Source organism: Ideonella sp. (assembly GCF_044358605.1).
Taxonomy (GTDB): Bacteria; Pseudomonadota; Gammaproteobacteria; order Burkholderiales; family Burkholderiaceae_C; genus Ideonella.
In genome coordinates this window covers 1-53,067 of sequence record NZ_JBIKNQ010000026.1, presented here as the reverse complement: position 1 = coordinate 53,067, position 53,067 = coordinate 1, and the positions used below count along the sequence as shown (strand labels likewise).

The following is a 53,067-nucleotide window of genomic DNA, read 5'->3' as shown; positions in this document are numbered from 1 at the left end:
GGCCACCGCCTACAACGTGCTGCCCATGGACGCCCTCGCCTTCAAAGCCTGGGCGCAACTCATGCACCGGCAGTCCAACACCCTCATGGAAGACGCGATGATCGCCGCCACCGCCAAGGTCCACGGCCTGACGGTCGTCACCCGCAATGTGGCGGACTTCAAGCATTTTGAGGTGCCTGTGCTCAATCCCTTCAAGCCGCAGGCCTGACGCGCCGAAAACACCGCATGTGCCGTCTTGCCGCCTACTTGGGTGAGCCGCTCTTCTTGGAAGAGCTGATCGCCAAACCCCGCCACTCGCTGATGCGGCAGTCGCTGCGCGCGGAAGAGGCCAAGATCGTCACCAATGGCGACGGCTTTGGCATTGGCTGGTATGGCGAGCGCGAGCAGCCCGGCGTCTACCGCGAGGTGATGCCCGCCTGGAGCGACGACAACCTGCTGGCGCTCTCCCAAACGCTGACTTCGCGCCTGTTTTTTGCCCATGTGCGCGCCGCCACGGCGGGCGGCATTGCACGGCAAAACTGCCACCCCTTCCGGCTGGGCCGCTACCTGTTCATGCACAACGGCCAGATCGGCGGCTACCCCCTGCTGCGCCGCAGCCTAGAAGCCCAACTGCCCGACGAGCTCTATGCCGAGCGGCGCGGTGGAACAGATTCAGAACTGCTTTTCTTGCTGATGCTGGCCCGCATCCACAGCGGCACCCCAGCTGAAGACGCCGTGCTGCAGGTGCTGGATGACACCATGGCCTTGATGCGCGAGCGCGGCGTAGAGGCCCCGCTGCGCTTTGCCGCCGTACTAGCCGACGGCGAGCGCCTGCATGCCTTTCGCATTGCCAGCGACGCCCAGCCGCCCACGCTTTACCTGCGCCGCTGCGCCAGCGGCACCATCATCGCCAGCGAGCCGCTGTGCGAAGACGAGCCGGGCTGGCAGATGCTGCCGGATGGGGCGGTGGTGACAGTAGAAGCTGGCGAAGCCGGGGTGCGGATGCGGCGGCATGAGGTGGGCGTGGTGGTGTGAGCGGGGCGGGATCTTGTTGGCCCGAATAGATCGGTGTATAAACACCCAAACACCCGTCTATCGGAGCACCCCATGAGTTCAGTCCGCTGGAACATCGCTGTGTCGCAAGACATTGACCAATCCGTGCGCATGTTCATCGCAGCCCAAGGCGGTGGGCGTAAAGGCGATCTGTCGCGGTTCATTGAAGAGGCGGTGAGGGCCTATCTGCTGGAACAAGCGGCCGAACAGGCCAAAGCAGCCGCCAGCAATATGAACGAGGTGGACCTGAACAATTTGGTCGACGAAGCCGTGCAGTGGGCGCGTGAACATTGATTGACGGAGCGGCTCGGCCATGCGGGTCATCCTCGACACCAATGTGCTGCTCGGTGCCTTGATTTCGCCGCTTGGTCCACCCGATCGCCTCTACCGCGCCTGGCGTGCCGCCAAATTTGAGCTGGTCACCTCCAGCCATCAGCTGGATGAGTTGAAGCGCGCCAGCCGCTATCCCAAGCTCAAAGCCATCCTGCCGGCCCACCGTGTGGGCACCATGGTCAACAACCTGCACCGCGCCCTGGTGCTCCAAGCCTTGGCTCCCCTACCCGAGAGCATGGAGCCCCAAGACCCCAACGACGCCTTTCTGCTGGCCATGGCCTTGGCGAGTGAGGCTGACTATTTGGTCACCGGGGACCGGCGCGCCGGGCTGCTGCAGCTGCGCAGCATCGGGCGTACACGCATCGTCACGCCTAGCATCTTTTGCACAGAGGTGCTGTAGAAGCTTCACCCCGGGGCGCGCCTTGGGGGCGGACGGTCAAGGATGCGGGTTGCAGCATGAGGATCAGGCATCCAAGAACGGGTTGAGCAGCGGTACACCGCAATCGGCGAAGTCCGCGCTGTTGCGCGTCACCACGGTCAGGCCATAGACCAAGGCTGTGGCGGCGATCTGCTTGTCCAGTTCATGTTGCGGATGCGGCACGCGCAGGCGACCCCAAACCTGGGCTGCCTCAGGTCCAAAAGGGAGGATGTTGGCCTGATAGTCCGTGAGGACGCCTTGAAGCCAAGTGTCAAGGAGCTGGGCCTGAGAAAGATCCCCTCGGTAGCGGATCTGCTCCACGCCCCGACGAAGTTCACCGACCGTGATGACGGACAGGTAAAGCGGATGCACCGCTTCACGCGCTGTCTCGAAGAAGGCCCTCACGCCTGCATGCGCTCGGCCTGCTTTGCGCAACTCGCTGATGACGTTGGTGTCAATCAAATACATGGGGCGCGGGTGCTGACGCCGGGGCGCGGGCAAAGTCTTCGTCGCGCCCCACGGCGGGGATGCTCATCAACACCTCCGCAAAGCTCTTGGCACGGGGATGCAAGAGCGCAGCCTCCAAGATGGCGCGGTGCTCGGCCTCCGCGCTGCGGCCATGTCGGCTGGCCCGCTGCTTGAGCGCCTGCGCCACGGCGTCATCGACGTTTCTCACCAGTAGATTGGCCATACAAAGTCCTCAGGACGCAAATTGCTATCAATGATAGCGCGGCAGGTCTTGGGTCAACAAGCCCCCACAGGCCACCCCGTACAAACCCCCAAATTACTTTAGAACTAAACCTTTTACATTGCAGCAATTGCGCTGCCTGAGCCTGCCCGCGTTGTGCGGGTGGGCAGGGTGTGCACGGATGGATGGAGGCTGCATGAAGATCGTCTGCATTGGCGGGGGCCCGGCGGGGCTGTACTTTGGGCTGTTGATGAAAAAGCTCAACCCGGCCCACGACATCACGGTGGTGGAGCGCAACAAGCCCTACGACACCTTTGGCTGGGGTGTGGTGTTCTCGGACGCCACCATGGACAACATGCGGGTGTGGGACCCGGTCTCGGCGGCCGAGATCCAGCAGGCCTTTAACCACTGGGACGACATCGAGACCCACATCAAGGGCGAGGTCATCCGTTCGGGCGGCCATGGCTTTGTGGGCATTGGGCGCAAGAAGCTGCTGAACATCTTGCAGGCGCGCTGCGAGGCCCTGGGTGTGAAGCTGGTGTTCGAGGCCGATGTGCAGTCGGACGAGGACTACCCCGACGCCGACCTGATCATTGCCAGCGACGGCATCAACTCGCGCATCCGCGGCCGCTATGAAGCGGTGTTCAAGCCCGACATCGTCACCCGGCCCAACCGCTACATCTGGCTGGGCACCAAGCGCCTGTACGACGCCTTTACCTTCTTGTTCGAGAAGACCGAGCACGGCTGGTTCCAGGCCCATATCTACAAGTTTGACGAGACGACGTCGACCTTCATCGTCGAGTGCCCCGAGCATGTGTGGCAGGCCCACGGGCTGGACCAAGCCGACCAGGCCCAGAGCATTGCGTTTTGCGAAAAGCTCTTTGCTCAGAACCTGCAAGGCCATGCGCTGATGACCAATGCGCGGCACTTGCGCGGCTCGGCTTGGTTGAACTTTCAGCGGGTCAAGTGCGAGCAGTGGTCGCACTTCAACGGTCGCTCGCATGTGGTGCTGATGGGGGACGCGGTGCACACCGCGCACTTTGCGATTGGCTCGGGCACCAAGCTGGCGATTGAAGACGCGATTGAGCTGACCCGGCAGTTCAAAGAGTTGGGTGACGCGCCCGCACACATCCCCGACGTTTTGGCCCGCTACCAAGCGCTGCGCGCGGTGGATGTGCTGCGCCTGCAGAACGCCGCCTGGAACGCGATGGAGTGGTTTGAGGCTTGTGGCGAACGTTATTGCGACCAGTTGCCGCCGCCGCAGTTTGTCTATTCCATGCTGACCCGCAGCCAGCGCATCAGCCACGAGAACCTGCGCCTGCGCGGCAAGGCTTGGCTGGAGGGCTATGAGCGCTGGTTTGCGGCGCAAGCGGGGCTGAATGTGCCGCAGGCCGTGCCGCCCATGTTCACGCCCTATACGGTAAAAGGCACGACCCTGAAGAACCGCGTGATGGTCTCGCCGATGGCCCAGTACTCCGCCGTGGACGGCCTGGTGGGCGATTACCACCTGGTGCACCTGGGCGCGCGCGCCCTGGGCGGCGCCGGGCTGGTGATGGTGGAGATGACCGCGCCCAACGCCGAGGGCCGCATTACCCCCGGCTGCCCGGGGCTTTGGAATGACGCGCAGCAAGCCGCGTTCACGCGCATCGTCGATTGGGTGCACCAGCACAGCAGCGCCAAGATCGCGCTGCAGTTGGGGCATGCCGGGCCTAAGGGCTCGACCTGCGCGCCCTGGCAGGGCGGCGGCATGGACCAGGCCTTGCCTGCAGGCGGCGCAGAGGACAACTGGCCGCTGCTGGCGGCCTCTGCCCAGCCCTATTTGCCCGATGGCCAAGTGCCCCGCGCCATGACCCGCGCCGACATGGACGCGGTGCGCGACACGCTGGTGGCCAGCACCCGCCGCGCCGCCGAATGTGGCTTTGACTGGTTGGAGCTGCACTGTGCCCACGGCTACTTGCTGTCGAGCTTCATCTCGCCGCTGACCAACCGGCGCGAAGACGACTATGGCGGCTCGCTGGAGAACCGCCTGCGCTACCCGTTGGAGGTGCTGCGCGCAGTGCGTGCGGCCTGGCCGGCCCAGCTGCCGCTGTCGGTGCGCATCTCGGCGCACGACTGGGTGGAGGGCGGCATCACCCCCGACGACGCAGTGGCCATGGCCCGCGCCTTCAAGGCGGCGGGGGCCGACATGATCGACGTATCTTCCGGCCAGGTCAGCCCGGCGCAAAAGCCGGTCTATGGCCGCATGTTCCAAACGCCGTTTGCCGACCGCGTGCGCCAAGAGGCGGGCATTGCCACCATTGCAGTAGGCGCCATCAGCGAGGCCGACCATGTCAACAGCATCATCGCGGCCGGCCGGGCCGACCTGTGCGCCGTGGCCCGCCCGCACTTGGCCAACCCGGCCTGGACACTGACCGAGGCCGCCAAGATCGGCTACACGCCGGTGGAGTGGCCGCGTGCCTATGTGTCGGGCAAATCGCAGATGGAAAGCCTGTTCGCCCGAGAGAAGGCGCAAGCCGCCGCCGTGCCCGGCTTGAGTGCCGCCGAGCAAGCCAACCGCGCAGCGGGGTTGTGAGATGAGCGTCAGCCGACATGCCCTGATCACCGGCGCCAGCCGAGGCATCGGTGCCGCCATTGCCCAGGCCTTGGCAGCGCAAGGTGACAGGCTGACCTTGGTGGGCCGCAGCGAGGCGGGTTTGCGCGCCTTGCAGGCCCAACTGCCGCAGCCCGAACAACATGGTTGGGCCGTGGCCGATGTGGCCGACGAAGCCGCGGTGGCAGCGGCCTTTGCAAAGGCTCGCAGCGAACGCGGCGAGGTGGCCGTGCTGGTGAACAACGCGGGCCAGGCCGAGAGCGCACCGCTCACCAAGACCAGCCTGGCGCTGTGGCAGCAGATGTTGGCCGTTAACCTGACCGGCACGTTTTTGTGCACCCGCGAGGCGCTGCCCGCCATGCAGGCCGCTGGTTGGGGCCGCATCATCAATGTGGCCAGCACGGCCGCCCAGCGCGGCTATGCCTATGTGGCGGCCTATGCGGCGGCCAAGCATGGGGTGCTGGGCCTGACGCGATCCGTCGCCCTGGAGGTGGCGCGCAAGGGCATCACCGTGAATGCCGTCTGCCCGGGCTACACCGAGACCGACCTGCTGCGCGAGAGCATTGCCAATGTGGTGGCCAAGACGGGCCGCAGTGAAGCCGAAGCCCGCGCCGAGTTTGCCAAGAGCAACCCGCAACAGCGCTTGGTGCAGCCCGATGACGTGGCCGCCATGGTGGCCTGGTTGGCCAGCGACGCGGCCGTGGCCATCACGGGCCAAGCGCTGTCCGTCAGCAGCGGGGAGGTGATGTGAGCACGGCTAAGAAGCTCAAGGCCGCTGCGGTGCCCGCAGGCTCGGGCCTGGAGGCTCGGGTGGTGGCCAGCGATCATGCGGCGCTGAAGCTGTGGCTGCGCTTGCTGTCCAGCACGCGCGAGATCGAAGGCGAGATCCGCAAGCGGCTGCGCGAGCAACACGGCGTCTCGCTCGCCCGCTTTGACTACCTGGCTCAGTTGCACCGCCGCCCCGAGGGCCTGCGCATGCGCGAGCTCTCCAAGGCGCTGATGGTGACCGGCGGCAATGTGACGGGCCTGACCGACGAGCTGGAACGCGAAGGCCTGGTCACTCGCCTGGCAGACGCGGCCGACCGCCGCGTTTGGGTGGTGCGGCTGACGCCCGAGGGCCAACGCAGCTTTGAGGCCATGGCGGCCGAGCACGAGGGCTGGATCGTCGAGCTTTTTGCGGGTTTGTCAGTGCCGGAGCTAAAGCAAATGTATGGCCTGCTGGGCTCTTTGCGCCAGCATCTCCAAGATAACGACTCTGTTGAGTGAGCAACACATCATGTCAGACACCACCTCTCCCCACGCACCCCACCTGGCTCAACTGCATGACGGCAACCGCCGCCCCATGGCCGACTATGCGGCCCAGCACTTTGCCGTGACCTGCGAGGGCGGCGTGGCCACCGTGGTGCTGAACCGGCCCGAGCGCAAAAATCCGCTGACCTTTGCGTCGTATGCCGAGCTGCGGGACTACTTCCGTGCCCTGGCCTATGCGCCGGACGTGCATGCGGTGGTGGTGACCGGGGCCGGGGGTAACTTCTGCTCGGGTGGTGATGTGCACGAGATCATCGGCCCGCTGCTGCAACTGCCCACCCATGAGCTGCTGATGTTCACGCGCATGACGGGCGATTTGGTCAAGGCCATGCGGGCCTGCCCGCAGCCCATCGTGGCGGCAGTGGACGGGGTGTGTGCCGGGGCCGGGGCCATCGTGGCCATGTCCTCGGACCTGCGCTTGGGCACGGCGCGCAGCAAGACCGCGTTCTTGTTCAACCGCGTGGGCTTAGCCGGTTGCGACATGGGCGCCTGCGCCATCCTGCCGCGCCTCATCGGCCAGGGCCGCGCGTCGGAGCTGCTCTACACCGGCCGTGCGCTGAAAGGCGAAGAGGGCGAACGCTGGGGCTTCTTCAACCGCCTGGTGGAACCCGAAGGACTGCTGGCCGAGGCCCAGGCTTTGGCCCAGAGTGTGGTGGCCGGGCCAACCTTTGCCAACGGCATCACCAAGACCATGCTGCACCAGGAATGGGCGATGACGATTGAGCAGGCCATCGAGGCCGAGGCTCAAGCGCAAGCCCTGTGCATGCTGACCCAAGACTTCCGCCGCGCTTATGAGGCTTTTGTGGCCAAGCAGGTGCCTGTGTTTGTGACGGGCAAAGAAGGCTAAGGCCTTTAAGACCGCCACAGAGACACAGAGGCACAGAGAGAAATTGCTAAGGGGTGAGGACGATGAGTACAGGGCTTGAGCACACGAGTTGGCCGTTTTTTGAGGGGCGGCATGGGGAGTTGGCGCATGCTGTCGATGCGTGGGCAGCAGCCACCTTGCCCACACTGCCGCATGAGGACATGGCCTTGGGCGCGCGGGCGGCGGATGAGGCCTGCCGCGCCCGGGTGAAGGCGCTGGGCCAAGCGGGCTGGCTGCGGCATGCGGTGGGCGGCACGGCCTGGGGCGGCGTGGGCGAGGCCATAGACACCCGCAGCATCTGCTTGCTGCGCGAAACCTTGGCCCGACACGACGGCCTGGCCGACTTTGCCTTTGCCATGCAGGGCCTGGGCTCTGGCGCCATCAGCCTGGCCGGTGACGATGCGCAAAAAGCCCGCTGGCTGCCAGCCGTGGCACGGGGCGAAGCCTTGGCGGCCTTTGCGCTCTCTGAGCCTGACGCGGGCTCAGACGTGGCCGCCATGCAATGCGCGGCCCGGGTGGAAGGCGACACGGTGGTGCTGAATGGCGAGAAGACCTGGATCTCCAACGGTGGCATTGCCGACTTTTATGTGGTGTTTGCGCGCACGGGTGAAGCGGCTGGATCGCGTGGAATCTCCGCCTTTGTGGTCGAGGCGGGCACCCCCGGCTTTGAGGTGGCCGAGCGCATTGCCGTCATCGCGCCGCACCCGCTGGCGCGGCTGCGCTTCAGCGATTGCCGCATTCCCTTGAGCCACCGCATTGGCGGCGCGGGCGAAGGCTTCAAAGTGGCGATGCGCACGCTGGATGTGTTCCGCACCTCGGTGGCGGCGGCTGCCCTGGGCTTTGGCCGCCGGGCGCTGCAAGAAGGCTTGCACCGCGCCAAGACAAGGCCGATGTTTGGTGGCGTGCTGGCCGACTATCAACTGACCCAAGCCAAACTGGCCGACATGGCCACCACGCTGGACGGCGCGGCCCTGCTGACTTACCGTGCCGCCTGGCTGCGCGACCAAGGCCGCAATGTGACCAAAGAAGCGGCGATGGCCAAAATGGCCGCTACCGAGGGCGCACAGCAAGTGATTGATGCAGCCGTGCAACTCTGGGGCGGGCGTGGCGTGGTCAGCGACGAGCCGGTCGAGCGCCTCTACCGCGAGATCCGCGCCCTGCGCATCTACGAAGGCGCGACGGAAGTGCAGAAACTGATCATTGCCCGAGAACTCCTCAAAACCTGAGCCCACAGACCCACTCTTCTCTGTGCCTCTGTGTCTCTGTGGCGGTCTTCATTAGACGCCCCCTTCGAGAAGGACAACCCCATGCCCTCTGCCCACCTCGACACCTTCACCAAAGACCACCTGCCACCGCCCGAGCAGCAGCCCCATTACCTGTTTGACCTGCCCGAGCTGCAGTTTCCAGAGCAGCTCAACTGTGCGGTAGAACTGCTGGACAAAGCCGTGCGCGAAGGCCGCGGCGCAGCCCCCTGCATCCACGCGCCCAGCGGCGAGGGCACGCTGACCTGGAGCTATGCCGAGCTGCAAGAGCGAGCCAACCGCATCGCGCAAGTGCTGGTGCAAGACATGGGCTTGGTGCCCGGCAACCGCGTGCTGCTGCGCGCCCCCAACAACCCCATGCTGGCGGCCTGCTGGTTTGGGGTGATCAAGGCCGGTGGCGTGGCCGTGGGCACCATGCCGCTGCTGCGGGCCAAAGAGCTGGGGGTGATGATTGAGCGCGCCCAAATCAGCCACGCCTTGGTGGACGCCGCCTTGTTGGAAGAGTTCAACTTGGTGCTGGCCCAAGACAATGCCCGCACGCTGACCCAGTGGCGCAGCTTTGAAGGGCGCGGGCAGGGCGGCACGGTGCAATCCCTGGAGGCCGACATGGCGCGGCACAGCGGCATGTTCAGTGCGGTGAACACCGCCGCGGATGACACCTGCTTGCTGGCCTTCACCTCCGGCACCACCGGCGTGCCCAAGGCCACCATGCACTTTCACCGGGACGTGATGGCCATCTGCGCCTGCTGGCCGCCGCATGTGCTGCGGGCCACTGCCAGCGATGTCTTCATTGGCAGCCCACCGCTGGCCTTCACCTTTGGTTTGGGCGGCATGCTGCTCTTTCCCATGAGCGTGGGTGCCAGCACCGTGCTGCTGGAGAAGGCCGCGCCGCCCAACTTGCTGGAGGCCATCGAACGCTTCAAGGCCACGGTGCTGTTCACCGCGCCCACCAGCTACCGGGTGATGGCGCCGCAGGCAGCGGCCTTGAAGCTCTCCGCCGCGCACGGCGGCTCGCTGCGCAAATGCGTGTCGGCGGGCGAGGCCCTGCCCGCCAGCACCCGCGCGTTGTGGAAGGATGCGACAGGCATTGAGATGATCGACGGCATAGGCTCCACCGAGCTGCTGCACATCTTCATCTCGGCCGACGAGGCCACGGCCCGGCCCGGCGCCACCGGCAAAGCCATCCCGGGCTACCAAGCTTGTGTGGTGGACGAGCACATGCAGCCGGTGCCGGTGGGCCAGGTGGGCAAGCTGGCCGTCAAGGGGCCGACAGGCTGCCGCTATCTCGACGACGAGCGCCAGAAGAACTATGTGCGGGACGGTTGGAACCTGACGGGCGATGCCTATGTGATGGACGCCGACGGCTACTTCCACTACCAAGCGCGCACCGACGACATGATCATCTCGGCGGGCTACAACATTGCCGGCCCCGAAGTGGAAGAAGCTTTGATGCAGCACCCGGCCGTGGCCGAATGCGGCGTGATCGGCGCGGCCGACGCCGAGCGCGGCCAGATCGTCAAAGCCTTTGTAGTGCTGCGCCCCGGCCACGCCAACGACGAGGCCATGGTGCGCACGCTGCAAGACTTTGTGAAAGCCACCGTCGCGCCCTACAAATACCCCCGCGCCATTCAGTTTGTGACGGAGCTGCCCCGCACCCAAACCGGCAAGCTGCAACGCTTCCGCTTGAAGGATCTTTGATGGATACCGCCACAGAGACACAGAGGCACAGAGGAAAAACAGCCATGAGCTTTCCATGCACTTCTCTGTGTCTCTGTGCCTCTGTGGCGGTCTTCAATCTTCAGTCTTCACCTCAAAAGGACATTGAATGACGATTCACACCACTCTCTTGCCCGAAGGCTGGCCTCGGCCCAAGGGTTATGCCAATGGCATCTCGGCCCAAAGCGGCCGCTTGGTTTTTGTGGCGGGCATGGTCGGCTGGGACGCACAAGGCGTGTTCCACAGCGACGACTTCGCCGCTCAAACCCGCCAAGCGCTGCTCAACGTGCTGGCCGTGCTGCGCGAGGCCGGTGCAGGCCCCGAGCACATGGCCCGCATGACCTGGTATGTGACCAACAAGACCGAGTACTTGGGCGCGCTGCGCGACGTGGGCCAAGCCTATCGCGAGGTGATGGGCGCCCACTACCCGGCCATGGCGGCGGTGGAGGTGGCGGGCCTGATGGAAGACCGCGCTAAAGTTGAAATTGAGGTGACGGCGGTCGTTCCCTGAACACCGGCCTTAAGCGGCGCGCTGGCGCAAGGCCTCCACCGCCAGGCGGCCGATGGCGTCTGAGGCCAGGGGGCTGTCGCCTGACACCAGCAATCGATCTTGGTGCACGCGGCCGCTGATGTCGGTGTTCAAGATCTTCATGCCCTGAGCGGTGAGCCGCTCGCCCATGTACCAGGGCATGGGCCCGGGCACATAGCCGATGGCCGGGGTCTGGCGGTCCAGCGCATCGGGAAAGGCACACAGCTCATAGCCCTGGAAGGCAAAGGGCTCGCCTTCGGCGCCGACCTGAGCGGCCAGCAAACTGGCCGGTCCGTGGCACAACGCAATCACCAACTTGTCACGCTGAACGGCCCAGCGCAAGACCTGGCCCAACTCTGGGCTCTGCGGCAGGCCCAGCATGGCACCATGCCCACCGGGCAGGAACACGCCCAGGTAGGGCGAGTCCGGGCCCAATGCCCGGGCCACTACGTCCGACAGGCGCAGCGGGTTTTCCAGCTTTGGCAGGTATTTTTGGTGGGTGCTGAGCACAATGTCGTCTTCCCCAGGCATGGCCCACATCTCCAGCTTGACGCCTTGGCCGCTGACGGTGGCCACATCTACTTGGAAGCCGGCTTGGTCGATGTGATAGAGCGGCAGCAGTGTTTCCACCGGATGGTTGCCGGTGGAGAATTTGCGGCCATTGGCCATGGTCATGTAGCGCTCATCGGCGCCCACCATCAGTACCTTCCAGCGGCCACCGGGGTTGGCGTTTTCATAACGCACGGCTTGAGCACCTGTTTTGGCCGATGTGAATTGGCTCAAGGAATAGGGAGAAGGAAAGAAGGCGTTGTACTCGGCGCGGTCAGGGCTAGGGTTTTGGTCTGGATGGGCGTCGCTCATGATGAGTTCCGAGGTTGATCGTTGAAGCCCGTGATTGGACTCAGGCCTGCTGGGCCTGTGAATACCTGATCGCCCACAGGGCATGCCTGATCCTCCAAGCTCACCTCGTCCGATACGGACTCAGCGATACAGTGGCGCCTATGACCTCTCCCGAGATTGATCTCTTTGTGCGTCACCTGCCCGAGCCGGGTGTCCGCGCCTTTCCAGCGTTGGGGCTGAGCCTGTTGCACAGCCACAGCCAGCAGGCGCCCAGCAACGCTTGGCATGAGCCGTCGCTGGTGTATGTGTTGCAAGGCAGCAAGCACGGCCAACTGGGTGGCCAGCGCTTTGCCGTGGGCGCGGGGGAAGTCCTGCTGATCCATCTGCCCCAAGTGATGAGTTGCGAGACCAGCCTGATCCAGGACCAGCCCTTCTTAGCGCTGGCCTTGTCCATCGACATGGACCTGGTGGCGGAGTTGCTGCTGAGTGGCAGCGCTCTGAGCGAGATGCCTCCACGAGAGCCAAGCTCACAAGCCGTTGCAACGCAAAGCCAGGGCGACAGATTGGCCCTTGCGCGTTTGCTCTCGGCTCTGGACTCACCCATGGACCAACACATCTTGGGGCCAGCGCTGCGCCGGGAGTTGCATCACCACGCCCTGTGCAGCCCCATGGGAGCGGTGCTGCGACAAATGGTGAACGAGGGCTCCAGAGCTTGGGTCTTGTGGCGGGTGGTGCAGCAGATGCGCGCGGATCTGAGCCACACCCCCGAGATCAGCCAATTGGCCAAGTCGACGGCCATGAGTGAGTCTGCATTTTTTGCAGCCTTCAAACGCCAGCTTGGGTCATCCCCCCTGCAATACCTAAAGCAGCTACGCCTGCAGCGGGCACGCCAGTTGATGGGCCTGCAAGGCTTTGGCGTCGCGCAGGCGGCCTTTGCCGTCGGCTATGCCAGCGCCAGCCAATTCAGCCGCGAATATCGGCAGTGGTTTGGCCACCCACCCCGCGAAGCGGCGCGCTGGCTATAGTGGGCCGCATGACGATGCGCACGGCTCTGCTCGCCCACCATCCTGAAGCCTTTGCCGAATTGGCCCAAGGCTTTGAAGCCCAGTGGCCCGATTGGTATGGCGCATCCGGCCGAGGTGATGCTCTGGCTGACCTTCACACCTTTGCACGCACCTCGGGCTTGCCCCTGGGCGTGGTGGTGTTGGACGGGCCTGTGGTGTGCGGTGTGGCGGCACTTAAAGCGCAGTCCATCGATGCTTTTGCGCACTGGGGCCCGTGGGCGGCTGCGGGCTATGTCTCCCCCGAGAAGCGCGGCCAGGGCTTGGGCGCCATCTTGCTGCGCGGCCTGGTACAAGAGGCGGCGCGCCAAGGCCATGAGGCGGTGTATTGCGGCACGGCCACGGCCACCAGGTTGCTAGAGCGAGAAGGCTGGCGGTGGTGTGCTGAAGCCAAGCAAAACGAGAGCCTTGTTCAGGTCTACAGAATCAACACGGCCACTTGAGCCAGCCCCACTCTTCAGGGGAGACGCCGTTCGAGGATGGTCAATATCACGGCACGCCCATTTTGCTCATTCATGTGGGTGCTGGTGTTGGTGAACTGCTGAGCCCAGGTCTCTTGTTTAGCCATTTGCAGAGCTTGATTCCAGCGCTTGTCCGTGCCCGGTGCATTACCAAAAGCAGCCAATTCGCAGAGTGTGCGGCGACACTCCACGCTGACGATGTCAAAGTCTGGTAACGGCGCATGTTGCGCCAAAAAATTTCGCCAATGGGTTTGCACCTCCAGCGCCCACGCATCGTCTCGAGGTTCTGTCGCGATCTTGTGATGCAGTTCTTCAATCGTGGGTGGCCGGTCGGCTTTGGTCTTGGGCGCCACCATCTTGAGATGCTCGGCCGACAAAACCAGGGACGGCGTCACGACCAAGGGCTGCACGGCAGAAGGTTGTGTCGGTAAGGACGTCAAGGAAGGTGTGGGGGTGGTCACAGCAAGCTGTTGGTTGGGGACGCGCTGGGGCAGCGGCATTGACACAGCCTTTGAAGCCGCGCCCGCAACATCTGCCGCTGGGCCAACTTCGTGGGTTGACGGCATTGCGCCACCCGGGGGTACGGGCTCAGACACCACCTTGACCAGACTCCCACCCAAAACCGCTCCAACGCACAGGCCTAACAAAAGCTGCTTCATGATCCGTTCTCCCGCTCTAATTCCTGGTTCGGGCTGCTTCTCGGCATAGTGGCCCATGCGTTGCCCGGATGCTGACATCCTAATGGGTCGCTGAGGGCTCGTTGACAAGCCGTTCACACTGAATCTTTGAGTGGCCGCTTGTCATCCCACCTGCCGCCCCCACAGTTAAGGAGAGCCACGCCGATGATGGCGTGGGCTATTGGAGGGCCCAAAGAGATGTGGAAGCGTTTGTTGGCTTTGTGGACGGTGGTGCGCGGCGATGCAAAGAGCTTATTCCATGCCTTGCGCCACCCCGAGGCACCGAGCTGGCTCAAAGTGGGCACGGCCTTGTTGCTGCTGTATCTGCTCTCTCCGATTGACTTGGTTCCAGATGTCATCCCCGTTTTGGGCGTGGTGGACGACCTCATCATCATCCCGGCGGTGATCCGCTGGATGCTGCGCAAGCTGCCCGCTCACATCCGCGCCCATGCGCAGCAGCGTGCCAGTGGGCAGCCTGATGTGGTGGACATGCGCTGACGGCCTTCTTGGGCGTGCAACCCGGCAAGGCGATACTTCGGACCATGCCTGATCCTCTTCATCACTTGGGGCTGCCTGCGGCAAAGGCCTTGGCCGGTTTGGTGCTGCTGTGCCTGAACTTCAGCCACAGTGCATTTGCTCAAAGCAGCAATGCGGACGAGGCCAAGCAACTGGCTGCTTGGAAGCGTACCTCCGCTTGCGTGGCCGTGATGAAGCGCGAGATCGTGGGCTTGGCCGACAAGCACCGGGCTGGCGACACCAAGGCGCAAAGCGAGATGGTGCGCCAAGCCGAGTGGAGCTTTGCGCTGATAGGCACCGCCTACAAGCAAGGCCTGCGTAAACCTCAGGCCGACAAACTGCTGGAAGAGGCGGAAGCTGCCATTAAGGCCCAAAGCCCAGACGAACAAAAAGCCTTGCTGCAAGCCTGCCAGGTAGAAGGCCAAAAGACCTACAAAGAGGCCAATTTTGTAGAGCGAGCCTTGGTGAGCAACCGGGCCAAGGCCCGCATTGAGTCTCTGCTCAAGCCAAAGTGAGCTGCCGCTGGCTGCGAAAGCAGCGCTCATCACCCGTCAGCGGGTCTTTGAAGCGCAGTTCACGCGCCAGCAGTTGCAGCGGCTGGCTGTAATCTTCCACCTCACCGACAGGCACCTCGGGCAGCAGCGTGGGATAGATGCGGTCTCCCCGCAGCGGTAGACCCAGGCCCAGCATGTGCACCCGAAGTTGGTGGGTGCGGCCCGTTTCAGGCTGCAGGCGATACAAGCCCCAGTCGCCCTCGCTGCGCAGCAGCTCAATCTGGGTGCGGGCATTGGGCTCGCCGGGCACTTCTTGCATTTGCATGAATTGCGCCGAGGTCTCGATGCGGCTTTCTCGCAGCAGCGGCCAGCTCAAGCCTGGGTTCAGTGGCGCCACGGCCTCATAGACCTTGTGCACCGCACGGTCGCGAAACAAGCTTTGGTAGGCATGGCGCTCCTCGGGCCGCACGCCAAATACCACCACGCCGGCGGTTTCTCTGTCTAGCCTGTGCAAAGGCGTCAGGGTGGATAGACCCAGCTCACGCTGCAAGCGGGCCAGCAGGGTCTCGCGGGCGTAGCGGCCCTTGGGCGCAGTGGCCAAGAAGTGGGGCTTGTCAGCCACCACCAAGTGCTCGTCTTGATAGAGCAGGGGCGAGGCAAAGGGCAGCTCGGGCTCGTCGGGCAACTCACGCCAATACCAAAGCCGCTGCCGGGCGGCGTAGGGGGCATCCACCGCCAGTGCTTGGCCCTTGGCGTCCAGCACCTCGCCACGCTGCAAGCGGGCCTGCCATGCGGCCTCGCTCAGCACGGGCAAGCGCTGCGCCAAAAAGCTCAGCATGCTGGGCTGAGCGCCATCGGGGGTGACCACGCAACTGGCAGACACACCCTCCCTGGGTGCAGGCCGCCAGGCGGGCTTGGCTCTGGCCATGTGCTCACGCCCCCTGCATCAACAAGCCACCCCAAGACCAGCACACCATCACCTGCACAACCCCGCAAACAAACGCTCAACACCGACCGCCGCAGCAGCAACAGCCGCAGCGAAGTGACGGTGTACCCCGCCCAAAAACCGCTGTCAAAGCACAGAGTTGTGGACAACTTTTGAACATCCGGGGGCTTATCCACAGCCCGACAGGCCAAAGCCAAAGTTGTTGTCGTTGGGTCTCGGCGCTTTCAAGGGCTCCACGCACAGGGTTGAAAACTTCATAAGCGATTGAAAAAATTGATGTTTTTGTACTTATCCACAGGCCAGTGTGCCCTCTACCAGTACTACCAATTTAAGAATTTAAAGAATTCAATTGAATAACAGAGTCCTTCTTTTTTTCTACGACGGCGCGTTGTTGCCACAGGCTCAAAACTTCGGCCTTGAGCCCACGGTGCCCTGCTGGACAATTCGGGGCATGACAGCATTGAGTGCCAACGATCCGTCCTCTGCCACCCTGGGTGAGCCCGCTGAAGCGCTGGCCGACTTGGCACGGCGTGAGCGCTTTTTTGAAGCCCTGAGCCAAAGCCTGGAGACTGCTCGCTTCAAACGCCTATTACTGTCAAAGCCCCGCAGTGGTGGGCCAGCGGTGGCGGAGCAGTTGCAAAGGGTGGACGCCAAACGCGTACAGCTCAAAGGCCAAGCCTGCTTGTCTCTGCTGTTTCAGCACAAAACGCGGGACATCACCAAAAACCCACCCATCGCGCAGGCGCTGCAGCAACTCCAAACCCTGGTGGGCGAGAGCTTCAGCCATGCCCACCTCTTCACACGCGACGAGACGCTTCAGTTGTTGATCTCCAAGCGGGGCAAGGTGGCTTTGCAGCGTTCACGCGTGGTGGACGATGAAGTCGAACAATCCGCTCAAGAAGAAGGTGCTTTAGGCACCGAAGACGCGCAAAACGATGACGAAGCGCTGGGCCATGTGCGCCAAAAACAGCACTTGGTTCAGCAGACTGAGCCCTTTTTGCAGGCTTTGGGGGTGACGGACAAGTCAGGCCAACTGGTGCCCGCCATGGCGCGCAAATGGCGGCAGATCAACAAATTTGTCGAAGTCTTGGACCATGCTGTAGCCGAAGCCGGCCTCTTGACCCCGCCAGGGCGCGCCCTGCACATGGTGGACTTTGGGGCGGGCAAGGGCTACTTGACCTTTGCGGCGCACCACCATTTGAGAAGCTGCCACGGATTGGCCGTGCAGACTTCGGGCGTTGAGCTGCGCGAAGGCCTGGTGGCACAGACCAACCAGATTGCCCGCGGTCTGAAGCTGGAGGGTTTGGAGTTTGTGTGCGGCGATGTGCGCAGCGTGGTGCCCGAGCGCATCGACGTGATGATTGCCTTGCACGCCTGCGATGTGGCCACGGACTATGCCCTGCACACCGGCATCCGCGCGCAAGCGGCGGTCATCATCAGCTCACCGTGCTGCCACAAAGAAATTCGGCCTCAGATGCTGGCCCCCGCCTCCCTGAAGGCACTGCTCGGCCACGGCATTCACCAAACCCAGCAAGCCGAGATGCTGACCGACACCCTGCGTGCCTTGCTGCTGGAAAGCCAAGGCTACAAAACCAAGGTCTTCGAGTTCATCTCGCCCGAAGCCACCAGCAAAAACAAGATGATCCTGGCGCTGCGCCGCACGGTCGCACCTGGCGGCACCCATGCCGCGGCTGAAGCCAAACGGCGCGAGCAAGCCTGGCAAGAGGCTGAAAGCCTGATGAGGGAGTTTGGGATCAGGAAGCAGTGTCTTCAGGGTTTATTGACCTCAGAAGATCAGAAGCGCTGACACCCCATTGAAGGCACTCTTGTCGTCTATGCCAACGTACATTGCCTTTCTTCGCGCCATCAACGTCACGGGTCGATTCCTGAAAATGAGCGCGCTGGCGGAGGCCTTTCACAGCCTGGGCCATGCTGATGCTCGCACCCACATCAACTCGGGTAACGTCATCTTCAGTGCATCAAAGAGCACTGCACAGACCTTGCAAAATTCATTGGAACTTCAGCTGGAACCCCTTATTGGCTTTCGGTCTGAGGTGTTCTTGCGCGGCGTGGACGAGGTGAAAGCGATCTCTGCTTTGGCGGATGGCATGAAGGGTCGCGTCAGCGATGAGGGCGACATCAATGTCTGCTTTCTTGAAGCTCCGTTGAGCGCAGTACAGCGGGCTGAGTTTGACAAGCTGAAGACGGATATCGATGACTTTGAGTTGGGTGAGCGTGAGGTCTATTGGCTGTGCCAAACCAGGCAATCCAGCAGCAAGTTTTCGAACGCTGTGCTGGAGCGTAAGCTCAAGGCCAGAAGCACCTTGCGGAGAGCGAGCATGCTCTCTGGTTTGGTGGAGGGGCTTTAAGGAGAGAGGCTTCGATGACACACTATTTGATCTCCTTTCCCAGCTCGGCCATGAGCCACATCCCGCCGAGTGAAATGCCAGCAGTGTCGGACACAGCCATGCGGTCATTCGCGAGGCCAAGGCTGCCAAGACAGCCGCTGGCTGCCGCTGCGCCCAAGAACTCAGACCCTTCATGTTCGATCCGGAGTGTTGAGTGCTCGCCAAAGGCAGTCGCAAGTGTCACGTCATGGACGTGGTTCACCCGGGCAACCCTCAAGGGGCTAACGCTGGCGGATTGTTTCTGGAGGCAGTTTGAGCGGCAGCTTCTAGGTGGCCCACGCCATCGCGCACCTGAAAAGCGGCGGCCATGGTTTGGCGTGCATCGACTTGCGCCACCGTGGCCACGTGCCACCACTCACACACCACACGGCTGTGACTGATGTCCAGCAGCATATAACCGCGCTGATCCAGGTTCACATACTTGAAGTGAGGGTTCTGGCTGCGCATGTAGGCCGTGGTGGTGCCTTTGGGGTCGTCCAGACCGGGTGAGGTGACGGAGGTGCCGACGAACTCCACCGCCACAGCACCCTGGCCACTGCTGGGGTCGTAGCCACCGCTGCTCAGGTCGGGGTTGTTGGGGTCTTGGCACAGGTCTGCGGCCCAGGAGCTGTGGATGTCGCCCGTCAGCACCACTAGGTTGCGCACGGGCTTGCCGCCGTCTTGGCCGCGGATCACTTTGTACAGGCGGTCACGAGCGGGTTGATAGCCGTCCCATTGGTCGCTGTTCAAGAATAGTCCGCCGCCTTGGGCCAAGGTGTCGCCCACGGCTTTGAGCTGGGCGAACATCACGCCCTGGCCCAGCATCTTCCAGCGTGTGCCCGTTCGGCGCAGCTGTTTGGTCAGCCAGCTTTCTTGGCTGGTGCCCAAGAGGCTGCGGTTGGGGTCGGCAAAGGCATCGGTTTGGGCAAACGCCGGTCCCAGCAGGGTGGGAATAGTGGCTTCTAGTTGTTGGCTGCGCGCGCTGAGTCGCCCTTCCAACAAAATCAAGCTGATCAGGTCGCCAAAAGCCAAGCTGCGTTGGCTTTTGCTCGGGTCCGTTCTATCGACTTGGCGAACGGGCATCCATTCGAGATAGGCCTGTAGTGCTGCATCCTTTCTGGCGGACCAAGGGCCTTCAAGGCCCTCGGTGTGATTTTGGGCGCCGCCTTGCCAGGCATCGTTGGCCATCTCGTGGTCATCCCAGATCGCCACCACAGGGTGTTGTCGGTGCATGGCTTGCGCATCAGCGTCGCGCTTGTACTGGGCGTGGCGCTGGCGATAGTCGGACAAGCTGAGCAACTCGGTGCCGGGCTCGCACGCGCGTACCGAGCCGTACTGGCCGCTGCCGTACTCGTAAAGGTAGTCGCCCAGGTGAATGACCAGGTCCAGATCGGCCCGCTCTGCCAAGCGGGCGTAGGCATTGAAGTAGCCCGCAGCGAAGTTGGAACAACTCACCACGGCACAGCGCAGCCTGTCGACTGCACCCACGGGCAGTGTTCGCGTACGGCCTATGGGAGACGCCGTTCCTGAGTGCTTGAACTGGTAGTAGTAGGTCTGACCTGGCTGCAAGCCAGTGGCGTCGATCTTGACGGTGAAGTCTTGCTCTGGCTTGGAGGCAAAGCTGCCACTGCGCACGATGTCTTGAAGCGCTGTGTCGCGGGCCACCAGCCAGGTTCCTCGCGCAGGGCGGTCCAGCCGCGTGGGGCTGACGCGCGTCCAGAGGATGACGCGGTCACTCAGCGGGTCACCGCTGGCCACGCCATGCGCAAACACGGTGTTGCTGGTGCTCGCCGGCAAGCCCAGCGCAGGAAAACCAGCGGCCATGGCCAGGGCTGCGCCACCGGAGCGTCTGAAGAATGCTCGGCGAGGGTGCGTGTCGCGTGCGTCAGGCGTTTGGCGGGGGCGACCCATGGTGAGACGCCTTCAAGCCCTTAAACGCAGCGCCCCCCATCCACCGGAAACTCCACACCCGTGATGAAGGAGGCCTCGTCACTGGCCAAGAAGACGGCGGCTTGGGCCACGTCGTTGGGGGTGGAGAGACGGCCCAGGGGGATGTTGGCCTGGAACTTTTGGCGGTTCTCGGGGGTGTCGGGCAGGCCCATGAAGGACTCGAGCAGGGCGGTGACGCCCATCACCGGGCAGATGCAGTTGACGCGGATCTGGTCGGGCCCGAGTTCGGCCGCCATGGATTTGGACAAGACGTTGACCGCGCCCTTGGAGCCGTTGTACCAAGTCAGGCCCGGCCGGGGCCGGATGCCGGCGGTGGAGCCAATGTTGATGATGACGCCACCCTTGGCCTCGCGCATCAGCGGCACCACGGCATGGGTCATGTGGAAGATAGACTTGACGTTGATGGCGTAGACCTTGTCAAAGGTGGCTTCGTCGACTTGCAGGAGGGGCTGGTTACGGTGGGTCCAGCCGGCGTTGTTAACCACGATGTCCAAGCGCTTGAAATGCGCCAAAGTGGCGGCCACGGCGGCGTCGATATCCGCACGCAGGGTCACATCACAGCGCACGGCCAAGGCTTGCGGGCCCAGCTCCAAGGCCAGGGCTTTGGCGCCTTCCTCGTTGATGTCGGCCAGCACGACAGAGGCGCCCTGGGCGATGTATTGGCGGGCAATTTCTGCACCAAAACCGCTGGCGGAGCCGGTGACGATGGCAACTTTGTGGGACAAACGCATGGTCATTCCATTCCTTGGTCTAGGCTGATCGGGATGTACCCCCATGTTGGCAGCGGGCTTAAGGCTTGCCAAGCCGGGTTGTTCATAAGATCAGGCCTTTCGCGCACACCACTCAATCCATGAGCCACCTGTTCTCTGTGTCGCCCAGCATGCCAAGCGACAGCATCGGCCTCGCCGCCCCACGTCTTCTGCGAATGACCGGGGCCTTGGCGCTGACCGCTGGGCTGAGTGCTGCGGCTTTGGCGCAAGCCCCACCCACTGCTGCCAGCGCGGCGTCTGGCCCGGCGACAGCGACGGTGGAGCAGGGCAACCCCACCCCAGAACCCCCGCAGCCCACGCCAAGCCAGCCCCCAAAGTTTGACTATCAAGTGGGCTTGGCACTGATCTTGGGGCCAAGCTATTGGGGCAGTGCAGACCAAGGAGCCACACTGATGCCCGTGTTTGGCCTTCAGTATGGGCGGTTCAGGTTGTCGAACTCGCGGGCTTCATTGATTGAGCGCAGTGGTGGTCAGGGCACGCTGCCCGGGGCCAGCATGGAGCTGGGCCAGTTGGGCAAGTGGCGCTTTGATGCGGCGCTAAGGTTGGATAGAGGGAGAAAGTCCAGCAGCGCGCCCGAGTTGAGGGGGCTGCCAGATGTCGACTCAACGCTGAGATTGAGGCTGTTGGGTGAATACATGGTGAGCGAAGACACTCGCGCAGCCCTGAACCTGAGCACCGACATTGCCAACAAAAAGGGCGGCTCCGTGCTGAGCTTGGACATTGGGCGGGGTGGTGCCTTGGCCCCGGCTTGGCGCTGGAACGCTGGAGTGGGTGTGGTGGCGGCAGATGCCACCTACATGAACAGCTTTCACGGTATTCCGCCGGGCACCAGCAGCCCATGGCCGGTGTATCAGCCCTCGGGAGGTTGGCATGATGCCCGTGCCGGTGCAGGCCTGACATGGCGCATTGCGCCACATTGGCGCGCGGGTGCTGCACTTGGCGCCTCCTATTTACTCGGCCCAGCCGCTGCCAGCCCATTGACCGAAAGGCGCATGGGCGTGACCGCAACATTGGGCTTGGTCTATATCGGCAAGCCCTGACACAGATGAGAAGGCTTAGACGACCATGATGTTGAATACAGCCCGGGTGTTTGTGAGCGACCTCAGCGGCGCGCATGGGTTCTATGCGAACAAGCTTGGCTTGGCGCTGAAGTTTGGTAGCCCAGAGATGGGTTACTGCGTCTATGACGCGGGCGCCTGCCAACTGGTGGTGGAGCCGGTCGCGGCGGATGCACCGCCTGATGACCTGGCCTTGGTGGGCCGCTTCACGGGCCTGTCCTTCAAAGTGAGCCAGCTCGCACAGGACTTTGACAGACTGAAGAACGGCGGCGTGGTGTTCACCTCACCGCCAAAGCAAGAGGCTTGGGGTGGCCTGGTGGCCACTCTGCTGGACCCCGCAGGTAATGAACTGCAGCTTTGCCAGTACCCTGACGCTTTGTAATGGCAAGCCGGGAGGCTGGCCTAGCCGCTCTCGCTAAGATCATGGTTTTTACGACCCTTGAAAGCGTTTATGCAGGCATTGATCTTGGGCCTTGTGCTGTTTCTTGGCATTCACTCGGTGCGCATCTTTGCGGAAGACTGGCGCACTGCAAGACGAGCCGCGATGGGTGAGAACGCTTGGAAGGGCATTTACTCGGTGGTCTCGGCGGTGGGTTTAGGACTGATCATTTGGGGTTATGGTCAAGCCCGACAGGCGCCCGTGGTGCTGTGGGACACGCCAACTTGGACGCGCCATTTCGCAGCCTTGCTGACCCTGCTGTCCTTTGTGTTGCTGGTGGCTGCCTATGTGCCGCGCAATGCGCTGAAAGTGAGGCTGCAACATCCCATGATTTTGGGCGTTAAGGTGTGGGCCTTGTCACACCTTTTGGCCAACAACACCTTGGCCGATTTGCTCTTGTTCGGCGGCTTTTTGGTGTGGTCCATCCTGTGTTTTCGCTCGGCACGGCGGCGTGAACCTGTGGCCACAGCCCAGGCCCCGTCGGCAGTGGCCACGTCTTTGACCGTGGCCATTGGCGCGGGTGCTTGGGCCGTGTTTGCCATGTGGGGCCATGCGGCCCTGATCGGCGTGCGGCCCTTTGTGGCGGTGGCGCCTACTTCTTGATCACAAAGCGGTCAACGACCCGCCAGCCTGTGGGCAGGGGGTCGTTGAAGCTGGGGCGCTGGGGCACTTTGTCCAGGCCAATCAGAAACACTTCCAGTCTCGCTTCGGTGAGCCGAAAGCGCATAAAGCCTTTGTAGTCGGCAATGGCCAGCGAGCCAAAGGCGTTGTTAGGCAGTTGGGCGAAAGCGCCGCACATCAGTGCTAAGTACCCGCCAAACAGCAGCCCTCCGGCCAACACGCCCATCAGCCCGACACTGACCCAGGTGGCCAGGGCGGCAGCGGTGGCCAGCCAGGGCCCGGGCAGCCACTGGCCGACAGTGTCTTTGACGCCCAGGGCTTCTAGCCCAGCGTGCTGCAGGCCCACGCAGCTCAGCCAATAGAGCGCAAAGATCAAAAAGCCATGCGCCATGCCGTGCAGCAGGCCGCTGATGACGCGCCAGGCTTGGGGGCCGGGGCCCTCCCAGGCTATGCGCACGCAAGCCCCCAGCAAGCCCATATTGATGAAGGCCGCAAAGGGGCTGAAGACCATGGCTTTGAGCCACAGTACGGCGGCATCTCCAAAGGGCAAAGTGGCCATGGGCGCAAAGCCGTCTTGGGCGAAGCTCGCCTGGAACACGCCTGAGTTGACATAGGCGTTGAGCCCATAAATCACACCCAGGCACAGCGCAAAGCCGAAGTTGGAGTTCCAAAGCTCGTCCAGGGTTTTGCCAAACCCTAACTTAAAAGGTGAGCGGCTGAAGCCGATGCGAAACAAGGCCCAGAGGTTGGCCCAGGCGTGTTGGCGGCTGGCGGCGGCACTGGGCCACACGGCCTGGGGCTCAAACCGCGGCAGCTTGGGGTCTGCGGTGTCCACCCGCCCAGCGCGGACGCGCTGTTGCAAGTCGGGGCTGACGGCATGGGGCTCGGGCTCGCGGTTCAGCACCTTGGGCGCCTGCACGTCTTGGCAATGGGTGGGGTGGGCAAAGGCGCCGCCTAGGCCGCAGGTGACGAGATGGCTGTCACGCTGGGTCAGCGGGTCGCGGGCCAACGTCTCGCGGGCATAGTGGTGCAGGTCGCCGGCCAAGCGCAGGCGGATGTGCGCGCCTGCTGCTTCGATGGCGGCTTCTAGGCGCTGGTAGCGCTTGGGGTAGCCGGCAGAGGCGCCGTCGCCCAGGGGCCGGGTCCAGAAGGGCTCAGGGTAGAGCAGCAGCACATCGTCGCCCTTTCGGATGCCCTCGTCGCGTCCGGGATTGAGCAGGGCCATGAAGGCTTCAAGTTGCTGGCGGTCGATGTCGCCCACCAAGGCAAAGTCCAGCCCGAGGAACCAAAAGCCCTGCGGTAGTCGGGCTGCAAACCAGGTTTGGCGCTGCGGTGTGCGCGCGCCGTTAACGGCGCCCTTGTCGTAGTTGACGAAGTAACGGCAAAACGTGGAGGCCGAATCAAACCAGTCGTGGTTTTGCGGAATGCCAGCCATGAACTTGTGCGGGCCGGGTGTCGCCGTGGCGGTGCCGTCAGGGTCATGGCGCACAAAACGGCTCTGTGGGTCTCGGGCCAGGGCGAAGGGTTCGATGAAGCGGTACTGGTATTCCTCGGGGCTGGCCGTGGGGTAGGCCAAATCACCGCCCAAAATCAGCAACTCGCCCTCAGGCAAAGTGAGCCTATCTGCACCGCCCATGCCGGTGCTCACCTCTAACTCGCGCTTGAGCAGCGCCTGCGCCACGGTGAAGGTCGCATTGCCGCCGTCGCCGGTGTCGGACATGAAGTCGAACCAAAAGGGTTCGGCTTGGCTAGCGCTGCGCTCAGAAAAGTCCAGCGGCTGCAGCACCGGCGAGAAGGTCTCGCGCCTATCCAGATTGCGCTGAAAACTGGCGGACTGCAGCAGCTCACGCCCCGCCTGCCACAGCACCGGGGGTGAATACCAAGCCACCGGGCGGCGGTGGCTGGGGGTTTCTTGCGTGCCGAAGATGGTGCTCATGGCGGCATGCTACCGCCGCGAGCGGCTTCAGATGCGTATCGAAGACACCGCCTGCACCAAATGGTTGGCTTGGGATTTCAGGCTTTCTGCGGCCGCTGCACTCTGCTCGACCAAGGCCGCATTTTGTTGGGTCACGGCATCCAGTTGATGCACGGCGTCATTCACCAAGACCAGGCCATCACGCTGTTCGCCGGTGGCGGCGGTGATCTCGCTGATGATGTGCGAGACACGCTGGACTGAACCCACGATGTCGGTCATGGTGGTGCCGGCATCTTGAACCAAGCGGGTGCCGCTCTCCACCTTTTCGACACTGGCGCTGATGAGGGATTTGATCTCCCGCGCCGCCTCTGCCGAGCGCTGCGCCAGGGAGCGAACCTCACCGGCCACTACCGCAAAGCCGCGACCTTGCTCCCCCGCGCGGGCGGCTTCCACCGCGGCATTCAAGGCCAGGATGTTGGTCTGGAAGGCAATGCCGTCAATGACCCCGATGATGTCGCCAATCTTGCGGGAGCTTTGCTGGATGTCTTGCATGGTGGTGACCACGGCAGCCACCACTTCACCGCCACGTTCGGCCACCTGTGCGGCATTGGCGGCCAGGTCATTGGCGGTGCGCGCAGACTCGGCGGTTTGCTTGACGGTGCTGGTCAGCTCCACCACGGAGGACGAGGTTTGTTGCAGATGGCCAGCGGCTTGTTCGGTGCGATGGCTCAAATCGGCGTTACCACCCGCGATCTCGGCGGAGGCCGATTGAATGCTGCCAATGCTTTGGTGCACCGCGGCCATCGAGCCATGCAGTTGCAGCAGGGCTTGCTTGAGGGCGGTGGCTGCGCGGGTGCTGGTGTCAATGTCACGCACATCCAGGCTGATGTGAGCGTCGGTCTGGACCTTGCTCACCAGCAGGCTGAGCTCGTCGCCCTGGGTGGCATCCCGGCGCAGCAGCACCGCCATGTAGATCTCGAAGGCCGTTTGGGCAACCACGTAGCCGGCGTGGGCCAAGACGCGGGCGAAGTCGGGCTGGGTGAGGCAGTAAGTGCCGTAGCCCGCAGCTTGCAGGCGGTCGAAGGCAATGTGGTGCACCGCAATCAGCCCTGCGCCCAGCAGCAAGGGGCGCCAATCGCGGTAGGACAGCAGAAAAGCCAGCACCACGAACACGCCGAAGTGGAACTCCACAATGCCGCGTGCCAGTTGGATGTGCAAGGCCACACTGCTCATCAGGGTGGCGGCCAGCGTCAGGCGGGAGGCTAGGCTTCCCGGAAAGACTTGGGCCACGGCCAAGCCCACGGCCAGCAGCGGCAAGCCCACCAGCAAGGCAAGATTGAGCTGATTGAAGTGCCAGCCCGTTGCCACGGCAATCACCGTGGAGACCAAGAGGGCCACACTCATCAGTCGGTCTGCCCGGGTTGAGATTCGGGTCGGGGTGTTGGTCGCGTCCATCGCCTTCATTCCTTTCGGTAGCGCGTGCCCGCTGCCAGCAGGGCAGCGGCAAGGTTCGCGCAGTCTGTGCGAACCTGGTGCCGAGAAAGGGGAGAAAAGCGGCAGTGCGCCGGGTCAATCGTCTGGACCCCTTGGGGTTCACTGCAGGCGCTTGACCTTGGCGGTGGTGTTCAGTCCCTCGACTTGCAAGTAAAAGGCCCCTAAAACCCCGCGACGAATGGTGACTTTGGGGCTCTTGGCGGGCCAATACGCGCGGCTGCCATCAGTGACCTGCCAAACCTGCCCGTTGGCCAAGGTGAACTTGGTTTTGGCGTCCCAACCTTCGAAGTCGCCGGGCAGCACGCTGGTGATGGTGTCGGCGGCGCCTTCTTGAGCGGCCTTTTGTTCCAGGCCGAAGCGCTCGGTGGGGGTTTTGACAGGGGGAGGGACAGCAGGCGCCGCAGCGGCCACAGGGGCGGCAGGCTGTGCAACGGCCATGTCGGCCAGTTTGTCGTAGCACGCCAAGCGCGCGGCGGCCTCGCTGACTTGGCGGCAGCGTTGCCAGTCGGCCGCGGCCGGATTGGCCCACGCCGAAGTGAAGAGGCCGGCCGACAAGGACAGGGCTGTAGCAAGGGTGGCGAGAGCGTGCATAGGCTTGGGGTCGGGCGCTGAGCGATAAGGTGGGGATGATGCCGCATCTGGGGCGGCCTCGGGGAATCCCCAGGCTTCGAGATAGGGGCCGGTCAAAAACAGGGGACCCACTTGGCCGCACAATCCCAGCTTGTTCTCAGTCAGGGCCACTACCCTTTGTGCCACTGTCTGCGCCTGATCAAGGAGACTGTCATGCTGACCCGCACCGCTTCGTTCACACTGTCTGCCGTGGCCCTGGGGGTCGCGCTTTGCGCGGGGGCTTATGCCCCACAGGTTCAAGCGGCTGCCCCGGCGGGCTATAGCGCGCCTTCCAGCACCATCAACTGGTTGGCGGCGGCGGGTGATGCCGACATCGAAAAAGCCTTTGCCCAAGGCAAGGCCGAGAAGAAGCCGGTGCTGGTGTACTGGGGCGCTAAGTGGTGCCCGCCTTGCAACCAGCTCAAGGCCACCTTGTTCAACCGCCAAGACTTTGCGGACCGTGCCAAGCATTTTGTGGCGGTGAACATTGACGGTGACTTGCCAGGGGCGCAAAAGCTGGGCGCGCGCTTCAAGGTGCGGGGCTATCCCACGATGATTCTGTTCAGCCCAGACGGTGCCGAGATCACCCGCTTGCCTGGCGAGGTGGACGCCCCCATGGTGATGAATGTGCTGCAGATGGGCTTGGCGGGCGGGCGGCCCGTCAAGACGGTGTTGGCCGAGGCGCGTGCGGGCAAACCCGTCACTGCCAATGAGTGGCGCATGCTGGCCTTTTACTCCTGGGACACCGATGAAGCCCAACTGGTGCCCGCACCTGAGCGCCCGGGCTTGCTGGCCCAGCTCTCGGCCGCTTGCCCGCCAGCCGAGGCCGACACGGCCATGCGTTTGCTGTTGAAGTCTCTGGCGGAAAGCGACCAAGGCAAGGGCGTCAAACCTGACGCTGCTTTGCGCGAAAGGGTTCGCAAGATGTTGGCGGACCCTGTGGCCAGCCGCGCCCAGATGGATGTTGTCGTGAATGCGGCGGCCGATATCGTCAAGGGACTGGCTCCTGAGGCCGGTGCCGAGCGCAAACAAATGGTGGACGCCTTTGACGCAGCCTTGCAGCGCCTACAGGCAGACAAGAGCCTGTCGCGCTCCGACCGTATGTCTGCATTGATCGGCCGGGTGGCGCTGGCTCGCATCGACCTGCCCAAAGACACGGTGCAGCCCAAGCTGGCCGACGCCTTGACGCAGCAGGTCAGAACCGAGGTGAGCAAGGCGGATGCAGAGATCACCGATGGCTATGAGCGCCAGGCGGTCATCACGTCGGCCGCCCACTTGTTGGGCCAGGCCGGTTTGTGGAAGGAGTCCGATGCTTTGCTCAAGGCCAACCTGAGCAAGAGTCACTCTCCCTACTACCTGATGAGCCAGTTGGGCGGCAATGCCAAAAGGCAAGGCCGCACGGCAGAAGCGCTGGATTGGTACAGCCAGGCCTTCACCAAGAGCGAAGGCCCGGCGACCCGCTTGCAGTGGGGCTCCAGCTACCTGAGTGCCTTGGTCGACATGGCACCGCAAGACGCCAAGCGCATTGAGCAAACGGCCAGCCAGCTCATCACCGAAGCCGCCAACCAGCAAGGCGCGTTTTATGAGCGCAGTGCCCGCTCTTTGCAGCGCGTGGGCCAGAAGCTGGCCACCTGGAATGGCAAGGGCGAGCATAAGGACGTGATCCAGCGCTTGCGCCAACAGATCACCCCCGTCTGCGCCAAGTTGCCCACCGAGGGTGGGCAGAAGGCGGTGTGTGAAGGCGTGATCAAGGCTTGAGGCTCCACACTAGCAACACAAAGGTTGAATGAACCATGAAAGCCATTTGGCAGGGCGTGACCATCGCCGAGAGTGAGGACACCGTGGTGGTGGAGGGCAACCACTACTTCCCGGAGGCCTCGCTACGCAAGGAGTACACCACTTTCAGCAACCACCGTACGGGCTGTGCGTGGAAGGGGCAGGCGCATTACATGAGCTTGTTTGTGAACGGCGAGATGGGCACTGACCTGGTGTGGTTCTACCCAGAGCCGACCGAGGCCGCCTCCGAGATCAAAGGCCGGGTGGCCTTTGGGCGCGGTGTGCAGGTGGTGGAGTAGGCGGCAACTCATTCCGCCGAAACTGCAGTTGGTCGCATGAGGGGTGGCAAAGCGCTTGCCGTCCTGTCAGCATCCGAGCTTTAGATTCTCGGAGGTGTGCATGAAATCTCGTACGCAGGCGCCCATGGGCGCTTCGGGTGTGGCTGCCGTCATGGTGGCCGTGGCGGCCTGGGTGCCGGGCTTGGCGCAGGCGGTGTCGCCGCCCAAGCCGAGTGTGCCCACGGTGCTCTTCCCGCTCAGGGACTTCTTTGCCAACCCCGCCCAGGCCTATTTCCGGGTGAGTGACGATGGCCGTTGGCTGTCATGGATGCAGCCCGCAGTGGGTGACGGCGGCGCGACCCCTCGCATGAATATCTTTGTGCAGGCCCTGGAGGGCAGCAAGCCCACTGGTGCGCCCAAGCAGATGACGCGCGAGAGTGCGCGCGACATCAACAACTACTTCTGGAAGGGCGGCAGCACCTTGCTTTACCAGAAGGATTTTGGTGGCGACGAAAACTTCCACGTCGTGGCGGTGGATGTGACCACAGGCAAGGTGGTGGACCTCACACCGCACGATGGTGCTCGCGCCGAGATTGTCGACAACCTGGAGGAAGACCCCGACCATGTGCTGGTGCAGCACAACAAGCGCGACAAGCAGGCCATGGACCTCTACCGCGTGCATGTGCGCACCGGCGCCGAGACTCTGGTGGCCAGCAACCCGGGCAATGTGCTGGGCTGGGTGACCGACCACCAAGGCAAGGTGCGGATGGCGGTGGCCTCTGACGGCGTGAACAACAAGATCCTCTACCGCGCGACAGAAGCCGAACCTTTTAAGACGGTCATCGAAACCGATTTCCGCACTGAGGTTCAGCCGCTGTTTTTTGACTTCGACAACAAGCAGGTGTTCCTGCTCTCCAACCGGGGCCGCGACCTCAAGGCCTTGGTGAAATGGGACCCGGCCAAGCCTGAGGCGGAACAAGTGGTGTGGGAACACCCCAAGGTGGACCTGGGTGGCGCTACCTATTCCAAGCTGCGCAAGGTGCTGACCACGGCCGAGTACGCGGATGACTTGCCCGGCCGGCATGTGTTTGATGCCAAGACAGCCGCGCTGATGGACACACTGAAGAAGCGCCTGCCGGGCTACCAGATTGATGTGCAGGCGGGCACCCGTGCAGAAGACAAGTTCATCATCGCGGCCTACAACGACCGCACCACAGGCACCCGCTATTTGTTTGATGCCAAGGCGGGCACCTTGGACAAGCTGGCGGTGCTCAACCCCAAGCTGCCGGAAGCCCAAATGGCGGTGATGAAGCCCATCCGCTACACCGCGCGTGACGGGCTGGAGATCCCCGGCTACCTGACCTTGCCGGTGGGCCGGCCGGCCAAGAACCTGGCCTGCGTCGTCAACCCACATGGTGGCCCCTGGGCGCGTGATATGTGGGGCTTCAACCCCGAGGTGCAGTTCCTGGCCAACCGCGGCTATTGCGTGCTGCAGATGAACTTCCGGGGCTCGACCGGCTATGGCCGCAAGTTCTGGGAAGCCAGCTTCGGCCAGTGGGGCTTGAAGATGCAGGACGATGTCACCGACGGCGCGCAATGGCTGATCAAGCAAGGCATTGCCGACCCCAAGCGCTTGGGCATCTATGGCGGCAGCTACGGCGGTTATGCCACGCTGGCGGGCATCACCTTCACGCCGGACCTGTATGCGGCAGCGGTGGACTATGTCGGCGTGGCCAACCTCTTCACCTTCATGAAGACCATCCCGCCCTACTGTGAGCCTTTCCGCCAGCAGATGTACGCCATGGTGGGCAACCCGGATGACCCCAAAGATAACGCCCGACTGACCGCCACCTCACCGGCGCTGCATGCCGACAAGATCAAGACGCCGCTGCTGGTGGCCCAAGGGGCTAAGGACCCGCGCGTCAACAAGGCCGAGAGCGACCAGATGGTCGAGGCCTTGAAGAAGCGGGGCGTGACGGTGCAGTACATCGTCAAGGACAACGAGGGCCACGGCTTCCGCAACGAGGAAAACCGCTTCGAGTTCTATGAGGCCATGGAAGCCTTCTTCGGCAAGCACCTGAAGCCCTGACCTCAAGTGCTTTGGCGGCTCTCCGCATGAGGACCGCCCCCATGACAAAGAGGCCCCACGGGGCCTCTTTGCTTTGGAGTGGGTGGCGCCAAGCGCTTACTTGATCAGGCCTTCGGCCTTCATGGCGGCTTGCACGGCCGGACGGGCGGCGATGCGCTCGCGCAGGGCGTTCAGGCGGGCATAGGGGGCCAAGTCCACGCCGACCAGACGAGCCCAGTTGCTGACGGTGAAAAGGTAGCCGTCGGCCACGGTGAAGGTCTCGCCCAGCAGCCAGGTCTTGCCTTCAAGCTGGCTGTCCAGCCACGCAAAGTTGCCAGCCAGCTTGTCGCGGGCAATGGCCTTGGCTTCGTCGGGCATGGCGGGGTTGAACAAGGGCGAGAAGCCTTTGTGCAACTCGCTGGTGATGAAGTTGAGCATCTCCATCAAGCGGTAGCGGGCGAGGGTGCCGGCGGCCGGGGCCAGGCCGGACGCGGGGGCTTGGTCTGCAATGTATTGCACGATGGCAGGGCCTTCGGTCAGGCGCTCGCCGTTGTCCAACTCCAGCAGTGGCACTTGGCCACGGGCATTGATGGTCAGGTAGTCGGTGCCGTCGGCCAGCTTCTTGGTTTTGGTGGAAGCCAAGATCAAGTCGAAGGGCAAACCTGCCTCAAGCAGGGCAATGTGAGGGGAGAGTGAGCAAGCGCCGGTGCTGTAGTAGAGCTTCATAGAGGGATCGTGAGGTGGTGTAGAAAGAAAGCATGATGCTGCCACCGCAAGTCCCTAGCAGAGCGCAGGGTTTTCGTTGACGGCGTGCAAAGGCGCTGAAGTGGTTTGTCGCAGGCGCGGGCATGCTGTTCAGCTCAGGCGGTGTGGGCCGCAGTTCATCCCACCCCAGGGGCCATTCACTCGCGAGCGGCGGCAAGAAGGCCAGCGGGCGGTCAGAATCGCGGCCATGACACAGCCTTCTTCCCTTCCTCATCTTCTGCGCGGACTGGCGCTGGTGGCCACCTTGGGTGCCGCCGCCGCTCAAGCCGCCCAGCCGCCCACCCTGACCCTCAAGCCGTGCCGCTTGCGTGGGGTGGAACATGATGCCCGCTGTGGCGTGCTCAAGCGCCCGCTGGACCCGGCCCAGCCCCAGGGCACGCAGATTGACATCCACGTGGCCGTGCTGCCCGCCGTGGCTCGGGTCAAGAAGCCGGACCCGGTGTTGTTTTTTGCGGGTGGGCCAGGGCAGAGTGCGATTGAGCTGGCCCAGCCCATCAGCCACATGCTCTCGCGCTTTGGCAATCGGCGTGATGTGGTCTTGATCGACCAGCGTGGCACGGGCCGCAGCGCTCCGCTGAAGTGCGCCGAGGAGTCGCCCGGCGAGCCTTTGGCCAAGAGCCTGCAAATGGACCGCCAAAAGGAGCTGTGGCAGGCGTGTGTGAAGACCTTGACCGCCCTGCCGCATGGCGACCTGCGCCACTACACCACGAGCATTGCGATGGCGGATGCCGATGCCGTGCGGGCTGCCTTGGGCTATGACAAGGTCAACATCGTTGGCAGCTCCTATGGCACCCGTGCCGTGCTGGAGTATCTGCGCCAGTTTCCCCAGCAGGTGCGGCGCGCTGTGCTGGACGGAGTGGCACCGCCTGACATGGTCTTGCCGGCCACCTTTGCCGCCGATGCCCAGGCCGCGATGGACAAGATGCTGGCCGATTGCGAAGCCGATACCCGTTGCGCAGCGCTCTACCCGCGCTTGCGGGCGGATTGGAAGGGCTTGCTCGCCGAGTTGCCCAAAGAAGCACGCGTGCTGCACCCGATCACCGGGCGCGAAGAGCTGATGACACTGACCCGCGACCAGATCGCGCAATGGGCGCGGGTGCCGCACTACACACCCGTCTTGGCCTCTGGCTTGCCCTATGCCATCACCGAGGCCAAGGCCGGTCGCTTCACGCCCTTGGTGGGCTTGGTGTCGGCCATGACCGGGCCGCGCGGCATGGGCTTGGCCATGGGCATGCACTTCGCCGTGGTCTGTGCCGAGGACATGCCGCGCTTGGGCTCGGTGACTGAGCAGCTGTCCGCAGACTTTGGGGACGGCGCGCTGCGCCAGTACAAAGAGGCCTGCGCTGGCCTCACCGTGGGCACGCCGCCTGCGGCCTTCTACACCTTGCCGCCTGTGAACGTGCCGACCTTGCTGCTGTCGGGCGGGGCTGACCCAGCCACGCCGCCGCGCCATGGCGAGCGCGTCAGCAAGGCTCTGGGGGCCCAGGCCCGCCATGTGGTGATCCCGCAAGCGGGGCACGGTACCTTGAGCTTGGGGTGTGTGCGCGACGCGGTGTTCCGCTTTGTGGACACCGAGTCCGCCAGCACGGCGCTAGAGGACGTGGCCTCAGGCCCCAAAGGCGCCACCTGTGCCGAGAAGCTGCCTCGCCCGCCGGCCTTTGCGCCGGTGCAGCCCCGCGTGCCCCCCGTGACTGCTAGCAGCACCCCAGGAGTCCAGCGATGATTGAAGTCAGCAGCTTGAGCAAGCGCTTTGTGCAAGGCAGCGGCAAAAAGGCCCAAACCGTGCAGGCCGTCAACGGCGTGAGTTGGCGCGCAGCCAATGGCCAGATCACCGGGCTGTTGGGCCCCAACGGTGCCGGCAAGACCACCTCGCTGCGCATGGTGGCCGGGCTCATCGCCCCGGATGAAGGCGAGGTGCGCGTGGATGGCATTCATGTGGCGGCCGAGCCGCAGCGCGCCTTGGCCCGCTTGGGGGCGCTGTCAGACGCCCGTGGGCTCTACCCCCGCTTGACGGCGCGCGAGAACATTGTCTACTTCGGGCGCTTGCATGGTTTGAGCGCTGCGGCCGCAGCAGCCCGGGCCGAGCATTTGGCTACGTTGCTGGAAATGAAGCCCCTGCTGGACAGACGTACCGAGGGCTTCAGCCAGGGTGAGCGCATGAAGACCGCGCTGGCGCGCGCGTTGGTGCATGACCCGGCCAACATCATCTTGGACGAACCCACCAACGGCTTGGATGTGCTGGCCACCCGCGCCTTGCGCGAGGCCCTGCGGCGGCTGCGCGATGAGGAGGGCAAGTGCATCGTGTTCTCCTCGCACATCATGCAGGAGGTAGAGCGCTTGTGCGACCAGGTGGTGGTGATCTCGCATGGCCGCACCGTGGCCGAAGGCACGGTGCCCGACCTGCTGCAGCGCGCCGGTGAGCACGATTTTGAAGAAGCTTTCATTGGCCTGGCCTTCACCGCTGAAGAGCGGCGCGCGGCCGGCTTGCAATTGGCGCGGGAGGCTGTGCGGACAACGCCGGGCCGCCCCGACCTTGGGGGGGTTCAGTGATGTCACGCTTTTGGATTGTCTTGGTCAAAGAGTTGGTGGACGCACTGCGCGACCGCCGCACCCTGTTCACTGTGCTCATCAGTTCGGTGGCCATGGGCCCGCTGGTGCTGGTGTTGCTGTCCACCATGATTGGCAATATCGAGAAGCGGGCCGATGCCCGCGAGATGGTGGTGATGGGGCTGCAGCATGCGCCCACCTTGCGCAACTATCTGGAGCGCCAAACCTTCACGCTGACCGAAGCGCCAGCCGACTTTGAAAAACAGCTCAAAGACAACAAGTTGGGTGACCCGGTGCTGGTGGTCGGCGAGACCTTTGAAGCCGAGTTGGCGGCCGGTGAGGTGCCGGTGGTGGAGCTGGTTACCGCCAGTGCGAATCAGCGCGCCCAAGCCAGTGTGGGCCGCCTAACGCGCGTTTTGCAGGGCTTCAACCAAGAGCAGAGCATGCTGCGCATCTCGACGCGGGGTATGGCCCCGGGCAGTTTGCAAGCCATGGCGGTGCAAGAGCGCGATCTCTCCAATGCCTCGGCCCGAGCAGCTCAACTGACGGGCATGTTGCCCTTCTTCATCTTGATGGCGGTGCTCTACGGCTGCCTAGCGGCTGCGCTGGACACCACCGCCGGAGAGCGCGAACGCGGCTCTTTGGAGCCCTTGCTGATGAACCCGACCGGGCGCTTCACCTTGGTGGCCGGCAAGTGGGGTGCGGTGGCTGCCATTGGTTGGCTCATCGGCGCGTTAGGTTGCTTAAGCTTTTTGCCGGGCCAGTGGCTGCTGCGCAGCGAGACCCTGGCGGCCATGTTCCGCTATGGCTGGGTGGAGTTGGCCGGTTTCTTGGCGGTGCTGACCCCGCTGGTGGGGGCGCTGGCCGCGATGTTGATGGCGCTGGCCATCCGCTGCAAGAGCTTCAAAGAGGCGCAGGCCAATGCGGCCGTGATGCTGACGCTGGTGTCCTTCTTGCCCATGTTGGCCATGTTCAACCAGGAGGGTGAGCAGCCCTGGCACTTGACCGTGCCGGTACTGGCCCAGTTCACGCTGATGGGGCGGGTGCTGCGCGGCGAAGCGATGGGGGTGATGGACTACCTCATTCCCGCAGCGATGAGCGTGGTGATTGCCGCATTGGCCCTGGGGTATGTGGCTCGGCAGCTCTCACGGGCAGCCGTGAAGTAAGCGGCCTCAAGCGGCTTTCAGCAGGCGCCAGACTTCGTCCTGCCAGGGCAGGGCGCAGACCATGCGGTTGTAGTAGAGCGCGGCTTCGTTGACGGAGAGCACCTCGCCGCGCTCACCCACCAAACGCAGATTGGTCACCACGCACATGGGGTTGGCCATGGCCAACACGCCCGAACCGATCTGCACCCAATCCCAGGCCAGTCCGGCGCCCGGGGTATCACCTTGTTGAGCCCACAAGGTCTGCCCACTTGTGGGATGTTGACCATCTGCGGCAAAAGTAACGCACGACCCTAGGTGAACAAATCGTAATCGGCGTTTAGTATTTGCCTGACAAAATACGGTCGGCCAAGAATAGAGCGACCAGGGAGGTGGCATGGTCAATGCGGTACTAGCGGGCATAGAGGTGCTTGCGGATCTCTGCATGGCCTGAAGTTTGGAGAAGACGTCGTGTGCTTGCTAGCTGTAAACCCTGTCAGGGATAAAGCCCGAGCTGAGTCTCTCGATGAGGGACTGGGCTTGGGGCCTTGGTCATGTTGAGCCCAAGCTTCCAGGCCATCATGGCGGTGAAGAGCCAGGTGGAGTTCAAGGACGAGATCATTCGGTTTGCCAATGATCTGGGGTTTCAATATGTGTCGGCCATGACCGTGATCGATCATTCCCTGACACGTTCTGAATTCTTTAACGTTGATAACATGCCTCTGGCTTGGCAAGAGGCCAGCGCTGGCTTGAGCGAGTCTTTTCGCCGCGACCCCGTGATGCAGCATTGCAAGCGTGGCACCGTGCCCATCATCTGGGATCAGTCCACCTACGTGGATCAAGGCTTGGGTGACCACTGGGAGGAGCAGGCGGCCTATGGCTATCGCACCGGCATTGCCTTGGCCCTGCACATGCCGGAAGGGCGTCACTTTGTGATGGGTGTTGACCGCGATCGTCGCTTGCCCAAGAGCCCAGGCAACTTGACCCGCATGGTGGCGTCGTTGCAGTTGTTTGCGGTGCACGCGCAGGAGGCCGCCTCTCGGCTGTTTTTGCCGGTGGAGGCGCAAGTTCAAAAGCCCTCCTTGACTCGGCGCGAGTTGGAATGCCTCAGTTGGACCATGGAAGGCAAGACCGCCTGGGAGACGGGGGCCATTCTGTCCATCAGCGAGCGTACGGCTGTGCTGCATTTGCAGAATGCCATGCAGAAGCTCGGTGCCGTCAGCAAGCACCAAGCGGTGCTCAAGGCCATGCGTTTGGGCTTGATCCGGTAAAACCAGACACCTGTCAGAGTTGACAGTGTGAGGGCTTCGCGATTGGCGCTCCAATGGCGACACGCAGGATTTGCTGCGCTCCTGAAGATCCGAGGCCCCTATGTATCAAGTCACCCACATTCATGCACAACCCTCCTTCACGACCGCTACCGTCGTGTCGACTGGCGCAGAACTGGTCGAACTGGACATGGCGGCCCTGCGATTCGCGGCCGGAGGCCTGTCGGCGGCTAACGGTGGGAGCACCGAGCTGCCCTATCGCGGCTGGAGCAGCGGCGGCAACGATTCGCTGCCGTATCGCGGCTGGTAATGGGTTTGCGTCGGCGCGGGCTGCTTGCAGCCGGAGCGCGCCGCTATGAGTTTTTTCCGTCCCGAATCCCTCCACAGCCAGCGTCAGGCCTGGCTAGGCTCCATCCATGTGATGCAGCCTCTGGGCTTGGCTTGGCTGACCTTCGGGGTGCTGGCGACGCTTGTCGCCGTCAGCACCTTTCTTTTTCTAGGGGAGCTGCCACGTACCACGCGTTTAGGTGGGCTGGTGGTGCCGCAGAAGGGCTGGGTTCGGGTGGTGCCACCAGTGGCCGGGCGATTGCTGGCGGTAGAGGTCGAGGAAGGACAGCGTGTGGCCCAAGGGGCAGCGCTGTTCACGCTGGAGGTCGCTTCTCCCCAATGGGGCGAGGCGACGTCGTTGGGGCTGCGGCAGAGTTTTGAGGCTCGGCGCCGTAGCTTGGACGAAGCGAGCAAGCAGTCGCAGATGCTGCTGCTCGAACAGTCCAAAGGGTTGGCGCAGCGCTTGGCGGCTGCCCGCCGCGAAGCTGCCGTGTTGGCCACTCAGTCAGCTCTGCAGCAGCAGCGGCAGGCTTTGGCAGAGCGGGCGGTGGCGCGGCTCGAGGCACTGGTTGCGGAGCAGTTTGTTTCAGCAGCACAGGTTCAAGAAAAAACAGGGGAGCTACTGAGCAGTAGGGCGGAGGGCGCGGCGATCGCCCGCCAGCGCGAGGCGCTGGATGCGGAGATCGCTGCGCTGGAAGCCCAAACCCGCCAGTTGCCGCTGCTCACCGCCCAACGCTTGGGTGAGTTGGAGCGCGAGCAAGGCGAGCTGGCCGAACTGGCCACCCGAGAAAGCGGCAGCCAAGCGCCGCGCCGTGTCGCCGTCCAAGCGCCGGTGGCCGGCACGCTCTCAGCCGTGCATGCGAGCCGGGGCCAAGCGGTGTCTCCCGAAGCAGCCGTGCTGACCCTAACGCCCGAAGGCGAGCCCTTGGTGGCCCATCTCTATGCACCCTCTAGCGCTTTGGGCTTTGTGCGCGTGGGCCAAGCCGTGAAGTTGCGCGTACAAGCCTATCCTCACCAAAAGTTTGGCTGGCTGCCGGGCCAGGTGTCGGCGGTGGCACAGGCGCCGGCGCAGACCACCGAGCTGGCCCAGGTGGCAGGGCTGGGGCGCGGCGCGGCGGCCGAGCCGCTCTATCGCATCACCGTGGCCTTGAGCCAGACGCCTCTGGCGGGCGCGGGTGCAGAGCGCCCGCTGCGTGCAGGCATGCAGTTAGAGGCTGACGTGGTGCTGGAGCAGCGTCGCTTGTACGAATGGCTGTTTGAGCCGATCTTGGCCTGGGCTAAGCGATGAGGACGCCATGACCTTGTCTGCCGCCGACCCCTCCCGCTTGAATCTCGGTTGGCGCCGCCCTGCGGTGCCGATGGTGTTGCAAACCGAGGCGGCCGAGTGCGGCTTGGCCTGTTTGGCCATGATGGCCAGCGCGCATGGCTTGCGCGTGGACCTGCCCGCCATGCGGGCGCGCTTTCGACTCTCGATGAAGGGCTGCACGGCGGCCGACCTGGCTCAGATGGGCCAGAGCCTGGGCCTGGCGCCGCGGGCCTTGCGGGCGGAGTTGTCGCATCTGCCTCAGCTCAAATTGCCCTGTATCTTGCATTGGGACCTGAACCACTTTGTGGTGCTGGTCAGCGTCAAGGGCGATGAGCTGACGGTGCATGACCCTGCGCGCGGTATTCGGCGCTTGAGCCCGGCGGAGTTGTCGCCGCATTTCACGGGTGTGGTGCTGGAGTTCACCCCTACCCCCAGCTTTCGCAGCAGGGATGAGCGCCAGCCCGTGCGCCTGCGGGCTTTGCTGGGGCCTGTGACGGGCTTGCGGCGTGCCCTGACGCAGGTGCTCATGCTGGCCCTGGCGCTCGAGCTGTTTGTGATGCTGTCGCCGTTTTTCATGCAGTGGGTGGTCGATGGGGTCCTGGTCAGTGGCGAGCGCCAGTTGCTGCCCACGTTGGCGGTGGGTTTTGGGCTCTTGGTGCTGATCCAGGGCCTGACAGCGGCTGGGCGTTCCTGGGCGGTGTTGCACTTGTCTGCCACGCTGCAATTGCAGTGGATGGGCCAAGTGTTCGCTCATTTGCTGCGTTTGCCCATGGCCTGGTTTGAGCGCCGCCACACCGGCGATGTCTGGTCGCGTTTTGGCGCAGTTCAGCAGATCCAAGACAAGCTGACCGGCGCCTTTGCCGAAGGCCTGATCGACGGCGTGATGGTGCTGCTGACCCTGGTGCTGATGCTGGTCTACAGCCCGCTGCTGGCCAGCTTGGCGGTAGGGGCGGTGCTGCTGTATGCCTTGCTGCGCGCGCTGTTGTGGCGGCCTCTGCGCGAGGCTGCCCAAGAGGCCTTGATCCACGAGGCCAAACGGTCTAGCCACTTTTTGGAATCCTTACGCGGCATGAGTGCCATCAAGCTCTTCAATGCCGAGGCCTTGCGGCAGTCGGGCTTCATGAACTTGGTGGTCGAGGCCATGAACGCCGGGCTCACGGTGCGCAAGCTGGAGCTGGCCTTGGCGGTGGCGCATCGGGTGCTGTTTGGGCTGGAGCGGGTGGGCGTGATCTGGCTGGGCGCTTTGTTGGTGATGGACCAGCGCCTGTCGGTGGGCATGTTGTTCGCTTTCATGGCCTACCAAGATGTGTTCGCACAGCGCACCTCGGCCTTGATCGACAAGGTCAATGAGCTGCGCCTGGTGCGGCTGCAGGCGGAGCGGCTGTCCGACATTGTGTTGACGGCGCCAGAGGCCGACGAGCCGGTGGCTTGGGGGGCCAAGCCCGCAGAAGGGGAGATGGCGGGCGCGTTGAAGCTGAGCGACGTGCACTTTCGCTATTCCGACCTGGAGCCCGAGGTGTTGCGTGGGGTGAGCTTTGAGGTGCAGCCTGGGGAGTCGGTGGCCATTGCCGGGCCGTCGGGTGGCGGCAAGACCACCTTGCTCAAACTCTTGTTGGGTATTCATGCGCCCACCCAAGGCGAGTTGGTGGTGGACGGCCAGCCCCTGGCTCAGCTTGGCGCCAAGGCTTGGCGGCAGCGGGTCGGGGCGGTGCTGCAAGAGGAGCCTTTGTTTGCCGGCTCGGTGGCCGACAACATCAGCTTTTTTGCGCCGGATGCCGACCCGGCGTGGGTGCAGGAATGCGCCCAACGGGCCTCGGTGCACGACGAGATCCTGGCCATGCCCATGGGCTACGCCACCTTGGTGGGCGATATGGGCACGGTCTTGTCGGCGGGGCAAAAGCAGCGGGTGCTGCTGGCGCGGGCGCTGTACCGGCGGCCCAGCGTGCTGCTGTTGGACGAAGCCACCAGCGCGCTGGACGTGGAGCGCGAGCGGGCCGTGAACGCGGCGGTGGCCGCACTCAAGCTGACCCGCATCATCGTGGCGCACCGGCCTGAGACCATTGCCAGCGCCGACCGAGTGATCGTGCTGGTGGGGGGCGTGGTGCGGGAGGACCGGCCAGTTCGGCCAGTCAATGCCAAGCAGGAAAGTTAGCGATTACTCTTGCTTCATGGGGCAGGTGTTGAAGCCCAGCATGGGGTAGAGCGGGCAGAAGCGGGTCAGGCCGGTCAAGAGTGGCACCACGCCGACCCAGCCCCAGACACCAATGGTGCCCATCAGGGTCAAAGCGATCAGGATGACGCCAACGGCGATACGGGCGATGCGGTCGATGCCGCCAACATTCAGCTTCATGGAGTACTCCTCGGTGTGAAGCCTGCCAACGCAGCAGGCGATGGACGTACTGTGCGCCGAGATCAGCCGACCGTCTGTGACCCCAGTCACATAGCGCCCTGGGCCAAGTCACGCAAGGCCTTGGCATCCAAGACGGTGATGCGCTCGCGCCCCAGCTGCAGCCAGCCGGCTTGCTCAAAGCGCTTGAGCAGGCGGGTCACCATCTCGCGCACCGTGCCCAGTTCATCCGCCAAGGCCTGGTGGGTGGTGGTGATGGAGCTGCCGCGCCCCAGCAAGCAGGAGGCCAAGCGTTGGTCCAGTCGCTGAAAGGCCACGGCCTCGGCCAGGGCCATCAGGTCGGCCAGGCGGTCACCAAACACCCCGAACACGAAGGCCCGAAAAGCGGGCTCAGACACCCAGCGCTCAAAGCCGACTTTGTCGATCAGCAGCAACTCGGTGGCCGAGGCCGTGATGCCGTGCACCGAGAAGGACTGGTGACCAAAGAGGCAAGACGTGGAGGCGACGCAGACCTCGCCTGGCGTGACCCGATACAACTCCAGCGAACGCCCTTGGGGTGAGCCGCGCGCCACCTTGATGTCGCCCGACAGCACCATCGGAAAGCCTTGGCAGGGCGAGCCTTCGTCAAACAGCACCGTGCCTGCGGGGGCTTGGATGGGCATCACATGCTGGGCCAAAACCTCCTGCAGCACGGCGGCGGGCAGTTGCGACAACGCAGGGTAGAGCGGCAGCAAGCGGGCCAGCAGGTCGGGGGTGGCGGTCATGGGTGCGGGCGGCGGGGTTGTGTGGCGTGTTCCAAGTCGGTCAGCCAGAGCATAGCGGCTTCGCGGCTGTCACCACACATGGCCACACTGGGCTGCAAAGAGGCGCACACGGCGGGGCGCTCCGGCTGCCCAAAAATCTGGCACTGATCTTGGGCGTTGAGCTGCACGCAGCGCACACCCGCCGGCTTGCCGTGGGGCATGCCGGGGATGGGGCTGCTGATGGACGGTGCCGTGCAGCAGGCGGCGCAGCGGGGGCGGCATTGCATTCTTGAATTGTTTCACGTGGAACAGCCGCTCGGTCGCATATTGCCGCCCCAGGGAGATGGCAGGCTTCGTAAAATCAGGGGTTCGCCGGGCCAGTGCGCCTGCGACCGAGTTGACCGAACCCTCCGGTCGGGCACTTTGCCCGCCCCGTTTCCCTGTCCAGCTTGGTGCCTTGGGGGCTGTGTGCCGCCTCGTGCGCCGGGCATTGTCTGGAGCACACCCGTGCTGTACCCCAAAGAGTTTGATGTGATTGTTGTGGGCGGCGGCCATGCCGGCACCGAGGCCGCTTTGGCGGCGGCGCGCATGGGCTGCGCCACGCTGCTGCTGAGCCACAACATCGAGACCCTGGGGCAGATGAGCTGCAACCCGTCCATCGGGGGCATAGGCAAGGGCCATTTGGTCAAAGAGGTGGACGCCTTGGGCGGTGCCATGGCCCTGGCCACTGACGAGGCGGGCATTCAATTTCGCATCCTCAACGGCAGCAAAGGCCCGGCGGTGCGCGCCACCCGCGCCCAGGCGGATCGGGTGATGTACAAGGCGGCCATCCGCCGTATGCTCGAAAACCAGCCCAATCTGTGGCTCTTCCAACAGGCCGTGGACGACCTGATGGTCGAGGGCGACCGCGTGGTGGGCGCCGTCACCCAGGTCGGCATTCAGTTCAAGGCCCGGGCGGTGGTGCTGACAGCGGGCACCTTCTTGGATGGCCGCATCCATGTGGGCCTGCAAAATCACGCCGGGGGCCGGGCCGGAGACCCGCCGGCGGTCACGCTGTCGGCCCGGCTCAAGGAGCTGAAGCTGCCGCAGGGGCGGCTCAAGACCGGCACGCCGCCGCGTATTGACGGCCGCTCCATGGACTACAGCCAGCTCATCGAGCAGCCGGGCGACCTGGACCCGGTGCCGGTGTTCAGCTTCATGGGCCACGCGGCCATGCACCCGCGCCAATTGCCTTGCTGGATCACCCACACCAACGAGCGCACGCACGAGATCATCCGCAGCGGCTTTGACCGCAGCCCCATGTTCACCGGCGTGATCGAAGGCGTGGGGCCGCGCTATTGCCCCAGCATCGAAGACAAGATCAACCGCTTTGCCGACAAAGACTCGCACCAGATCTTCTTGGAGCCAGAGGGCCTGACGACCCACGAGTTCTACCCCAACGGCATCTCCACCTCGCTGCCTTTTGACATCCAGTTGGCGGCGGTGCGCAGCATGCCGGGCCTGGCCAACGCCCACATCTTGCGGCCCGGCTATGCCATTGAGTACGACTACTTCGACCCCCGCGAGCTGAAGGCCAGCTTTGAGACCCGGGCCATCCAAGGCCTGTTCTTTGCTGGGCAGATCAACGGCACCACCGGCTACGAAGAAGCGGCGGCCCAAGGCTTGTTTGCGGGCGTCAACGCTGCGCTGCAAACCCAAGGCAAGCCCGCTTTGAGCCTGCGCCGAGACCAAGCCTACCTGGGCGTGCTGGTGGACGACCTGATCACCAAGGGCGTGACCGAGCCCTACCGCATGTTCACCAGCCGGGCGGAGTTCCGCTTGCAGCTCCGCGAGGACAACGCCGATGCCCGCCTGACCGAGCTGGGTCGCGAGCTGGGCTTGGTGGACGATGCCCGCTGGGAGGCCTTCAACCGCAAGCGGGACGCTGTTTCACGTGAAACAGAGCGCTTGAAGTCGACCTGGGTGCACCCGGCTGTTCTGCCGGCCGAGCAGGCCGAGCGCACTCTGGGCAAGGCCATTGAGCATGAATACACCCTAGCGGACCTGCTGCGCCGCCCCGGCATCAGCTTCGACACCGTGGCCGAGATTGCCGCCATCGCCCGCCCCGAGGCCGGTGTTTCACGTGAAACACTGGTGACTGCGCTGGGTGCGGACCTGGCCCAGGCGGTGATCGAGCAGGTCGAGATTGCCACCAAATACGCCGGCTATATCGACAAGCAGGTGGAAGAGGTGGGCCGCGCTTTGGCCTTTGAGCACCTGAAGCTGCCCGCCGACCTGGACTATGCCCAGGTCACGGCCCTCAGCCATGAGGTGCGCCAGAAGCTCAGCCGCCAGCGCCCCGAGACCCTGGGGCAGGCCGCGCGCATCTCGGGGGTGACCCCCGCCGCGGTCTCGCTGCTCTTGGTCCACCTGAAGAAAAAGCGCTTCCCTGGCTTTGCTGACGCGGCAGCCAGCCCTGCTGCTGTTGCTGCTGCGGCAGACCCCGCAGCGGCATGAATGAGCCCCACAACACCCTCGTCAGCCTCCGGCATAGGCGCCCTGATCTGCCTGTGCAGCCCATGCCGCACGGTCGGGCGGGGGCGCCTGCCAGTGCCACTCCCCGATCCCTTCGCGCCCACGCTGTGAGGGCGGGAACACCACGCCATGACTGAATCCTCCACATTGCCTCTTCACCCTCAGCACGCGGGCCTCAGCCAGGGCTTGGCGGCCTTGGGGCTCAGCGTGCCTGAGGCCACGCAAGCCCAGTTGCTGGCCTACCTCGACCTGCTGGGCCGCTGGAACAAGGTCTACAACCTGACGGCGGTGCGCCGCCCTGAAGAGATGCTGGTGCAGCATCTGCTGGACTGCCTGGCGGTGGTGACGCCCATGGCTCGCGCGCTGGCCGCGCTGCCAGCGCCGCGCATTCTGGATGTGGGTAGCGGTGGCGGCCTGCCAGGCGTGGTGCTGGCCATCTTGCACCCCCAGTGGCAGGTCGCCTGTGTCGACACGGTGGGTAAGAAGGCCAGTTTCATTCGCCAAGTGGCGGCAGAGTTGGGCCTGAAGAACCTGCAAGCCCTGCACGCCCGCGTCGAGACCCTGGAAGGCCCGGGCTACGACATGATCACCTCGCGCGCTTTTGCTTCGCTGCAAGACTTTGTCTCTCTGACCACCCACCTGCTGGCGCCGGCTGGGGTTTGGTGCGCGATGAAGGCACGGCTCACCGACGATGAAAAGTCAGCCGTGGCGGCGGAGGTGTTTCACGTGGAACACCTCAACGTGCCACAGCTGGACGCCGAGCGCTGCTTGGTCTGGATGCGGCCGCGCTGACGCAGCGGGTTTGCCCACAGTACATCCCCAGCCCATCCACGCGCTATACAGCAGTTGCCCACACGCTTATCCACAGGATGTCTATGTTCCCCACAGGCTTCTTCGGCCCCTTCATGGGCATTGCGGACTACGGCACCTTCTGCAGCGCCGTCTTGCTGTTCTTGGCCTTGCCCGGCCCCGGCACCTTTGCCCTGCTGACCTCCACGGCCAAGGGCGGCTTCAAGGCGGGTGCGGCGGCGACCTTGGGCATCATCGTCGGCGATCAGGTCTTGCTGTGGTTGGCGGTGGCTGGGGTGGCGGCGCTGCTGGCGGCATATCCGGCGGTGTTTGAGGCGGTGCGCTGGGCAGGGGCGGCCTATCTGGCCTGGATCGGCCTGAAGCTGATGTTCGCCCGAGGGGAGGGCTCGGCCAGCCCCATCCACATCGAGCCGCGCCATTACTTCCGCCAAGCCTTGTTGATCACCGTGCTCAACCCCAAGGCCATCGTGTTCTACATGGCCTTCTTCCCCTTGTTCATTGACCCGGCTCACCACCTGGGCCTGCCCACCTTTGCGGTGATGGCCGTCACCATCGCCGCCATCACCGCGGCCTACTGCTTGCTGCTCTGCGCCTTTGCGCAGGCGGTGGCCGAGAAGGTGAGGCCGCATCGCACCGTCGCCCGCTGGCTGGAGCGCCTGGCCGGCCTGTTCTTGGTGGGTTTTGGCGTGCGCTTGCTGCGCGATTGACGTTGACCCGCACTCGCGCGGGCCTGCGCAGCGGCGACAATGCCTTGCGTGCTCGCCACCCGGTCTGGTGAGCGCACTCCATCAGGGCACGCCCGACCGTGTCCAACCGCCGCTACTAGGTTCAACGGACTCTTCAGCCATGGCCTCCCGGATCTTTTGCATAGCCAACCAAAAAGGCGGCGTCGGTAAGACGACCTCCTGTGTGAACCTGGCCGCCGGTCTGGCGCAAGTCGGCCAGCGCGTCTTGCTGGTCGACCTGGACCCGCAGGGCAATGCCACTATGGGCTCGGGCGTGGACAAGCGCACCCTGGAAGCCACGGTCTACGACGTGCTGCTCGAAACCTCCACAGTGGCCGAAGCCCGGGTGCGGGCCGAGAAGGGTGGCTACGACGTGCTGGGCGCCAACCGTGAGCTTGCGGGCGCCGAGGTCGAATTGGTGGGCCTGGAGCATCGCAACGAGCGTCTGCGCCGTGCCCTCAAAGTGGCCGAGGCCGAATACGACTTCGTGCTCATCGACTGCCCGCCTTCGCTCAGCATGCTCACGCTCAATGGCCTGTGCAGCGCGCATGGCGTGATCGTGCCCATGCAGTGCGAGTACTTTGCGCTCGAAGGCCTGACGGACCTGGTCAACACCATCAAGCAGGTGCATGCCAACCTCAACCGCGACCTGCAGCTCATCGGCCTGCTGCGTGTGATGTTCGACCCCCGCATCACCCTGCAAACCCAGGTCAGCGACCAGCTCAAGGCCCACTTCGGCGACAAGGTGTTCAACACCGTGATCCCACGCAATGTGCGCCTGGCGGAGGCGCCCAGCTACGGCTTGCCCGGCGTGGTGTTTGACCCCGCCTCCAAAGGCGCGCAAGCCTTTGTGGAGTTCGCCAAAGAAATGGTTCAGCGCGAGGGGCAGCGGGCGGCTTGATCAAGCTTGGCTCAAGATTCAGCGCACTTTTTGGGGGGGCCAGGGACTGTCCCAGCCCAGTGATGCGGAGCGCAGGCGAGAATAGGCGCTCAACAAAGTACCGGCTCGCCCTAGGCTTCTGGCGCCCCTCAAGTGATGTGCGGGCTAAAGCAGACACGTCAGGGTGGCATCATTTGGGAGCCCTGAACATGGCCGACACACCGTCCGCACGCCTAGAACTACGCAAAGCCCATTTGGGCTTGATGTTTGCAGCCACCTTGGTGCTGGCCGCCTGCGGCGGAGGGGGCAGCAACGCGGGCGATCAAGTGCTGGGAACCAGCCCTAGCCCCAGCCCGGTGGCCCCAGTCGCCCCTGTCCCCAGCCCACCTCCGTCGGCCGTGGCGCAGAGCTGTGCTCCCACCAACCCCTACCGTGCAGACGCGACCAGCGCCACCACGGTGGGCACGCTGGCGGGCGAAAAGGCCTGGGCAAAGTCCTATATGGAGCAGGCCTATCTGTGGTGGGAAGAGATCCCCGCTGTCAACGCCGACGCCCCCGCCTACAGCGACACATCGAAAGTGGAGGAGTCCCTGGACGCGTACTTTCGTGCGCTCAAGACGCCGCTCTTCACCGCCTCTGGGAAGCGCAAGGACGAGTTCAGCTTCACCTACCCTACCAAAGCTTGGAATGACCGCTCTCAGAGTGGCTCGTCGGCGGGCTATGGTATCGAGTGGTATTTCTCCTCGCCCACGCCACCGCGTGGCTTGAAGGTCGCCTTTGTGGAGCCCAACTCACCCGCCGATTTGGCCGGGGTTCGACGAGGGGACGCTTTGGTGTCCACGGATGGTGTGAGCGCCGACGTCAACAGCGAGGCCGGCGTAGTAGCGCTCAATGCCGCGCTATTCCCGAGTGCGAGTGGCAGCCCACACAGCTTTGTCTTTGCACCCGTGACGGGCGGCACGCGCAACGTTAAGCTGACCAGCGCCACCGTTGTCAGCACCCCGGTGCCCAACACCAAGGTCCTGACCACGGGCGATGGGCGCCGCGTGGGCTACATCCTCTTCAACGCCCACATTGCCAGCGCCGAGGGGCAGCTCATCACGGCCGTCAACACCCTGCGCGACTCGGCCGTCCAAGACCTGGTGCTGGACTTGCGCTACAACGGTGGCGGCTATGTCTACATTGCAAGCAGCTTGGCCTATATGGTGGCGGGGGCCAGCCGCACGTCTGGCCAAGTGTTTGAGCAGTTCCAGTACAACAGCAAGCGCACGGCAGATACCAATGCCGATAGCGCGAAGACCCCCTTCTTCAACACGTCTTGCTATCTGGATGCCAACTTCCAGTGCCCGAGGCAAGAACCCTTGCCCACCCTCAACCTGGGCCGGGTGTTTGTGCTGACCAGCCCCGGTACCTGCTCGGCCAGCGAGGCCATCATCAACGGTCTGCGTGGCGTGAATGTGGAAGTGGTGCTGATCGGTGACACCACCTGCGGCAAGCCCTATGGCTTCAGAGCCAAAGACAACTGCGGCATCTCTTACTTCCCCATCGAGTTCAAGGGCACCAACGCCAAAGGCTTTGGCGACTATGCCGACGGCTTTGCCCCTACCTGCCCCGCCAATGATGATTTCAGCCGCGCCTTGGGCGACCCGGCCGAGGGCCAACTGGCCGCTGCGCTCTACCGCGTAGACAAGGGTGTCTGCAACCCGGCCCTGGGCCGTGCAGCACCCAAAGCAGCCGGCAATGCCGCACCCAAGGGCGGCGTGCTGCGTGGCCCCGAGCGTGAAAACCGCATTTTGCTGCCGCGCTGAAGCACCCACGCTGCACGCTGGCCACATGACGAAGGGGTCCCGCTGGGACCCCTTTTTTGCTGGGCGCTGCGCCCCGGTGCTCTCAGAGCCCCAGCCCTTCGTCCAGCCCCAGGTGCACATTCATGCACTGCACGGCCGCGCCGCTGGCGCCCTTGCCGAGGTTGTCTTCGCGGGCCATCAGCAGCACTTGGGTGGCGCTGGCAAACACAAACAGGTCGATGCGGTTGGTGTCGTTGCAGGCCTGCACATCAAAGAAGCCGCCTTCCAGCGTGGCTGCGTCCGACAGCGGCATGACCCGAACAAAACGCTCGCCCGCATAGTGGCGCTCGTAAGCGGCCTGGATCTTCTCGGGCGTGGTGCCCGTCGCAAATTGAGAAAGATGTAAGGGCACACTGACGCCTAAACCCTTATAGAACGGACCGACCACGGGCATGAACACCGGGGGTTGCGCCAGGCCGGTCTGCACCATCATCTCGGGCAGGTGCTTGTGGCCCAGGGTCAGGCCATAAGGGCGGGGCGCTTGCAGCACCGGGTCGCCACCAGCTTCGTACTGCTCGATCATCTTCTTGCCGCCGCCCGAATAACCCGTCAGCGAGGTGGCCGAGACGGGCGTGTCGGGCGCGATCAGCCCGGCGTCGACCAGTGGCCGCATCAGCACGATGAAGGCCGTCGCATGGCAGCCGGGGTTGGCAATGCGCTTGGCGGCACGGATCGCCGCGCGCTGGCCCGCGCACAGCTCGGGCAGGCCGTAGACCCAGCCCGGCACCGTGCGGTGGGCGGTGCTGGCGTCGATCAGGCAGGTGTTGGGGTTGGTGATCATGGCCGCAGCTTCCCGCGAGGCGGCGTCGGGCAGGCACAAAAAGGCCACGTCGGCGGCGTTCAGCAGGCGCGCGCGCTCGGCCGGGTCTTTGCGCAACTCGGGCGCAATGCGCAGCACCTCCACATCGCCGCGCTCGGCCAACACCTCATGGATGCGCAGGCCCGTCGTGCCTTCTTGACCATCCACATACACCTTCACCGTCATGACGCTTCCTTCAGCAACAATTCCAACATCCTCGCAGCATACGGCATGCCACCCACCTGATCATGACAAACACCGCCCCTCGCGTCCTGCTCTTACCTGGCTGGCAGAACTCCGGCCCCACCCATTGGCAAAGCCGCTGGGAGGTGCTGTATGGCGACCAGCGCGTGCTGCAAGATGATTGGATATGGCCCAAGCGCGGCGACTGGATGATGCAGCTCGATGAAGCTCTGCTGGCCCAGCCCGGCCCGGTGGTGCTGGTGGCCCACAGCTTGGGCTGCCAGTTGGTGGCGGCCTGGGCGGCGCACTCCCGCCACACGGCGCGGGTGCAGGCCGCCTTGTTGGTGGCTCCGCCCGATGTTGAGCGCGACGACACCCCGCCGCAGATCGCCACCTGGCGCCCCATCATTCGCCAGCCCTTGCCGTTTGCGGCAGTGGCCCTGATCAGCAGCGACGACCCGTTTTGCGCCCCCGAGCGCGGCCACGCCATGGCCACCGCCTGGGGTGCCGCCGCCTTGGAGCTAGGCCCCTTGGGCCACCTCAACGGCGACTCAGGCCTGGGCGATTGGCCCGAAGGTCGGGCGGTGTTGAACTCCTTGCTGAGCACGCCCGACGATGACGAATGACCTTAACCGTTCCACCAACCGCACCCTGGGGAGAGTCTCCGGGCCCGAGCGGCCTGAGTGCCATTGCAACTACGAATGGTTAACGATTGCCTTGTACAGAGATGGAGCTGTGAATTGTTGGGCTGCGGTGAATGTTTGCTGGGCGTCGTCATGGATTGCACAGTGCCCACACGCTGGTAGTTTGGAATGATTTTCGCCAATGACCCGGGCCATTAATGTACATCTTGACGCAGTTGTTCTGCCTTTTACCAAGTATTACGCGCAAAACAGTCAATAATGTTGCGCGAGAGAGCGCTATGCGGTCGTGAACAAAGGGAGAGCGTGGAGCTGCTATTGATCTGGCACCAGCGAACTTAAATCATGCATAGCGAACCGGGGCATGCTGGAGGTGTTTGCTAATCGGCTCACATGACCTTGGCGCCCGTGCCTCGTTTCGCGCGACAACGTTCTCTTCTCAGCTGCATCCATCTAGACGGTATAAATTCACACCCAAAATTCCAACTTGAAAATTTCTGGATAAATTACATTTGATTATCTGTCCAGCAAACTTTGCCGTGTGGAGCTAACTGTGAGCCCCATACCGCCGTACAGCTCAGGCATAGCTGTAGTGGCTTGATTTGAGGCGTTGCCGGTCAGTTATCCGGCCGAGCCTGAATTACGGGTTCTGCCCAACCATCCTGTCGTGACTGGTGGTGTCGTCCAGTTAAACTAGGAGCCGTATGACCGAGCTCCTACTTAAAGACAACCACCAACCGCAGTTCTCGGGTCACGAGACCTTCCCACTGCGTCAGCTCTGGCTGCGCAAAGCCTATGACGCTGTGGCCGAGGCCGGCGAGCCTGCACAACGCTCCGTGTTCTCTGGCGAAGACGCAATCGTGCGCTTTGGCGTCGGGAAGAATATGGCTATGGCGATTCGGTTCTGGGCGACCGCCTGCGGAATTGTCGATGAAGAAGATGGCTACGCTGCAAGCGAGCTAGGCCACTTCCTGTTCGACCCCGAGCGTGGTTTAGACCACTATTGCGAGAGCCCGGCCACTACGTGGCTAGTTCACTGGATGTTGGCGAGCACCCCGGAGAAGACAACCACGTGGTGGTACCTGTACAACCATGTGGTTCAGCAGGTGTTCGACCGCGAACATCTCGTCAAGGCCTTGACCGTGTTCAAGGACGAATACAAGTTGCGCATCTCCATGGCGACCTTGAAGCGCGATGTCGAGTGTTGCATCCGGAGCTACGTGCCACGGCTTGGAGGCGACTCCCCGGAAGAAATGAGCGAACCGCTGCTTGGCGAGCTCGGTCTGATTCAGCAGAACGCCAAGGGAACCTTTGAGTTCCGAAGGGGTGCGAAGAAGTCGCTTCCCGATGGAGTATTTGCCTACGCCCTGCTGGACTACTGGAGCCGGATGCCGCACGCCGGTTCCGTGATGGACTTCGACAGGGTGGCGCATGACTTCGGCTCACCGGGGCGCGTCTTCAAGCTCGATGAGAACGCCGTAGCTGACCGACTCATCGCGCTAGAAGCTTTGTCTAAGGGCAACCTTCAATGGGTTGAGCAAGCCGGCATTCGACAGGTCACGCGTAAAGGCCCGGCCCTGAGCAGCCTACGAGACTACAAGTACAAGATGTTGGAGACCGCCTATGTCTAAGGCTGTTCGCGCCGCGGGCGCAGAGCAGCGAAAGCTGTCGGATGTCGTCAACATTTCTCGACAGTTCCTTCGCTCAGTTCGTCTGGACACCGATCTTGGGCGTGAAGACGCGTTGTCTGGCTACATTTGCCAAGGTACCGCGAGGTCACTTCTTGAAAACATGGCTCGGCAAATTGTCGAGACCAACCAAAGAGCGTTCACTTGGACGGGCCCGTACGGCGGGGGGAAGAGCTCCCTGGCCTTGACGCTCTGCTCGTTGGTAAGCAGTCAGCCCAAGGTGCGAGCCAAGGCCAAACAGGTGCTTGGTCTGACGGAAGGTAGCCTGGTCAACCGCGCTTTCAGCACGAAGGGCGACGGATGGCTGGTTGTGCCGGTAGTCGGCAAGCGAGCAGACGTCCGCATTGAGTTGGGCGCTGCGTTGGCTGAAGCCCGTGGCTTTGGCACTGGGCGCCGCAAGAACGTCGACATTGTTGCCGAGCTGGTTGAAGAAGCGGAGCGCCACCCTAACGGCGTGCTTGTGGTCATAGATGAGCTAGGGAAGCTGTTGGAAGCCACCGCTTTGGAGGGGAGTGACATCGGGTTCTTCCAAGAACTGGCTGAGGCTGCAAGTCGCTGCTCGAAGAAGCTGGTTGTCGTTGGTATCCTGCATCAAGCGTTCGACGCATACGCCTCTCGACTTGGTCGAGAAGCTCGCGACGAATGGTCCAAGGTACAAGGTCGCTACCTCGACATCCCGCTGATAGCCGGTGCAGATGAGGTGGTCGAGTTGGTTGGTAAGGCCATTAAAGTTGACGACGGTCCCGACCTCACGCAAGCTCGAAGGTTCGCACATCGCATTGCGGACGCCATCAAAGCTCGCCGAGCCGGCACACCGGACTCACTCGGCGAGTCGCTTGCCGCCTGCTGGCCGTTGCACCCTGTCACCGCGTCGTTGCTGGGGCCAATCTCCAGACGCAAGTTCGGTCAGAACGAACGGAGTACGTTTGGCTTTTTGGCATCGCGCGAGCCCCTCGGCTTCATCGAGCACCTCAACGGTTACCACGCTGAGTGGAACTCGATGTACGGGCCGGAGGACTACTGGGACTATCTACGCGCAAACCTGGAGCCTTCCATCCTCGCATCGCCTGACGGGCATCGCTGGGCTCAGGCCTGCGAGGCCGTTGAGCGTGCTGAGGCCAAGGGCACCGACCGTCATGTTGCTCTGACCAAAGCCATTGCCCTCATCGAGCTCTTCCGAAGTGGCTCTGGCCTTGTGGCCGATGACCACGTTCTTACGGTTTCAACCAAGGGCGTCCCCGAAGAGGGCATTCGACACCTTCTGAAGGACTTATCCGACTGGAAGATTCTGGTCGAGCGCAAGCACTTAGCAGGCTGCTGAAATACCGACCGGTTGTGATGGTCGAGCGAGGCGCAGCGAGGACAATGTGAGCATCCCGATCTGAGAGAGACCTATGCGCGGCGCCGACACCTTCACCGAGAGCCTGTTCATCA

At 63.6% G+C, this 53,067-nt stretch carries 54 protein-coding genes (1 of these 54 only partly in view); 38 read left to right on the top strand and 16 right to left on the bottom strand.

The genetic code is table 11. The features are described from left to right. The 4 genes from ACIQ3Q_RS11095 to ACIQ3Q_RS11080 form a co-directional block, all read left to right on the top strand. Nucleotides 1-208 carry the 3' portion of a type II toxin-antitoxin system VapC family toxin gene (locus tag ACIQ3Q_RS11095; RefSeq protein ID WP_396269139.1) on the top strand. 203 nt of this gene lie to the left of the window's left edge, so the window shows 208 of its 411 coding nt (coding positions 204-411); the start codon falls outside the window, past its left edge; its stop codon occupies nucleotides 206-208. A 17-nt stretch (nucleotides 209-225) separates the two neighbouring features. Next, a complete protein-coding gene (locus ACIQ3Q_RS11090) occupies nucleotides 226-1,014 on the top strand; it encodes a class II glutamine amidotransferase (RefSeq protein ID WP_396269138.1) in 789 nt (262 codons plus the stop codon). A 72-nt stretch (nucleotides 1,015-1,086) separates the two neighbouring features. After that, nucleotides 1,087-1,326 carry a ribbon-helix-helix domain-containing protein gene (locus tag ACIQ3Q_RS11085; protein ID WP_396269137.1) on the top strand — a complete coding sequence of 80 codons (240 nt, stop codon included), beginning with the start codon at nucleotides 1,087-1,089 and terminating at the stop codon, nucleotides 1,324-1,326. Nucleotides 1,327-1,345: 19 nt separating this feature from the next. Beyond that, nucleotides 1,346-1,765, top strand: a complete 420-nt coding sequence (locus tag ACIQ3Q_RS11080; protein WP_396269136.1) for a putative toxin-antitoxin system toxin component, PIN family — start codon at nucleotides 1,346-1,348, stop codon at nucleotides 1,763-1,765. 63 nt (nucleotides 1,766-1,828) lie between these two features. Here the strand turns inward: ACIQ3Q_RS11080 and ACIQ3Q_RS11075 are convergent, their stop codons facing one another. Beyond that, nucleotides 1,829-2,251, bottom strand: coding sequence for a type II toxin-antitoxin system VapC family toxin (locus ACIQ3Q_RS11075; RefSeq protein WP_396269135.1), 423 nt, complete (start codon nucleotides 2,249-2,251; stop codon nucleotides 1,829-1,831). Beyond that, nucleotides 2,238-2,474: a FitA-like ribbon-helix-helix domain-containing protein gene (locus ACIQ3Q_RS11070; protein WP_396269134.1), complete on the bottom strand. Its 237-nt coding sequence runs from the start codon at nucleotides 2,472-2,474 to the stop codon at nucleotides 2,238-2,240. The genes ACIQ3Q_RS11075 and ACIQ3Q_RS11070 overlap by 14 nt, the downstream gene beginning before the upstream one ends. Nucleotides 2,475-2,667: 193 nt before the next feature. Between ACIQ3Q_RS11070 and ACIQ3Q_RS11065 the strand changes: the two genes are divergently transcribed. The 7 genes from ACIQ3Q_RS11065 (at nucleotide 2,668) to ACIQ3Q_RS11035 (ending at nucleotide 10,723) form a co-directional block, all read left to right on the top strand. Beyond that, nucleotides 2,668-5,043 carry a bifunctional salicylyl-CoA 5-hydroxylase/oxidoreductase gene (locus tag ACIQ3Q_RS11065; protein ID WP_396269133.1) on the top strand — a complete coding sequence of 792 codons (2,376 nt, stop codon included), beginning with the start codon at nucleotides 2,668-2,670 and terminating at the stop codon, nucleotides 5,041-5,043. A gap of 1 nt (nucleotide 5,044) precedes the next feature. Next, the gene (locus ACIQ3Q_RS11060; RefSeq protein WP_396269132.1) at nucleotides 5,045-5,812 is read left to right on the top strand and encodes an SDR family NAD(P)-dependent oxidoreductase; all 768 of its coding nucleotides are present in this window, start codon (nucleotides 5,045-5,047) and stop codon (nucleotides 5,810-5,812) included. Then, the gene (locus ACIQ3Q_RS11055; protein ID WP_396269131.1) at nucleotides 5,809-6,327 is read left to right on the top strand and encodes a MarR family winged helix-turn-helix transcriptional regulator; all 519 of its coding nucleotides are present in this window, start codon (nucleotides 5,809-5,811) and stop codon (nucleotides 6,325-6,327) included. The genes ACIQ3Q_RS11060 and ACIQ3Q_RS11055 overlap by 4 nt, the downstream gene beginning before the upstream one ends. Nucleotides 6,328-6,337: 10 nt before the next feature. Continuing rightward, nucleotides 6,338-7,216, top strand: a complete 879-nt coding sequence (locus ACIQ3Q_RS11050) for an enoyl-CoA hydratase family protein (RefSeq protein ID WP_396269130.1) — start codon at nucleotides 6,338-6,340, stop codon at nucleotides 7,214-7,216. 62 nt (nucleotides 7,217-7,278) lie between these two features. Beyond that, the gene (locus ACIQ3Q_RS11045) at nucleotides 7,279-8,460 is read left to right on the top strand and encodes an acyl-CoA dehydrogenase family protein (RefSeq protein ID WP_396269129.1); all 1,182 of its coding nucleotides are present in this window, start codon (nucleotides 7,279-7,281) and stop codon (nucleotides 8,458-8,460) included. 81 nt (nucleotides 8,461-8,541) lie between these two features. Continuing rightward, on the top strand, nucleotides 8,542-10,194 hold the full coding sequence (locus tag ACIQ3Q_RS11040; RefSeq protein ID WP_396269128.1) for an AMP-binding protein: 1,653 nt from the start codon (nucleotides 8,542-8,544) through the stop codon (nucleotides 10,192-10,194). A 127-nt stretch (nucleotides 10,195-10,321) separates the two neighbouring features. Then, nucleotides 10,322-10,723 (top strand): RidA family protein, encoded by a 402-nt coding sequence (locus tag ACIQ3Q_RS11035; RefSeq protein WP_396269127.1) that lies wholly within the window; start codon nucleotides 10,322-10,324, stop codon nucleotides 10,721-10,723. A 9-nt stretch (nucleotides 10,724-10,732) separates the two neighbouring features. On the opposite strand, the gene hchA is transcribed toward ACIQ3Q_RS11035, so the two are convergent. Beyond that, nucleotides 10,733-11,602 (bottom strand): glyoxalase III HchA, encoded by an 870-nt coding sequence (gene hchA, locus ACIQ3Q_RS11030; protein ID WP_396269126.1) that lies wholly within the window; start codon nucleotides 11,600-11,602, stop codon nucleotides 10,733-10,735. A 140-nt stretch (nucleotides 11,603-11,742) separates the two neighbouring features. Here hchA and ACIQ3Q_RS11025 point away from each other — a divergent pair, with 140 nt between their 5' ends. Both ACIQ3Q_RS11025 and ACIQ3Q_RS11020 read left to right on the top strand, forming a co-directional pair. Then, entirely contained in the window at nucleotides 11,743-12,606 is an 864-nt protein-coding gene (locus tag ACIQ3Q_RS11025) for an AraC family transcriptional regulator N-terminal domain-containing protein (protein WP_396269125.1), read from the top strand. Between the two features lie 8 nt (nucleotides 12,607-12,614). Further along, the gene (locus ACIQ3Q_RS11020) at nucleotides 12,615-13,085 is read left to right on the top strand and encodes a GNAT family N-acetyltransferase (protein ID WP_396269124.1); all 471 of its coding nucleotides are present in this window, start codon (nucleotides 12,615-12,617) and stop codon (nucleotides 13,083-13,085) included. Nucleotides 13,086-13,099: 14 nt separating this feature from the next. Here ACIQ3Q_RS11020 and ACIQ3Q_RS11015 read toward each other — a convergent pair whose 3' ends face one another. Beyond that, on the bottom strand, nucleotides 13,100-13,504 hold the full coding sequence (locus tag ACIQ3Q_RS11015) for a hypothetical protein (RefSeq protein ID WP_396269123.1): 405 nt from the start codon (nucleotides 13,502-13,504) through the stop codon (nucleotides 13,100-13,102). Between the two features lie 474 nt (nucleotides 13,505-13,978). On the opposite strand from ACIQ3Q_RS11015, the gene ACIQ3Q_RS11010 reads away from it, so the two are divergent. Together ACIQ3Q_RS11010 and ACIQ3Q_RS11005 are read left to right on the top strand one after the other, a co-directional pair. Next, nucleotides 13,979-14,278, top strand: a complete 300-nt coding sequence (locus tag ACIQ3Q_RS11010) for a YkvA family protein (RefSeq protein WP_396269122.1) — start codon at nucleotides 13,979-13,981, stop codon at nucleotides 14,276-14,278. Between the two features lie 44 nt (nucleotides 14,279-14,322). Continuing rightward, nucleotides 14,323-14,811, top strand: a complete 489-nt coding sequence (locus ACIQ3Q_RS11005) for a hypothetical protein (RefSeq protein WP_396269121.1) — start codon at nucleotides 14,323-14,325, stop codon at nucleotides 14,809-14,811. Here ACIQ3Q_RS11005 and ACIQ3Q_RS11000 read toward each other — a convergent pair. Next, nucleotides 14,798-15,718 carry a pseudouridine synthase gene (locus ACIQ3Q_RS11000; RefSeq protein WP_396269120.1) on the bottom strand — a complete coding sequence of 307 codons (921 nt, stop codon included), beginning with the start codon at nucleotides 15,716-15,718 and terminating at the stop codon, nucleotides 14,798-14,800. The genes ACIQ3Q_RS11005 and ACIQ3Q_RS11000 overlap by 14 nt on opposite strands. A gap of 469 nt (nucleotides 15,719-16,187) precedes the next feature. Here ACIQ3Q_RS11000 and ACIQ3Q_RS10995 point away from each other — a divergent pair, with 469 nt between their 5' ends. Both ACIQ3Q_RS10995 and ACIQ3Q_RS10990 read left to right on the top strand, forming a co-directional pair. After that, nucleotides 16,188-17,543 (top strand): class I SAM-dependent methyltransferase, encoded by a 1,356-nt coding sequence (locus tag ACIQ3Q_RS10995; protein ID WP_396269119.1) that lies wholly within the window; start codon nucleotides 16,188-16,190, stop codon nucleotides 17,541-17,543. Between the two features lie 28 nt (nucleotides 17,544-17,571). Then, a complete protein-coding gene (locus tag ACIQ3Q_RS10990) occupies nucleotides 17,572-18,105 on the top strand; it encodes a DUF1697 domain-containing protein (RefSeq protein ID WP_396269118.1) in 534 nt (177 codons plus the stop codon). Nucleotides 18,106-18,357: 252 nt separating this feature from the next. On the opposite strand, the gene ACIQ3Q_RS10985 is transcribed toward ACIQ3Q_RS10990, so the two are convergent. Next, a complete protein-coding gene (locus ACIQ3Q_RS10985) occupies nucleotides 18,358-20,034 on the bottom strand; it encodes an alkaline phosphatase D family protein (protein WP_396269117.1) in 1,677 nt (558 codons plus the stop codon). Between the two features lie 20 nt (nucleotides 20,035-20,054). After that, on the bottom strand, nucleotides 20,055-20,804 hold the full coding sequence (locus tag ACIQ3Q_RS10980) for an SDR family oxidoreductase (RefSeq protein WP_396269116.1): 750 nt from the start codon (nucleotides 20,802-20,804) through the stop codon (nucleotides 20,055-20,057). 119 nt (nucleotides 20,805-20,923) lie between these two features. Here ACIQ3Q_RS10980 and ACIQ3Q_RS10975 point away from each other — a divergent pair, with 119 nt between their 5' ends. From ACIQ3Q_RS10975 to ACIQ3Q_RS10965, 3 genes are all read left to right on the top strand, one after another. Next, a complete protein-coding gene (locus ACIQ3Q_RS10975; RefSeq protein ID WP_396269115.1) occupies nucleotides 20,924-21,883 on the top strand; it encodes a MipA/OmpV family protein in 960 nt (319 codons plus the stop codon). Nucleotides 21,884-21,908: 25 nt separating this feature from the next. Then, nucleotides 21,909-22,283, top strand: a complete 375-nt coding sequence (locus ACIQ3Q_RS10970; RefSeq protein WP_396269114.1) for a VOC family protein — start codon at nucleotides 21,909-21,911, stop codon at nucleotides 22,281-22,283. Nucleotides 22,284-22,352: 69 nt separating this feature from the next. Beyond that, on the top strand, nucleotides 22,353-22,943 hold the full coding sequence (locus tag ACIQ3Q_RS10965) for an NnrU family protein (protein ID WP_396269113.1): 591 nt from the start codon (nucleotides 22,353-22,355) through the stop codon (nucleotides 22,941-22,943). Here the strand turns inward: ACIQ3Q_RS10965 and ACIQ3Q_RS10960 are convergent. The 3 genes from ACIQ3Q_RS10960 to ACIQ3Q_RS10950 form a co-directional block, all read right to left on the bottom strand. Continuing rightward, entirely contained in the window at nucleotides 22,933-24,897 is a 1,965-nt protein-coding gene (locus ACIQ3Q_RS10960) for a hypothetical protein (protein WP_396269112.1), read from the bottom strand. The genes ACIQ3Q_RS10965 and ACIQ3Q_RS10960 overlap by 11 nt on opposite strands. Nucleotides 24,898-24,924: 27 nt before the next feature. Next, nucleotides 24,925-26,331, bottom strand: coding sequence for a methyl-accepting chemotaxis protein (locus ACIQ3Q_RS10955; protein ID WP_396269111.1), 1,407 nt, complete (start codon nucleotides 26,329-26,331; stop codon nucleotides 24,925-24,927). A 138-nt stretch (nucleotides 26,332-26,469) separates the two neighbouring features. Next, complete coding sequence (locus ACIQ3Q_RS10950; RefSeq protein ID WP_396269110.1) at nucleotides 26,470-26,961, bottom strand: hypothetical protein; 492 nt, start codon at nucleotides 26,959-26,961, stop codon at nucleotides 26,470-26,472. A gap of 192 nt (nucleotides 26,962-27,153) precedes the next feature. Here ACIQ3Q_RS10950 and ACIQ3Q_RS10945 point away from each other — a divergent pair, with 192 nt between their 5' ends. The 3 genes from ACIQ3Q_RS10945 (at nucleotide 27,154) to ACIQ3Q_RS10935 (ending at nucleotide 31,122) form a co-directional block, all read left to right on the top strand. Beyond that, a complete protein-coding gene (locus ACIQ3Q_RS10945) occupies nucleotides 27,154-28,737 on the top strand; it encodes a thioredoxin family protein (protein ID WP_396269109.1) in 1,584 nt (527 codons plus the stop codon). A gap of 35 nt (nucleotides 28,738-28,772) precedes the next feature. Next, nucleotides 28,773-29,054, top strand: coding sequence for a DUF427 domain-containing protein (locus tag ACIQ3Q_RS10940; RefSeq protein ID WP_396269108.1), 282 nt, complete (start codon nucleotides 28,773-28,775; stop codon nucleotides 29,052-29,054). A 151-nt stretch (nucleotides 29,055-29,205) separates the two neighbouring features. Further along, nucleotides 29,206-31,122, top strand: a complete 1,917-nt coding sequence (locus ACIQ3Q_RS10935; protein ID WP_396269147.1) for a prolyl oligopeptidase family serine peptidase — start codon at nucleotides 29,206-29,208, stop codon at nucleotides 31,120-31,122. 96 nt (nucleotides 31,123-31,218) lie between these two features. On the opposite strand, the gene gstA is transcribed toward ACIQ3Q_RS10935, so the two are convergent. After that, nucleotides 31,219-31,827 (bottom strand): glutathione transferase GstA, encoded by a 609-nt coding sequence (gene gstA / locus ACIQ3Q_RS10930; RefSeq protein WP_396269107.1) that lies wholly within the window; start codon nucleotides 31,825-31,827, stop codon nucleotides 31,219-31,221. A gap of 226 nt (nucleotides 31,828-32,053) precedes the next feature. Between gstA and ACIQ3Q_RS10925 the strand changes: the two genes are divergently transcribed. Genes ACIQ3Q_RS10925 through ACIQ3Q_RS10915 form a run of 3 tightly spaced genes read left to right on the top strand, consistent with a single transcriptional unit; the run spans nucleotide 32,054 to nucleotide 35,579 of the window. After that, a complete protein-coding gene (locus ACIQ3Q_RS10925) occupies nucleotides 32,054-33,589 on the top strand; it encodes an alpha/beta hydrolase (RefSeq protein WP_396269106.1) in 1,536 nt (511 codons plus the stop codon). Then, nucleotides 33,586-34,416 carry an ATP-binding cassette domain-containing protein gene (locus tag ACIQ3Q_RS10920; RefSeq protein ID WP_396269105.1) on the top strand — a complete coding sequence of 277 codons (831 nt, stop codon included), beginning with the start codon at nucleotides 33,586-33,588 and terminating at the stop codon, nucleotides 34,414-34,416. Before ACIQ3Q_RS10925 ends, ACIQ3Q_RS10920 begins: the two co-directional genes overlap by 4 nt. Further along, a complete protein-coding gene (locus ACIQ3Q_RS10915; protein ID WP_396269104.1) occupies nucleotides 34,416-35,579 on the top strand; it encodes an ABC transporter permease in 1,164 nt (387 codons plus the stop codon). Before ACIQ3Q_RS10920 ends, ACIQ3Q_RS10915 begins: the two co-directional genes overlap by 1 nt. Nucleotides 35,580-35,585: 6 nt before the next feature. Here ACIQ3Q_RS10915 and ACIQ3Q_RS10910 read toward each other — a convergent pair whose 3' ends face one another. Further along, on the bottom strand, nucleotides 35,586-35,816 hold the full coding sequence (locus tag ACIQ3Q_RS10910) for a hypothetical protein (protein ID WP_396269103.1): 231 nt from the start codon (nucleotides 35,814-35,816) through the stop codon (nucleotides 35,586-35,588). Nucleotides 35,817-36,109: 293 nt separating this feature from the next. Here ACIQ3Q_RS10910 and ACIQ3Q_RS10905 point away from each other — a divergent pair, with 293 nt between their 5' ends. From ACIQ3Q_RS10905 to ACIQ3Q_RS10890, 4 genes are all read left to right on the top strand, one after another. Next, the gene (locus tag ACIQ3Q_RS10905) at nucleotides 36,110-36,826 is read left to right on the top strand and encodes a helix-turn-helix transcriptional regulator (protein WP_396269102.1); all 717 of its coding nucleotides are present in this window, start codon (nucleotides 36,110-36,112) and stop codon (nucleotides 36,824-36,826) included. 100 nt (nucleotides 36,827-36,926) lie between these two features. Further along, nucleotides 36,927-37,133, top strand: coding sequence for a hypothetical protein (locus ACIQ3Q_RS10900; protein WP_396269101.1), 207 nt, complete (start codon nucleotides 36,927-36,929; stop codon nucleotides 37,131-37,133). Nucleotides 37,134-37,178: 45 nt separating this feature from the next. Then, nucleotides 37,179-38,438 carry an HlyD family secretion protein gene (locus ACIQ3Q_RS10895; RefSeq protein ID WP_396269100.1) on the top strand — a complete coding sequence of 420 codons (1,260 nt, stop codon included), beginning with the start codon at nucleotides 37,179-37,181 and terminating at the stop codon, nucleotides 38,436-38,438. A 7-nt stretch (nucleotides 38,439-38,445) separates the two neighbouring features. After that, nucleotides 38,446-40,608 carry a peptidase domain-containing ABC transporter gene (locus ACIQ3Q_RS10890; RefSeq protein WP_396269099.1) on the top strand — a complete coding sequence of 721 codons (2,163 nt, stop codon included), beginning with the start codon at nucleotides 38,446-38,448 and terminating at the stop codon, nucleotides 40,606-40,608. A 3-nt stretch (nucleotides 40,609-40,611) separates the two neighbouring features. Here ACIQ3Q_RS10890 and ACIQ3Q_RS10885 read toward each other — a convergent pair whose 3' ends face one another. The 3 genes from ACIQ3Q_RS10885 to ACIQ3Q_RS10875 form a co-directional block, all read right to left on the bottom strand. After that, nucleotides 40,612-40,806 carry a DUF2892 domain-containing protein gene (locus tag ACIQ3Q_RS10885; protein ID WP_210806139.1) on the bottom strand — a complete coding sequence of 65 codons (195 nt, stop codon included), beginning with the start codon at nucleotides 40,804-40,806 and terminating at the stop codon, nucleotides 40,612-40,614. Nucleotides 40,807-40,892: 86 nt separating this feature from the next. Continuing rightward, on the bottom strand, nucleotides 40,893-41,567 hold the full coding sequence (locus tag ACIQ3Q_RS10880) for a Crp/Fnr family transcriptional regulator (RefSeq protein WP_396269098.1): 675 nt from the start codon (nucleotides 41,565-41,567) through the stop codon (nucleotides 40,893-40,895). Then, the gene (locus ACIQ3Q_RS10875; RefSeq protein ID WP_396269097.1) at nucleotides 41,564-41,833 is read right to left on the bottom strand and encodes a YkgJ family cysteine cluster protein; all 270 of its coding nucleotides are present in this window, start codon (nucleotides 41,831-41,833) and stop codon (nucleotides 41,564-41,566) included. Before ACIQ3Q_RS10875 ends, ACIQ3Q_RS10880 begins: the two co-directional genes overlap by 4 nt. 220 nt (nucleotides 41,834-42,053) lie before the next feature. Here ACIQ3Q_RS10875 and mnmG point away from each other — a divergent pair, with 220 nt between their 5' ends. The 5 genes from mnmG to ACIQ3Q_RS10850 all read left to right on the top strand — a co-directional run bounded on the left by mnmG (nucleotide 42,054) and on the right by ACIQ3Q_RS10850 (nucleotide 48,283). Then, a complete protein-coding gene (gene mnmG, locus ACIQ3Q_RS10870; RefSeq protein WP_396269096.1) occupies nucleotides 42,054-44,042 on the top strand; it encodes a tRNA uridine-5-carboxymethylaminomethyl(34) synthesis enzyme MnmG in 1,989 nt (662 codons plus the stop codon). A gap of 147 nt (nucleotides 44,043-44,189) precedes the next feature. Continuing rightward, nucleotides 44,190-44,852 carry a 16S rRNA (guanine(527)-N(7))-methyltransferase RsmG gene (rsmG, locus tag ACIQ3Q_RS10865; protein ID WP_396269095.1) on the top strand — a complete coding sequence of 221 codons (663 nt, stop codon included), beginning with the start codon at nucleotides 44,190-44,192 and terminating at the stop codon, nucleotides 44,850-44,852. An 83-nt stretch (nucleotides 44,853-44,935) separates the two neighbouring features. Then, a complete protein-coding gene (locus tag ACIQ3Q_RS10860) occupies nucleotides 44,936-45,577 on the top strand; it encodes a LysE family translocator (RefSeq protein ID WP_396269094.1) in 642 nt (213 codons plus the stop codon). A 139-nt stretch (nucleotides 45,578-45,716) separates the two neighbouring features. Continuing rightward, nucleotides 45,717-46,496, top strand: coding sequence for a ParA family protein (locus tag ACIQ3Q_RS10855; RefSeq protein WP_396269093.1), 780 nt, complete (start codon nucleotides 45,717-45,719; stop codon nucleotides 46,494-46,496). Nucleotides 46,497-46,684: 188 nt separating this feature from the next. After that, complete coding sequence (locus tag ACIQ3Q_RS10850) at nucleotides 46,685-48,283, top strand: S41 family peptidase (RefSeq protein ID WP_396269092.1); 1,599 nt, start codon at nucleotides 46,685-46,687, stop codon at nucleotides 48,281-48,283. A gap of 82 nt (nucleotides 48,284-48,365) precedes the next feature. Here the strand turns inward: ACIQ3Q_RS10850 and argC are convergent, their stop codons facing one another. Beyond that, nucleotides 48,366-49,307: an N-acetyl-gamma-glutamyl-phosphate reductase gene (gene argC / locus ACIQ3Q_RS10845; protein WP_396269091.1), complete on the bottom strand. Its 942-nt coding sequence runs from the start codon at nucleotides 49,305-49,307 to the stop codon at nucleotides 48,366-48,368. Between the two features lie 62 nt (nucleotides 49,308-49,369). Between argC and ACIQ3Q_RS10840 the strand changes: the two genes are divergently transcribed. The 3 genes from ACIQ3Q_RS10840 (at nucleotide 49,370) to ACIQ3Q_RS10830 (ending at nucleotide 52,954) form a co-directional block, all read left to right on the top strand. After that, on the top strand, nucleotides 49,370-49,930 hold the full coding sequence (locus ACIQ3Q_RS10840; protein WP_396269090.1) for an RBBP9/YdeN family alpha/beta hydrolase: 561 nt from the start codon (nucleotides 49,370-49,372) through the stop codon (nucleotides 49,928-49,930). A gap of 719 nt (nucleotides 49,931-50,649) precedes the next feature. Beyond that, nucleotides 50,650-51,576, top strand: a complete 927-nt coding sequence (locus tag ACIQ3Q_RS10835) for a DUF4007 family protein (protein ID WP_396269089.1) — start codon at nucleotides 50,650-50,652, stop codon at nucleotides 51,574-51,576. Next, the gene (locus ACIQ3Q_RS10830; protein WP_396269088.1) at nucleotides 51,569-52,954 is read left to right on the top strand and encodes a hypothetical protein; all 1,386 of its coding nucleotides are present in this window, start codon (nucleotides 51,569-51,571) and stop codon (nucleotides 52,952-52,954) included. Before ACIQ3Q_RS10835 ends, ACIQ3Q_RS10830 begins: the two co-directional genes overlap by 8 nt. Nucleotides 52,955-53,067 lie beyond the last annotated feature (113 nt).

Excerpts from the sequence above, each read along its gene's own strand:
- ACIQ3Q_RS11090 (WP_396269138.1), top strand. The coding sequence starts at position 226 with ATGTGCCGTCTTGCCGCCTACTTGGGTGAGCCGCTCTTCTTGGAAGAG.
- ACIQ3Q_RS11085 (WP_396269137.1), top strand. The coding sequence starts at position 1,087 with ATGAGTTCAGTCCGCTGGAACATCGCTGTGTCGCAAGACATTGACCAA.
- ACIQ3Q_RS11080 (WP_396269136.1), top strand. The coding sequence starts at position 1,346 with ATGCGGGTCATCCTCGACACCAATGTGCTGCTCGGTGCCTTGATTTCG.
- ACIQ3Q_RS11075 (WP_396269135.1), bottom strand. The coding sequence starts at position 2,251 with ATGTATTTGATTGACACCAACGTCATCAGCGAGTTGCGCAAAGCAGGC.
- ACIQ3Q_RS11070 (WP_396269134.1), bottom strand. The coding sequence starts at position 2,474 with ATGGCCAATCTACTGGTGAGAAACGTCGATGACGCCGTGGCGCAGGCG.
- ACIQ3Q_RS11065 (WP_396269133.1), top strand. The coding sequence starts at position 2,668 with ATGAAGATCGTCTGCATTGGCGGGGGCCCGGCGGGGCTGTACTTTGGG.
- ACIQ3Q_RS11060 (WP_396269132.1), top strand. The coding sequence starts at position 5,045 with ATGAGCGTCAGCCGACATGCCCTGATCACCGGCGCCAGCCGAGGCATC.
- ACIQ3Q_RS11050 (WP_396269130.1), top strand. The coding sequence starts at position 6,338 with ATGTCAGACACCACCTCTCCCCACGCACCCCACCTGGCTCAACTGCAT.
- ACIQ3Q_RS11045 (WP_396269129.1), top strand. The coding sequence starts at position 7,279 with ATGAGTACAGGGCTTGAGCACACGAGTTGGCCGTTTTTTGAGGGGCGG.
- ACIQ3Q_RS11040 (WP_396269128.1), top strand. The coding sequence starts at position 8,542 with ATGCCCTCTGCCCACCTCGACACCTTCACCAAAGACCACCTGCCACCG.
- ACIQ3Q_RS11035 (WP_396269127.1), top strand. The coding sequence starts at position 10,322 with ATGACGATTCACACCACTCTCTTGCCCGAAGGCTGGCCTCGGCCCAAG.
- hchA (WP_396269126.1), bottom strand. The coding sequence starts at position 11,602 with ATGAGCGACGCCCATCCAGACCAAAACCCTAGCCCTGACCGCGCCGAG.
- ACIQ3Q_RS11025 (WP_396269125.1), top strand. The coding sequence starts at position 11,743 with ATGACCTCTCCCGAGATTGATCTCTTTGTGCGTCACCTGCCCGAGCCG.
- ACIQ3Q_RS11020 (WP_396269124.1), top strand. The coding sequence starts at position 12,615 with ATGACGATGCGCACGGCTCTGCTCGCCCACCATCCTGAAGCCTTTGCC.
- ACIQ3Q_RS11010 (WP_396269122.1), top strand. The coding sequence starts at position 13,979 with ATGTGGAAGCGTTTGTTGGCTTTGTGGACGGTGGTGCGCGGCGATGCA.
- ACIQ3Q_RS11005 (WP_396269121.1), top strand. The coding sequence starts at position 14,323 with ATGCCTGATCCTCTTCATCACTTGGGGCTGCCTGCGGCAAAGGCCTTG.
- ACIQ3Q_RS11000 (WP_396269120.1), bottom strand. The coding sequence starts at position 15,718 with ATGGCCAGAGCCAAGCCCGCCTGGCGGCCTGCACCCAGGGAGGGTGTG.
- ACIQ3Q_RS10995 (WP_396269119.1), top strand. The coding sequence starts at position 16,188 with ATGACAGCATTGAGTGCCAACGATCCGTCCTCTGCCACCCTGGGTGAG.
- ACIQ3Q_RS10990 (WP_396269118.1), top strand. The coding sequence starts at position 17,572 with ATGCCAACGTACATTGCCTTTCTTCGCGCCATCAACGTCACGGGTCGA.
- ACIQ3Q_RS10985 (WP_396269117.1), bottom strand. The coding sequence starts at position 20,034 with ATGGGTCGCCCCCGCCAAACGCCTGACGCACGCGACACGCACCCTCGC.
- ACIQ3Q_RS10980 (WP_396269116.1), bottom strand. The coding sequence starts at position 20,804 with ATGCGTTTGTCCCACAAAGTTGCCATCGTCACCGGCTCCGCCAGCGGT.
- ACIQ3Q_RS10975 (WP_396269115.1), top strand. The coding sequence starts at position 20,924 with ATGAGCCACCTGTTCTCTGTGTCGCCCAGCATGCCAAGCGACAGCATC.
- ACIQ3Q_RS10970 (WP_396269114.1), top strand. The coding sequence starts at position 21,909 with ATGATGTTGAATACAGCCCGGGTGTTTGTGAGCGACCTCAGCGGCGCG.
- ACIQ3Q_RS10965 (WP_396269113.1), top strand. The coding sequence starts at position 22,353 with ATGCAGGCATTGATCTTGGGCCTTGTGCTGTTTCTTGGCATTCACTCG.
- ACIQ3Q_RS10960 (WP_396269112.1), bottom strand. The coding sequence starts at position 24,897 with ATGAGCACCATCTTCGGCACGCAAGAAACCCCCAGCCACCGCCGCCCG.
- ACIQ3Q_RS10955 (WP_396269111.1), bottom strand. The coding sequence starts at position 26,331 with ATGGACGCGACCAACACCCCGACCCGAATCTCAACCCGGGCAGACCGA.
- ACIQ3Q_RS10950 (WP_396269110.1), bottom strand. The coding sequence starts at position 26,961 with ATGCACGCTCTCGCCACCCTTGCTACAGCCCTGTCCTTGTCGGCCGGC.
- ACIQ3Q_RS10945 (WP_396269109.1), top strand. The coding sequence starts at position 27,154 with ATGCTGACCCGCACCGCTTCGTTCACACTGTCTGCCGTGGCCCTGGGG.
- ACIQ3Q_RS10940 (WP_396269108.1), top strand. The coding sequence starts at position 28,773 with ATGAAAGCCATTTGGCAGGGCGTGACCATCGCCGAGAGTGAGGACACC.
- ACIQ3Q_RS10935 (WP_396269147.1), top strand. The coding sequence starts at position 29,206 with ATGGTGGCCGTGGCGGCCTGGGTGCCGGGCTTGGCGCAGGCGGTGTCG.
- gstA (WP_396269107.1), bottom strand. The coding sequence starts at position 31,827 with ATGAAGCTCTACTACAGCACCGGCGCTTGCTCACTCTCCCCTCACATT.
- ACIQ3Q_RS10925 (WP_396269106.1), top strand. The coding sequence starts at position 32,054 with ATGACACAGCCTTCTTCCCTTCCTCATCTTCTGCGCGGACTGGCGCTG.
- ACIQ3Q_RS10920 (WP_396269105.1), top strand. The coding sequence starts at position 33,586 with ATGATTGAAGTCAGCAGCTTGAGCAAGCGCTTTGTGCAAGGCAGCGGC.
- ACIQ3Q_RS10915 (WP_396269104.1), top strand. The coding sequence starts at position 34,416 with ATGTCACGCTTTTGGATTGTCTTGGTCAAAGAGTTGGTGGACGCACTG.
- ACIQ3Q_RS10905 (WP_396269102.1), top strand. The coding sequence starts at position 36,110 with ATGTTGAGCCCAAGCTTCCAGGCCATCATGGCGGTGAAGAGCCAGGTG.
- ACIQ3Q_RS10900 (WP_396269101.1), top strand. The coding sequence starts at position 36,927 with ATGTATCAAGTCACCCACATTCATGCACAACCCTCCTTCACGACCGCT.
- ACIQ3Q_RS10895 (WP_396269100.1), top strand. The coding sequence starts at position 37,179 with ATGAGTTTTTTCCGTCCCGAATCCCTCCACAGCCAGCGTCAGGCCTGG.
- ACIQ3Q_RS10890 (WP_396269099.1), top strand. The coding sequence starts at position 38,446 with ATGACCTTGTCTGCCGCCGACCCCTCCCGCTTGAATCTCGGTTGGCGC.
- ACIQ3Q_RS10885 (WP_210806139.1), bottom strand. The coding sequence starts at position 40,806 with ATGAAGCTGAATGTTGGCGGCATCGACCGCATCGCCCGTATCGCCGTT.
- ACIQ3Q_RS10880 (WP_396269098.1), bottom strand. The coding sequence starts at position 41,567 with ATGACCGCCACCCCCGACCTGCTGGCCCGCTTGCTGCCGCTCTACCCT.
- ACIQ3Q_RS10875 (WP_396269097.1), bottom strand. The coding sequence starts at position 41,833 with ATGCAATGCCGCCCCCGCTGCGCCGCCTGCTGCACGGCACCGTCCATC.
- rsmG (WP_396269095.1), top strand. The coding sequence starts at position 44,190 with ATGACTGAATCCTCCACATTGCCTCTTCACCCTCAGCACGCGGGCCTC.
- ACIQ3Q_RS10860 (WP_396269094.1), top strand. The coding sequence starts at position 44,936 with ATGTTCCCCACAGGCTTCTTCGGCCCCTTCATGGGCATTGCGGACTAC.
- ACIQ3Q_RS10855 (WP_396269093.1), top strand. The coding sequence starts at position 45,717 with ATGGCCTCCCGGATCTTTTGCATAGCCAACCAAAAAGGCGGCGTCGGT.
- ACIQ3Q_RS10850 (WP_396269092.1), top strand. The coding sequence starts at position 46,685 with ATGGCCGACACACCGTCCGCACGCCTAGAACTACGCAAAGCCCATTTG.
- argC (WP_396269091.1), bottom strand. The coding sequence starts at position 49,307 with ATGACGGTGAAGGTGTATGTGGATGGTCAAGAAGGCACGACGGGCCTG.
- ACIQ3Q_RS10840 (WP_396269090.1), top strand. The coding sequence starts at position 49,370 with ATGACAAACACCGCCCCTCGCGTCCTGCTCTTACCTGGCTGGCAGAAC.
- ACIQ3Q_RS10835 (WP_396269089.1), top strand. The coding sequence starts at position 50,650 with ATGACCGAGCTCCTACTTAAAGACAACCACCAACCGCAGTTCTCGGGT.
- ACIQ3Q_RS10830 (WP_396269088.1), top strand. The coding sequence starts at position 51,569 with ATGTCTAAGGCTGTTCGCGCCGCGGGCGCAGAGCAGCGAAAGCTGTCG.